At 51.5% G+C, this 57,671-nt stretch carries 54 protein-coding genes (2 of these 54 running past the window's edge); 32 read left to right on the top strand and 22 right to left on the bottom strand.

The genetic code is table 11. The features are described from left to right. On the top strand, nt 1-920 hold the 3' portion of the coding sequence (locus NB640_RS02590) for an ABC transporter permease (protein WP_332880223.1). The gene continues 1,579 nt to the left of window position 1, outside the view; 920 of the gene's 2,499 nt are visible here — the last part of the coding sequence; its start codon lies beyond the left edge, outside the window; it ends in the stop codon at nt 918-920. Nucleotides 921-938: 18 nt separating this feature from the next. On the opposite strand, the gene NB640_RS02585 is transcribed toward NB640_RS02590, so the two are convergent. Beyond that, the gene (locus NB640_RS02585; protein ID WP_269309584.1) at nt 939-1,931 is read right to left on the bottom strand and encodes a hypothetical protein; all 993 of its coding nucleotides are present in this window, start codon (nt 1,929-1,931) and stop codon (nt 939-941) included. A 139-nt stretch (nt 1,932-2,070) separates the two neighbouring features. Between NB640_RS02585 and NB640_RS02580 the strand changes: the two genes are divergently transcribed. The 5 genes from NB640_RS02580 to NB640_RS02560 all read left to right on the top strand — a co-directional run bounded on the left by NB640_RS02580 (nt 2,071) and on the right by NB640_RS02560 (nt 4,215). Continuing rightward, a complete protein-coding gene (locus NB640_RS02580; protein ID WP_269309583.1) occupies nt 2,071-2,250 on the top strand; it encodes a hypothetical protein in 180 nt (59 codons plus the stop codon). Nucleotides 2,251-2,269: 19 nt separating this feature from the next. Beyond that, nucleotides 2,270-2,605, top strand: a complete 336-nt coding sequence (locus tag NB640_RS02575; RefSeq protein ID WP_269309582.1) for a hypothetical protein — start codon at nt 2,270-2,272, stop codon at nt 2,603-2,605. A gap of 19 nt (nt 2,606-2,624) precedes the next feature. Continuing rightward, a complete protein-coding gene (locus tag NB640_RS02570) occupies nt 2,625-2,921 on the top strand; it encodes a hypothetical protein (protein ID WP_269309581.1) in 297 nt (98 codons plus the stop codon). Between the two features lie 94 nt (nt 2,922-3,015). Beyond that, nucleotides 3,016-3,822, top strand: a complete 807-nt coding sequence (thiD, locus tag NB640_RS02565; protein ID WP_269309580.1) for a bifunctional hydroxymethylpyrimidine kinase/phosphomethylpyrimidine kinase — start codon at nt 3,016-3,018, stop codon at nt 3,820-3,822. A gap of 21 nt (nt 3,823-3,843) precedes the next feature. Beyond that, nucleotides 3,844-4,215, top strand: a complete 372-nt coding sequence (locus NB640_RS02560; protein ID WP_269309579.1) for a hypothetical protein — start codon at nt 3,844-3,846, stop codon at nt 4,213-4,215. A 50-nt stretch (nt 4,216-4,265) separates the two neighbouring features. Here NB640_RS02560 and NB640_RS02555 read toward each other — a convergent pair whose 3' ends face one another. The 10 genes from NB640_RS02555 to NB640_RS02510 all read right to left on the bottom strand — a co-directional run bounded on the left by NB640_RS02555 (nt 4,266) and on the right by NB640_RS02510 (nt 20,189). After that, the gene (locus NB640_RS02555) at nt 4,266-4,859 is read right to left on the bottom strand and encodes a YiiX/YebB-like N1pC/P60 family cysteine hydrolase (protein WP_269309578.1); all 594 of its coding nucleotides are present in this window, start codon (nt 4,857-4,859) and stop codon (nt 4,266-4,268) included. Nucleotides 4,860-4,930: 71 nt separating this feature from the next. Continuing rightward, a complete protein-coding gene (locus tag NB640_RS02550) occupies nt 4,931-5,428 on the bottom strand; it encodes a copper resistance protein NlpE (RefSeq protein ID WP_269309577.1) in 498 nt (165 codons plus the stop codon). A 184-nt stretch (nt 5,429-5,612) separates the two neighbouring features. Further along, nucleotides 5,613-7,172, bottom strand: a complete 1,560-nt coding sequence (lysS, locus tag NB640_RS02545) for a lysine--tRNA ligase (protein ID WP_269309576.1) — start codon at nt 7,170-7,172, stop codon at nt 5,613-5,615. A gap of 38 nt (nt 7,173-7,210) precedes the next feature. Continuing rightward, a protein-coding gene (gene prfB, locus NB640_RS02540) for a peptide chain release factor 2 (RefSeq protein WP_269309575.1) occupies nt 7,211-8,315 on the bottom strand; the annotation gives its coding sequence in 2 pieces (ribosomal slippage) (nt 7,211-8,233 and nt 8,235-8,315; 1,104 coding nt in all). A 96-nt stretch (nt 8,316-8,411) separates the two neighbouring features. Continuing rightward, a complete protein-coding gene (gene xth / locus NB640_RS02535; protein ID WP_269309574.1) occupies nt 8,412-9,179 on the bottom strand; it encodes an exodeoxyribonuclease III in 768 nt (255 codons plus the stop codon). 12 nt (nt 9,180-9,191) lie between these two features. Then, nucleotides 9,192-9,470, bottom strand: coding sequence for a hypothetical protein (locus NB640_RS02530; RefSeq protein WP_269309573.1), 279 nt, complete (start codon nt 9,468-9,470; stop codon nt 9,192-9,194). 24 nt (nt 9,471-9,494) lie between these two features. After that, nucleotides 9,495-9,965 carry a LexA family protein gene (locus NB640_RS02525; RefSeq protein WP_269309572.1) on the bottom strand — a complete coding sequence of 157 codons (471 nt, stop codon included), beginning with the start codon at nt 9,963-9,965 and terminating at the stop codon, nt 9,495-9,497. A gap of 150 nt (nt 9,966-10,115) precedes the next feature. Further along, a complete protein-coding gene (locus NB640_RS02520; RefSeq protein WP_269309571.1) occupies nt 10,116-11,054 on the bottom strand; it encodes a YeiH family protein in 939 nt (312 codons plus the stop codon). 116 nt (nt 11,055-11,170) lie between these two features. Then, entirely contained in the window at nt 11,171-19,849 is an 8,679-nt protein-coding gene (locus tag NB640_RS02515) for a glycoside hydrolase family 94 protein (RefSeq protein ID WP_269309570.1), read from the bottom strand. Nucleotides 19,850-19,925: 76 nt separating this feature from the next. Beyond that, nucleotides 19,926-20,189, bottom strand: a complete 264-nt coding sequence (locus tag NB640_RS02510; protein WP_269309569.1) for a hypothetical protein — start codon at nt 20,187-20,189, stop codon at nt 19,926-19,928. 204 nt (nt 20,190-20,393) lie between these two features. Here NB640_RS02510 and scpB point away from each other — a divergent pair, with 204 nt between their 5' ends. Further along, the gene (gene scpB / locus NB640_RS02505) at nt 20,394-20,957 is read left to right on the top strand and encodes an SMC-Scp complex subunit ScpB (protein ID WP_269309568.1); all 564 of its coding nucleotides are present in this window, start codon (nt 20,394-20,396) and stop codon (nt 20,955-20,957) included. A gap of 62 nt (nt 20,958-21,019) precedes the next feature. Further along, entirely contained in the window at nt 21,020-22,468 is a 1,449-nt protein-coding gene (locus NB640_RS02500) for a pseudouridine synthase (RefSeq protein WP_269309567.1), read from the top strand. 15 nt (nt 22,469-22,483) lie between these two features. Here NB640_RS02500 and nth read toward each other — a convergent pair whose 3' ends face one another. The 4 genes from nth to fdxA form a co-directional block, all read right to left on the bottom strand. After that, nucleotides 22,484-23,119, bottom strand: a complete 636-nt coding sequence (nth, locus tag NB640_RS02495; protein ID WP_269309566.1) for an endonuclease III — start codon at nt 23,117-23,119, stop codon at nt 22,484-22,486. Nucleotides 23,120-23,260: 141 nt separating this feature from the next. Further along, nucleotides 23,261-23,881, bottom strand: a complete 621-nt coding sequence (locus tag NB640_RS02490; RefSeq protein ID WP_269309565.1) for an RnfABCDGE type electron transport complex subunit B — start codon at nt 23,879-23,881, stop codon at nt 23,261-23,263. Between the two features lie 146 nt (nt 23,882-24,027). Continuing rightward, on the bottom strand, nt 24,028-25,089 hold the full coding sequence (locus NB640_RS02485; protein WP_269309564.1) for an NAD(P)/FAD-dependent oxidoreductase: 1,062 nt from the start codon (nt 25,087-25,089) through the stop codon (nt 24,028-24,030). Between the two features lie 45 nt (nt 25,090-25,134). Beyond that, nucleotides 25,135-25,458 (bottom strand): ferredoxin FdxA, encoded by a 324-nt coding sequence (gene fdxA, locus NB640_RS02480; RefSeq protein ID WP_269309563.1) that lies wholly within the window; start codon nt 25,456-25,458, stop codon nt 25,135-25,137. A gap of 369 nt (nt 25,459-25,827) precedes the next feature. Between fdxA and tig the strand changes: the two genes are divergently transcribed. The 4 genes from tig (at nt 25,828) to lon (ending at nt 31,876) form a co-directional block, all read left to right on the top strand. Further along, on the top strand, nt 25,828-27,171 hold the full coding sequence (tig, locus tag NB640_RS02475) for a trigger factor (protein WP_269309562.1): 1,344 nt from the start codon (nt 25,828-25,830) through the stop codon (nt 27,169-27,171). A 38-nt stretch (nt 27,172-27,209) separates the two neighbouring features. Next, nucleotides 27,210-27,836: an ATP-dependent Clp endopeptidase proteolytic subunit ClpP gene (gene clpP, locus NB640_RS02470; RefSeq protein ID WP_269309561.1), complete on the top strand. Its 627-nt coding sequence runs from the start codon at nt 27,210-27,212 to the stop codon at nt 27,834-27,836. A gap of 170 nt (nt 27,837-28,006) precedes the next feature. Next, nucleotides 28,007-29,278, top strand: coding sequence for an ATP-dependent Clp protease ATP-binding subunit ClpX (clpX, locus tag NB640_RS02465; RefSeq protein ID WP_269309560.1), 1,272 nt, complete (start codon nt 28,007-28,009; stop codon nt 29,276-29,278). Between the two features lie 177 nt (nt 29,279-29,455). Further along, nucleotides 29,456-31,876, top strand: coding sequence for an endopeptidase La (gene lon / locus NB640_RS02460; RefSeq protein WP_408637937.1), 2,421 nt, complete (start codon nt 29,456-29,458; stop codon nt 31,874-31,876). Nucleotides 31,877-31,917: 41 nt separating this feature from the next. Here lon and NB640_RS02455 read toward each other — a convergent pair whose 3' ends face one another. Continuing rightward, a complete protein-coding gene (locus tag NB640_RS02455; protein ID WP_269309559.1) occupies nt 31,918-33,438 on the bottom strand; it encodes an NAD(P)H-hydrate dehydratase in 1,521 nt (506 codons plus the stop codon). 261 nt (nt 33,439-33,699) lie between these two features. On the opposite strand from NB640_RS02455, the gene rpsB reads away from it, so the two are divergent. The 17 genes from rpsB to NB640_RS02370 all read left to right on the top strand — a co-directional run bounded on the left by rpsB (nt 33,700) and on the right by NB640_RS02370 (nt 49,770). Beyond that, nucleotides 33,700-34,452 carry a 30S ribosomal protein S2 gene (gene rpsB, locus NB640_RS02450; protein WP_269309557.1) on the top strand — a complete coding sequence of 251 codons (753 nt, stop codon included), beginning with the start codon at nt 33,700-33,702 and terminating at the stop codon, nt 34,450-34,452. A gap of 87 nt (nt 34,453-34,539) precedes the next feature. Next, nucleotides 34,540-35,451 carry a translation elongation factor Ts gene (tsf, locus tag NB640_RS02445; RefSeq protein WP_269309556.1) on the top strand — a complete coding sequence of 304 codons (912 nt, stop codon included), beginning with the start codon at nt 34,540-34,542 and terminating at the stop codon, nt 35,449-35,451. Nucleotides 35,452-35,561: 110 nt separating this feature from the next. Beyond that, nucleotides 35,562-36,278 carry a UMP kinase gene (gene pyrH / locus NB640_RS02440; RefSeq protein ID WP_269309554.1) on the top strand — a complete coding sequence of 239 codons (717 nt, stop codon included), beginning with the start codon at nt 35,562-35,564 and terminating at the stop codon, nt 36,276-36,278. Nucleotides 36,279-36,341: 63 nt separating this feature from the next. Next, nucleotides 36,342-36,902 (top strand): ribosome recycling factor, encoded by a 561-nt coding sequence (frr, locus tag NB640_RS02435; RefSeq protein WP_269309553.1) that lies wholly within the window; start codon nt 36,342-36,344, stop codon nt 36,900-36,902. A gap of 20 nt (nt 36,903-36,922) precedes the next feature. After that, entirely contained in the window at nt 36,923-37,663 is a 741-nt protein-coding gene (gene uppS / locus NB640_RS02430) for a polyprenyl diphosphate synthase (protein WP_269309552.1), read from the top strand. Between the two features lie 3 nt (nt 37,664-37,666). After that, nucleotides 37,667-38,485, top strand: a complete 819-nt coding sequence (locus tag NB640_RS02425; protein ID WP_269309551.1) for a phosphatidate cytidylyltransferase — start codon at nt 37,667-37,669, stop codon at nt 38,483-38,485. Between the two features lie 5 nt (nt 38,486-38,490). Continuing rightward, on the top strand, nt 38,491-39,678 hold the full coding sequence (gene ispC, locus NB640_RS02420) for a 1-deoxy-D-xylulose-5-phosphate reductoisomerase (protein ID WP_269309550.1): 1,188 nt from the start codon (nt 38,491-38,493) through the stop codon (nt 39,676-39,678). Beyond that, nucleotides 39,675-41,042 (top strand): RIP metalloprotease RseP, encoded by a 1,368-nt coding sequence (gene rseP / locus NB640_RS02415; RefSeq protein WP_269309549.1) that lies wholly within the window; start codon nt 39,675-39,677, stop codon nt 41,040-41,042. Before ispC ends, rseP begins: the two co-directional genes overlap by 4 nt. A 63-nt stretch (nt 41,043-41,105) precedes the next feature. Continuing rightward, a complete protein-coding gene (gene bamA / locus NB640_RS02410; protein ID WP_269309548.1) occupies nt 41,106-43,448 on the top strand; it encodes an outer membrane protein assembly factor BamA in 2,343 nt (780 codons plus the stop codon). 102 nt (nt 43,449-43,550) lie between these two features. Further along, nucleotides 43,551-44,024: an OmpH family outer membrane protein gene (locus tag NB640_RS02405; protein ID WP_269310379.1), complete on the top strand. Its 474-nt coding sequence runs from the start codon at nt 43,551-43,553 to the stop codon at nt 44,022-44,024. A 23-nt stretch (nt 44,025-44,047) separates the two neighbouring features. Continuing rightward, nucleotides 44,048-45,097 carry a UDP-3-O-(3-hydroxymyristoyl)glucosamine N-acyltransferase gene (lpxD, locus tag NB640_RS02400; protein WP_269309547.1) on the top strand — a complete coding sequence of 350 codons (1,050 nt, stop codon included), beginning with the start codon at nt 44,048-44,050 and terminating at the stop codon, nt 45,095-45,097. A gap of 4 nt (nt 45,098-45,101) precedes the next feature. Continuing rightward, the gene (gene fabZ, locus NB640_RS02395; RefSeq protein WP_269309546.1) at nt 45,102-45,572 is read left to right on the top strand and encodes a 3-hydroxyacyl-ACP dehydratase FabZ; all 471 of its coding nucleotides are present in this window, start codon (nt 45,102-45,104) and stop codon (nt 45,570-45,572) included. Then, nucleotides 45,569-46,357, top strand: a complete 789-nt coding sequence (lpxA, locus tag NB640_RS02390) for an acyl-ACP--UDP-N-acetylglucosamine O-acyltransferase (RefSeq protein ID WP_269309545.1) — start codon at nt 45,569-45,571, stop codon at nt 46,355-46,357. The genes fabZ and lpxA overlap by 4 nt, the downstream gene beginning before the upstream one ends. Before the next feature lie 69 nt (nt 46,358-46,426). After that, on the top strand, nt 46,427-47,566 hold the full coding sequence (lpxB, locus tag NB640_RS02385) for a lipid-A-disaccharide synthase (protein ID WP_269309544.1): 1,140 nt from the start codon (nt 46,427-46,429) through the stop codon (nt 47,564-47,566). A gap of 11 nt (nt 47,567-47,577) precedes the next feature. Beyond that, on the top strand, nt 47,578-48,201 hold the full coding sequence (rnhB, locus tag NB640_RS02380) for a ribonuclease HII (RefSeq protein WP_269309543.1): 624 nt from the start codon (nt 47,578-47,580) through the stop codon (nt 48,199-48,201). Further along, nucleotides 48,201-48,986, top strand: a complete 786-nt coding sequence (locus NB640_RS02375; RefSeq protein ID WP_269309542.1) for a TrmH family RNA methyltransferase — start codon at nt 48,201-48,203, stop codon at nt 48,984-48,986. Before rnhB ends, NB640_RS02375 begins: the two co-directional genes overlap by 1 nt. Beyond that, nucleotides 48,928-49,770: a PIG-L deacetylase family protein gene (locus NB640_RS02370; protein ID WP_269309541.1), complete on the top strand. Its 843-nt coding sequence runs from the start codon at nt 48,928-48,930 to the stop codon at nt 49,768-49,770. The genes NB640_RS02375 and NB640_RS02370 overlap by 59 nt, the downstream gene beginning before the upstream one ends. A 10-nt stretch (nt 49,771-49,780) precedes the next feature. Here the strand turns inward: NB640_RS02370 and ppsR are convergent, their stop codons facing one another. Continuing rightward, complete coding sequence (gene ppsR, locus NB640_RS02365; RefSeq protein ID WP_269309540.1) at nt 49,781-50,617, bottom strand: posphoenolpyruvate synthetase regulatory kinase/phosphorylase PpsR; 837 nt, start codon at nt 50,615-50,617, stop codon at nt 49,781-49,783. Between the two features lie 221 nt (nt 50,618-50,838). Here ppsR and ppsA point away from each other — a divergent pair, with 221 nt between their 5' ends. The 3 genes from ppsA (at nt 50,839) to NB640_RS02350 (ending at nt 54,807) form a co-directional block, all read left to right on the top strand. Further along, nucleotides 50,839-53,259, top strand: a complete 2,421-nt coding sequence (gene ppsA, locus NB640_RS02360) for a phosphoenolpyruvate synthase (RefSeq protein WP_269309539.1) — start codon at nt 50,839-50,841, stop codon at nt 53,257-53,259. Nucleotides 53,260-53,398: 139 nt separating this feature from the next. Continuing rightward, nucleotides 53,399-53,842, top strand: a complete 444-nt coding sequence (locus tag NB640_RS02355) for an NfeD family protein (RefSeq protein WP_269309538.1) — start codon at nt 53,399-53,401, stop codon at nt 53,840-53,842. Between the two features lie 41 nt (nt 53,843-53,883). Then, the gene (locus NB640_RS02350) at nt 53,884-54,807 is read left to right on the top strand and encodes an SPFH domain-containing protein (protein ID WP_269309537.1); all 924 of its coding nucleotides are present in this window, start codon (nt 53,884-53,886) and stop codon (nt 54,805-54,807) included. Nucleotides 54,808-54,979: 172 nt separating this feature from the next. Here the strand turns inward: NB640_RS02350 and NB640_RS02345 are convergent, their stop codons facing one another. The 5 genes from NB640_RS02345 to NB640_RS02325 all read right to left on the bottom strand — a co-directional run. After that, the gene (locus tag NB640_RS02345) at nt 54,980-55,300 is read right to left on the bottom strand and encodes an MTH1187 family thiamine-binding protein (protein WP_269309535.1); all 321 of its coding nucleotides are present in this window, start codon (nt 55,298-55,300) and stop codon (nt 54,980-54,982) included. Between the two features lie 43 nt (nt 55,301-55,343). Then, nucleotides 55,344-56,186, bottom strand: a complete 843-nt coding sequence (locus NB640_RS02340; protein WP_269309534.1) for an MBL fold metallo-hydrolase — start codon at nt 56,184-56,186, stop codon at nt 55,344-55,346. A 217-nt stretch (nt 56,187-56,403) separates the two neighbouring features. Further along, the gene (locus NB640_RS02335; protein WP_269309533.1) at nt 56,404-56,745 is read right to left on the bottom strand and encodes an MliC family protein; all 342 of its coding nucleotides are present in this window, start codon (nt 56,743-56,745) and stop codon (nt 56,404-56,406) included. Beyond that, nucleotides 56,745-57,599, bottom strand: coding sequence for a glutamate racemase (murI, locus tag NB640_RS02330; RefSeq protein WP_269309532.1), 855 nt, complete (start codon nt 57,597-57,599; stop codon nt 56,745-56,747). Before murI ends, NB640_RS02335 begins: the two co-directional genes overlap by 1 nt. A 27-nt stretch (nt 57,600-57,626) precedes the next feature. Next, a protein-coding gene (locus NB640_RS02325; RefSeq protein ID WP_269309531.1) for a fumarate hydratase crosses the window boundary here: on the bottom strand, nt 57,627-57,671 show its 3' end. The gene runs 1,494 nt beyond the window's last position; only the last 45 of its 1,539 coding nucleotides appear in the window; the start codon falls outside the window, past its right edge — the gene reads right to left on this strand; its stop codon occupies nt 57,627-57,629.

Here is a 57,671-nt window from a genome sequence, read left to right as displayed (position 1 = left end):
CATTGATGGAGACTGCGGGTATTGAGAATCCCGGACTTTATCCCATGGTACGGGGCAGGCTTTTAGCCATCAATGATCGCCCGGTAAGGGATATTGCCTTTTCAGACATGCGTTCACAGCGTATGGTACTGCGCGAGTTCAATCTCTCTTACCTGGATGTGCTGCCGGACAGGAACCAGATAGTAAAAGGCCGGTGGTTCGATCATGCCCACAATGAAATATCGATAGAAGAAGGCATGGCAAAACGGCTCGACCTCTCCATTGGTGACACGATGACATTTGATATCACCGGTACGGAGGTGGATGCGGTTGTTACCAGTTTCCGGAAAGTGGACTGGGGATCAATCCGGGTGAATTTCTTTGCCGTGATGAATCCGGAAAGCCTGAAAGACATGCCGCAAACCTGGATAACGGCCTTTTACCTGCCGCCGGAAAAAATCCGTTTTGCCGGAGAATTGACCAGGGCGTTTCCCAACCTGACGGTTATTGATGTCGGCAGTATTATCCTGCGCATCCAGACGATGCTGGATCAGGTCATTATTGCGGTGGAATTTCTTTTTCTGTTTACACTGCTTTCCGGCATGTTGGTGCTTTATGCCGCACTGGTCGGATCACAGGATGAACGGATGCGGGAAGCCGGCCTGCTTCGGGCGCTCGGTGCAACCCGTTCCCAACTGAAGCAGGCACAACGTGTTGAATTTTTGCTGATTGGCAGCCTTGGCGGATTGATGGCCGCAACCGGTGCCGATGTTATCGGTTGGGTTCTGGCGAGTCAGGTGTTTGACTTTGCATGGACATTCAATCCGCTGGTCTGGCTTACCGGACTGGTAGCCGGCTCGCTTTGTGCGATGGCTGGCGGCTGGCTTGGCCTGCGGCAGATACTCAATCATCCGCCATTGCAGACCCTGCGCGAAGAATAGAACTTTATTGGCGGCCTGTCAGCGTAATGGCGGAAGCTTTGAAGTGATTGTTGCCGGGAAAAGTCGTAATACCTGTGTTCGTGTCAAATGCCAGAAAGCCGAAAGGAGCAGGAGGGCTGATCCGATGAAAAGGGCTGTGATGGCAAAACCCAGGTTGATGACACCGAATTTTTCCAGCAGGGTGCTGAAAGCATAGAGCACATAGACCAGGGATGAAACCATGAGTGCCCGTCGGTCAATCAAGAGCGAGACAAGTGCAATAAAGAGATAAAGCACGATGACAATGGTGATCGGCAAAAGGGCATTTTTTCCGCTGAATATGCCAAGCGCTGTAAAGACAGGGTGCACAAGCAGAGGTGCTGCCAGCAAATGCAGCCAGAAAGCCACATCCGATTTTCGGGTTTGCCGCAGGGTGTCTGCTGTATCCCAGCGCATGGCAAAGATAAAAACCGCCACACCGGCAGCAAAGCAGATGATGCGCATCCAGGCCAGGGATTCCGGTGCAATGCTGATGATACAGGCGATCAGGCTGCCGGCAATGGCAGCTGCTCCGGCGGCAATGGTGATGGGCACGCGGAAGCGGCGCCAGTGTATCCATGCGGCGGCTGCAGCCAGGGCGCCGGCGATAATATGCTGCATGGGCATGTCTTTCAGCGCACTCGCGGCGCCATAGTAGACAGCGCCAACAAAAGCAAGCAAGAGGACGATGGCAGGCAATGCCATCCGGCGCTTCCTGACAAAAAATTCAGCCAGGCCCCATGCGGTGGCGGCTGTCGCGATCCCGGCGAGGGTCTGGGAAAAAGATTTGCCGATCCAGGCAATGGATGCCAGGAGCAGCGAACAGGCAATCACAACAAAGATGTCATTAAATCCGGTGATAAGACGAAAATGCTCTTCATCGACAGCAGGAAGGCTTTTCTGCCCGGCGACATGGGTACGAAAAGCATCGGCGGTTTCAGGTGTGAAAATGCCTGCCTTCACGGCAGACTGGATATCTTCTTCTGTGTACATGCTTGTTCTTGTCTGGCGAAAGAGAGTGATCGAAACGGGGTATGTTACTGCGGTAAGGCAGGAGAGACAACACGCTTTTCACTCTGTTACAGATTGCCCGTTTCCTGTTAAAAGAATAAGGGATAAGGCATGGCATATAATGCAAAAAATCCGTGGACGTTATCATCCTTTCGTCAAGGATGGCCGGGTGAGCTATGAGCGTGGCGGGGAAGCGTATGAAATCAATCCACTCAATGGTGATCCGCTCGTCAGGGAAAACAGCCGGAAGGTCATGGGTAAATATATTCTCTTCAGGGAACGAGGATTTTGGGGGGGTTAAAAGCACGGAAGGACAGGTATTGATTGCGCCACAGTATGTCAGCCTGGGCAGCCTGGGCGGGGATCTGTTCGTTGCGAGGAAAATAGAAGGGCTGGATACAAGCGGGCATGCACCCGGGTATGAGCCTTCCATGTATGACGAAAATGCCGGTGTGGTGAATGCTGCCAATCAGGTGGTAATCCCTTTTGAATATGGCGTGATTTCATCGTTGCGTTATCCGGATAGAGAGACTGCTCCTTTCATGATAGGCAGAAAGGTGCCGGTAAAGGACGGGCAGTACAATGACAGGCGGTATGGCATGGCAGAGCGGATAGGTCGCGTGATTATTCCGCCGCAGTACCTGAATTTACGATGATGTCGCGGTTCATGATCATGTGCTGACGACATATCGGCGCTCAGAAGGATATGGTTCTCGGGATGAGAAAGACTTCCTGAACCATAAGGGAAAGAAGCTGGCCACCTATCATCGGCTGGAGGCACTTGCCAGCGGACAGTTTATTGCAGGAAAAGACAAAGTGAATGGTGTGCTTGATTCCAAAGGGAAAGTTATTGTTCTCCTGAAATACCGTTATCTGGAGAAAGCCGGAGATGGCCTGTTATGGGCAGAAGATGGGAGTGGCAGGCGTTTTCTTGTCAGTGAAACCGGCGAGGAATACCGGATCAGGAATTGATTTTCGTGCGGTGCATGCGGGCGGCAGCATGATTGTCAATGGCATGCTTCGCGGTTTAAGATGTCGGATTTGATACTCATTCAGCACAATAATCATGATTGCAAACGTTTTCAGCATAGCCGGCACTGATCCGACCGGGGGGGCGGGTATCCAGGCAGACCTCAAGACATTTTCTGCGATGGGCACTTACGCCATGGCAGCCATTACTGCGGTAGTAGCACAGAATACCTCAGGTGTGCGGGCGTTTCAGCCGCTGGACCCCGGATTTGTGGCAGACCAGATTGATGCGGTTTTTGATGATGTCAGGGTTGATGTCGTCAAGATCGGCATGGTGGCGACAGCCGATATCGCAAAAGCTATTGCAGATCGTCTGACAAAACACAAGCCCGCCTGTATTGTGCTGGACCCGGTGATGGTCGCAAAAAGCGGAGACCTGCTGTTGCAGCCGGATGCAGTGGAAGCCATGCGCGACATCCTCACGCCAATGGCTACCGTGATTACACCCAATCTGCCCGAAGCCGGTGTGCTGCTCGGGAGGGAAATGCCGAAATCCAGGGAGGAAATGTATGCCATTTTGCCGGATCTGCTTGCCCTGGGTTCCCAATGGGTGCTGCTCAAGGGAGGCCATCTTCCCGGGGAAAATATTCTGGATATCCTCTACGGGGAAAAAGAAAGCATTGATATCGATGGCCCGCGGATTGACACCAACAATCTTCATGGAACGGGATGTACGCTTTCTGCGGCGCTTTCTGCGCTTCTGACGCGTTATGACATGCCTGAGAGTGCAAAACGGGCCAGAGCCTACCTGACCGAAGCACTGATCCATTCTTCAGAATTGAGTGTCGGTAAAGGAAAAGGACCGGTTCATCATTTTTATGACTTGTGGAACACATCCGGATAATCGGGGCGGGCTGAAGAAAAGATGAAAATCTGCCGTTATCTTGCTGTTGTCTTTTTATCAATGATGGCAGCAGGTGCCCTGGCCGAAGATATGGTTGATATGTATCCTGGTACGCTGGTCATCTCGCAGGGGTTGCCGGTGCTGATCCGTTGCGATCTCGTCAAGAACGCCTATATCCTGGCTGACGCTGATATGCAGGCTGCTCCTTATATCGAACAGATAAGACAGCTTGGCGCAAGCCTGGAGTCTCCTGTCTGCGCTATCGTGGTCGGTTCCTATAAAAACATCGAAGGAAAGAACCATCTGGTGGTTCAGTCGATAGAGGAAATCCAGAAAGGCCGCTCATGTCACCTGATGCCTCCTCGGGAGCCATTGAATATCAGGTTCGAATAAGACTGCCGTATCCGAATATTATTCTGCCCGGTATTACCGGGCAGTCTGTTTTACGGGCCGGAGTCGTACAGGATACGCCCCCAGTAATACATCTGTCCCGGCTTGATGACTGGCGGGATCGGGTTGTCCGGCGCTTCTTCCATGAAAGGCTCATAAGCCCTTAATGCCAACTGCGTACAGTAATAGCGTCCCGGGGTGTTGATACCGATCAGGCCGGTATAGTTGTAGCCTTTTCCAACCCAGTTGCGTGCGCTTTCAATGGCTTTCACCGCATTGTCAGGTGTCCACCAGACAGGGCGGATGATCAGGGCACGCTGGGATTTGGCAAGAAAGGTATCCAGCTGTGTCGTGTGCACACCTTCTCCGGTTGCTTCGATGACAACATCTTTTTCCGCATCATAAATTGCCGCATGGGAGAGCGGTGCGTTGGTCATGGTGGCGACAAAATTGTCAGTGTTGAGGATACCGCGTGTGACCAGCCAGTCGCCGTTTTTGAGAATGAGGCGGATTTCGCTGATGCGTTCGGCATCCTTGATGGTGGTGTCCGGATTGGCAACAGGCTGCACGGCGCAGCCTGTTAGCAGGCAGAATACGGATGCCAATAAAAAGGAAGTGACTTTCCCGGAAATGTGACCCATTTGCATCCTGCTATCCTGCTGCCTTTTCTGTCACACAGGATGCCTGGTTGACAGGCATCCTGTGGAACGCATTAAAATCAGTTCGTCAATTTTAATGCATAGTTCAGGTCGGATTCAATTTTTTTCATGTCACGGTCAAGAGAGTACAGCGTATTGGGGTCATTGCTGTAAACCGCGTAATAATACTGGTCATCCTTGGCTTTTTCAGGATTGAAGATATAGACGACCGCATTGCTGTCATTACCCATACCGCGCTGGATGGTGTAGTTGCCTTTTTCCACAAAAACATTATTCGGCTCCTTGCCCATATAGGTCATCGTCTGCTCGAACATCTTCGTGGAGGCATCCCCTTCTTTCCCGCTGATCTTTACCCGGGTTTTGATGCCAGAGCAGTCCGCGCATGGCAGTATGCCTTCATAGACCTTTTCCACAACAACATCGGTTGGCGGGGTGGGTGCCGTTTGCGCTGCAGGCTGGGTTTCCTGCGCGGCAGGTTTCGGCGCAGGGGCTTCTTTTTTCTGGCAGCCGGCAAGGATGATGCCGAAAGCCGCCAGGCCGATTAAGAGCTTTTTCATGTTATTTCCTTTCCAATAGAGATTGCGGTAAATCAGCAGATGATACGGCCTGAGTGACAGAAAACGTATCGATGCTGCTGATTATCGAATCTGGAAGAGAGTCGGGCTTTGATATAAACCTATTTCAGGACATTTAGGTTCTGCCCTCATTAATTTGCAGCAGGCAAATTAATGAGGGCAGAACTTAATCTTCCCGTCTCATGTGCGGAAAGAGAATAACATCACGAATATTCGGCGAATCGGTGATCAGCATGATCAGGCGATCGATACCGATGCCGCAGCCGCCGGCAGGCGGCATGCCGTATTCAAGGGCACGTACAAAATCGGCGTCGTAGTACATGGCTTCTTCATCACCCGCATTTTTTGCCTCGACCTGTGCCATGAAACGGGCCGCCTGGTCTTCCGCGTCATTCAATTCTGAAAAGCCATTGGCAATTTCACGTCCTGCAATAAAGAGTTCAAAACGCTCGGTGATACCTTCCCGGGTATCAGATGCTCTTGCAAGTGGAGAGACTTCGACAGGATAGTCGATGATATAGCAGGGATTCCACAGCTGGGCTTCTGCTGTTTCCTCAAAAAGCGCCAGTTGCAGGGCACCAGTGCCTGCACCGGTAAATGGCTTGACGCCGAATGTCAGGAGTTCTTTCTGAAGGAAGGTGACATCATGGAGCTGCTCGGTCGTGTATTGTGGTGCATACTTGTTGATGGCTTCAATAATGGTGAGGCGCTCAAAAGGTTTTGAAAAATCAATTTCCCGGTCCTGGTAATTCAGGATGGGGGTACCGTGCGCGTCAATCACTGCCTGGCGGATGATGGCTTCGGTAAAGTCCATCAGCCATTGGTAATCCACATAGGCGGCATAGTATTCCATCATGGTGAATTCCGGATTATGACGCGGGGAGACGCCTTCATTGCGGAAGTTGCGGTTGATTTCAAATACCCGCTCGAATCCGCCAACAAGCAGGCGTTTCAGGTAGAGTTCCGGGGCAATCCGCATGAACATCTGCATATCGAGCGCATTGTGGTGGGTAATGAAAGGCTTGGCAGCCGCACCACCGGGGATGGCCTGGAGCATCGGGGTTTCGACTTCCATAAAACCATGCTGCTCCATGAAATGGCGGATGGAGGATATGGCTGCCGTTCTGGCCTTGAATGTCTGCCGCGTCTCCTCATTCATGATGAGATCGACATAACGCTGGCGGTACTTGATTTCCTGGTCAACCAGACCGTGGAACTTGTCGGGAAGCGGGCGGAGCGACTTGGTCAGGAGGCGCAGATTGCTCACCCGGACCGAAAGCTCGCCGGTCTTGGTTTTGAAAAGGGTGCCTTCCGCGCCCAGAATGTCGCCGATATCGTAATGCTTGAAAGCCTCGTGCGCCTCATGGCCGGTTGTGCCATCGGTAATGAAAAGCTGGATGCGGCCATCTGACAGTGAACCGGATGCATCCATCAGTGTTGCAAAAGACGCTTTCCCCATCACGCGTTTTAACATCATGCGCCCGGCCACACTGACGTGAATGGCTTCGGATTCCAGCGCCTCCTTGTCCTTGCCGTCATACTTTTCATGCAGATCCGCAGCCTTGTTTTTGGGGCTGAAGTCATTGGGAAATGCCACTCCCTGCTGCCTGATGGCAGCCAGTTTGTTGCGGCGTTCTGCGATGATCGAGTTTTCATCAGCTGCAGGAGCGGCGGATTGCGCCTCTTCTCCTTCTGCTGCTGCGGACGGTTTGTTTTGCGATGTCATGATGCGGTACAGAGTGAAAATAAAATAAAAGTGTTGTCTTATATGCCCTGCTTGAGGGATTCGGCAATGAATTCATCCAGCTCGCCGTCAAGGACGGCCTTGGTGTTTCCGGTTTCAAAGTTGGTGCGTAAATCCTTGATACGGGACTGGTCCAGTACATAAGACCGTATCTGGTGTCCCCAGCCGACGTCGGTTTTGGAATCCTCCAGCTTTTGCTGCTCGCTCATGCGTTTGCGCAGTTCCTGCTCATACAGGCGGGATTTCAGCATCTCCCAGGCTTCTGCACGGTTTCTGTGCTGGCTTCGGTCATTCTGGCATTGCACGACAATACCTGTCGGGATATGGGTCAGACGCACAGCTGAATCGGTCTTGTTGATGTGCTGGCCGCCTGCGCCTGAGGCACGGTAGGTATCGACACGGACATCCGCGGGGTTGATATCGATTTCGATGGAATCATCCACTTCCGGGTAGACAAAAAGGCTGCAGAATGAAGTGTGGCGACCATGGTTTGAATCAAAAGGGGATTTGCGGACAAGCCGGTGCACACCGGTTTCCGTTCGCAGGTAGCCATAGGCATATTCCCCTTCCACCTTGATGGTGGCGGTTTTGATACCGGCAACATCTCCATCGGAAATGTCGAGAATTTCCGTCTTGAAACCCTTGCGCTCGCAGTAACGGAGATACTGGCGAAGAATCATGGATGCCCAGTCCTGCGCCTCTGTTCCGCCGGCACCGGCCTGGATATCGATGAAACAGTTGTTGGTATCCATCGGATTGGAAAACATGCGCAAAAACTCCATGTTTTCAATCTCTTTTTCAAGCGCATGGATATCGGATTCGACAGCGCCAAGCGTATCAACATCGTTTTCCTCACGCGCCATGGTGAAAAGTTCACCGGCATCCTGCAATTCGGATTGGAGGCGGGTCAGGGTATGGACAACCAGTTCGAGTGATTTTTTTTCTTTCCCGAGGTCCTGGGCATGTTTCTGGTCATTCCAGATGTTCGGGTCTTCGAGTTCGGCATTTACCTGTTCGAGTTTGTCTGACTTCTCAGCGAAGTCAAAGATACCTCCGTAAGGCGGCTTCGCGCCCGACGAGGTCATTGAGCAGATGGGAGATGGTGTTGAGGCGTTCCGCTTCCATAATGATTTTCAGTCTTTTAGAGTAATTTTGGTCAATCAAATATTATACCTGAGCTCTGGAAGGGAAAGGGAAAAGAACCGCCGGGTTTTTGCGATTTTACGGTTTGAGTTCAGCAATGACCGGCGCGTGGTCAGATGGCTGGGCCCAGCTTCTGGGTTCCCGGTCGATGGTGCATCCTGTGCATTGTTTCGAAAGGGCTTCCGAGAGGAGAATATGGTCAATGCGCAACCCCATGTCACGTCTGAAAGCCGCCTGCCGGTAATCCCACCAGCTGTATCCGCTTTCCGGCTGTTCAAAGAGGCGGTAGGCGTCTTTGAGACCCAGGGCCGTCAGGCGGGAAAAAGCGTCTCTTTCAGGGGGTGAGACCAGTGCATGGCCTTCCCATGCTGCCGGGTCATGAACATCACGGTTTTCAGGTGCAATGTTGTAGTCTCCCAGTATGGCCAGCCGGGGGTGCTGGTGTTTTTCCTGTTCAACCCAGTCGTGAAAGGCAGACAGCCATGCCAGCTTGTAGGCATACTTTTCCGTGGCAGGCGCCTGACCGTTTGGCACATACGCGCAGATGACGCGGATATCTGAAAGGGTCGCAGCAATAATCCGCTGCTGGTCATCCACATACAAGGGGTTGTTTCGGACGACATCAGAAAGCGGGTGCCTGGACAGGATAGCGACACCATTATAGGTTTTCTGTCCGGCAGTGACGGCTTCATAACCTGCTGCAGCCAGTTCCATAAAGGGAAATCTGTCATCGGTGATCTTGGTTTCCTGCAGGCAGAGTACATCAACCGGATGGGCTTTCAGCCAGTCAAGCACCTGGGGCAGGCGAACCCTGAGCGAATTGACATTCCAGGTGGCAAGTTTCATGAAAAAGACGAATCAGTGGCTTTGGCTGGACGGCGGGGTACCTGAAAGCACATCGCTGTGATGCTTGTTAAGACGGATCTCGGCTTTTTCCAGTTGTTTCAGGGTTTCCTGCGAATCCATCATGGCCATCTTGAGGCTCTCAAGGAAGTGTTCATGGTAATTTTCACGAAACTCGGCGCCGTCAGCCAGAACACCAAGACAATGGATAATGGCCGCATGGGTTTTTCCTGCTGTTGCCATGACCTGAAGCAGGCTGAAATATTCGAGGAGGTGATCGATTTTCTTGCTCATGTGCACTTTCACTGTCCGGTTGTGTCAGGGCAGGGTCTTGCCAATGACAACACCACAGATTTCGGTTTCTCTTCTGGCTTCAAAAGGCGCTTCCGGCCAGTCAGGGTTGATGGCCTTGAATAGGGCTTTGCCGTCGGGTTCGACGATCAGTTGCCTGAAAACCAGGTTGCCATTGTCCCGTTTGACGACGATGATGCTTTCGTGGGAAATCCCGGCATCCGGATCCACATAAATATAATCCCCGCTGGCAAAGGAGCGCGGCGCGGCAGGATTGTACATGCTTTCGTCGGTAACGGTCAGGGCAAAGGCGCGTGGTCCGTGCACGATGAGACAGGGAATCCATATTCTGGCATCAGCAGGCTTGAAATTATCGAGCAGTTCGGTCCACTTTTCCGCCTGGTTCCATGTCAGCAGCGGCAGCATCCGGCTCATCATGGGCGTTGAATTGGCGTGGTACCAGCTTTCCTCGTCTTCTTCTAATGCCGTATCTCTCATATGGGTCCTGTGTCTGACTATTTTGTTCTGCCGACAATATATACCATCACATGCGGTTATGGAACCGCTGATTAATGTGCCTTGTGAACGAATTGCTGCGCGCCGTGTGTCTTGCACCTTATCTCACAAAACGCATTAATCAGCGGTTCCTTATGTCAGCACAACAACGGCAAAACTGGACAGGCTGATGATAATCCAGAGGATTATGCCAAAGATAAAGGCTTTCGGGCCGACTTTTTTCAGGGTTTCAAGAGAGATATCGGTGCCGATGAGAAAGAGTGTCATGGTGAAACCTTTTTTGGCAAGCCCGATGATATTGTCACCGATCATTCCCGGCAAGGGAAAGAAGGTATTGATCAGCATGGCGATGATGAAAAAGAGAATAAACCACGGCTTGTACATCTTTTGGGTTTTTTCCCGGAAAAGCAGTGCGGTGACAATGCAAAGCGGGATAATCCAGAGGGCGCGTGTCAGCTTGATGGTGGTGGCAATTTTGAGGGCGTCTTCTCCATAGGCAGCGCCTGCGCCAACGACGGATGATGTGTCGTGGATGGCAATGGCAGCCCAGGTGCCAAATTCGCTTTGCGAGAGATTGAAAAAATGGCCGATCGACGGAAAGATCAGCAGTGCCACAGCATTCAGGATGAAAACGGTGCCGATGGAAACGGATATTTCACTGTCTTTTGCCCTGACAATAGGGGCAACGGCGGCAATGGCGCTCCCTCCGCAAATAGCCGTACCGGCGGCAACCAGATAAGCGATGATACGGTCCAGCTTCAGCCATTTTCCGATCAACATGCCTGAAAAGAGGACGCCAAAAACCGAGACGATGGTAAAAAGAATGCCATCGCGTCCCGTCTTGAGCGATTCAAACAGATTCATGCCGAAGCCAAGACCGACAATGGAAATCTGGAGGAGATGCCTGGAAACGGTTTTGCTCAGCTGAGGATAGGGATGGGTAAAAAACAAGGCAAAAAACACGCCCAGTAAAAGCGCCATGGCGGTGGTAATAAAGGGAGCCAGGCAGAGGACAAGCAGTACAATGAAGACAACCCGGTTGATAACAGGCGATGCGGAAATCTTGCTCATGTCAGCTACTTTTGTGATGGAACAAGTGACTTATTGTGACAGTTTTGCTTCGGAAAGTCATGCTGCCGGGCGGGAGCTGTTTCAAATAAAAACAGGTCCCGCCGGAAAAACCATCTTTAAGCAGAAAGTAGGCTGCTTCCCGGTTGCTGACTCCCGTTATTTTTTCCGGTTGTAACACGAACCTGATGTTCTTTCTGGTCGTTCACAAGCGGGATGGCTGCGGTTTGCTGTTGGACATCATCAAGATAAACCGCTGTTTCAGAATAAGTATCAGACTGCTCAATGACAATCCGGTAGGTACTCTCGATATGCCGGTACGTGATACTGATCCTGTTCCATTGCGGCGGCAGGCAGGGATCGAAACACAGCCGGCCATTTTCCAGGGTTATGCCGATGAGTGACTCCAGTATGAGGCGATACATCCAGCCGGATGAACCGGTATACCATGTCCAGCCGCCTCTGCCGGTGTGAGGTGAGACCGCGTAGACATCAGCTGCGATGACATAGGGCTCCACCTTGTAAATATCGGCTTCTTCCTGGTTCGTGCTGTGGTTTACCGGGTTTATCAGGGTGAAAAGCTCATACGCCAGCCGGTTGTCATGCAGCCTGGCAAATGCCATGGTTGCCCAGATGGCTGCATGGGTATACTGCCCGCCGTTTTCCCTTACGCCCGGCACATATCCCTTGATATAGCCCGGATTCAGGTCAGACTTGTCAAATGGCGGATCAAGCAGCTGGATCAGCTTTTTGTCGCGCCGAACGAGCCGGGTATTTAAGGAATCCATTGCCTGTTTTGCCCGCTTTTCATCGCCGGCCCCAGACAGAACCGACCAGCTTTGCGAGATGGAGTCGATTTTGCATTCGGCGTTTTGGGCAGAGCCTAAAGGGGTGCCATCGTCAAAATATGCCCGCCGGTACCACTCACCATCCCAGCCATTATCATTCAGGCGTTTTTTGAGGCTTTCGGCTTCCTGCACACATTTTTCGGCAAAATTGCTGTCACCGTGGCTGCCGGCAAGCGCCGCAAAGTCGAGCAGAATACTGTAGAGGAAAAAACCAAGCCAGATGCTTTCGCCTTTGCCGTGTTCTCCGATTTTATCCATGCCATCATTCCAGTCACAGGAACCGATCAGCGGCAGCCCATGTTTCCCGAAGCGCAGGCCATGATTGATGGCACGGACACAATGTTCATAAATCGTGCCGGTTTGCGAGGAGCGGGTCGGCATGTCGTAATAGGAATCCTGCCCCTGGGGTACGGGAGGTCCTTCAAGGAAAGCGGTGACTTCGTCAAGAATCGCCCTGTCGCCGGTTGACCTGATATATCGGCATACCGAAAGCGGAAGCCACAGGTAATCGTCCGAACAGTGTGTCCTTACGCCTCTGTCAGAAGGCGGATGCCACCAGTGCTGCACATCCCCTTCGATAAACTGGTGTTGTGAATGCAGAAGAATCTGGTCCCGAAGCAGTTGCGGCTCGGTGTGGATGGTTGCCATGGCATCCTGCAACTGATCCCGGAAGCCGAAAGCCCCGCCGGACTGATAAAACCCGCTTCTGGCCCAGAGGCGACAGGCAATTGTCTGGTACATGAGCCAGCCATTGGCAAGCATATCCAGCGCCTTGTCAGGTGTTTCCACTTGTACCGCACCGAGCACACGTTCCCAGTGCTTGGTTACCTGCATCAGGATGGCATCAGCCGCATTGTTGCCGCTGAAACGCTGAACCAGTTCGCTGGCATCGGCACTGCGCCTTCCTGCTGTTCCCAGCATGAACTGGATATTCCGTTCTTGCCCGTTTTCCAGCGTGAACGGAACGTGAATGGCGCCGCAGGGGTCGTAACCTGCTCCGACGCGATTGGACAGGTGTGCCCTTGTCATGGCAACAGGATTGGCCAGGGTTCTGTTGCGGCCGATGAATTCAGCGCGGTTGCCGGTAATGGTCCGGCTTGGGCTGGTTGTTGCGAAAAAAGCAATCCGGTCGGCAAATTCCGTGTTGTAGGCATTTCTGGCAAAAATGGCGCCTGTTTTCGGATCAGCTTCGGTGATGACATGCATCTGGTTTTTTTCACGCAACCCGCCCATCACCCATTCCACATAGCCTGTTGCCGAAAGGTGCCGGGTGAATCCGGATTCATTTTTCACTTTCAGGACGGCATACTTGATATTGGCATTCAGTGCCACGTAAACCCAGAGTTCAGAGTGAATGCCATCTTCCGCATGCTCGAATACACTGTATCCGAAACCATGACGGCATCGGTATTCTCCGTTTCCCGAGGCCGGAAGTGGGGTCGGAGACCAGTAATGCCCGGTTTCCTCATCACGCAGATAGAATACTTCTCCGCCGGTATCGCTGACCGGATCATTGCTCCAGGGGGTCAGCCGGAATTCATGCGCGTTATCCTGCCAGGTGTAGGATTGTCCGTTTTCCGATATGACACAGCCGAAATGCGGATTGGCAAGGATGTTGACCCACGGAGCCGGTGTCTGCTTTTCCCTCGAGACAATCATGACATACTCTTTGCCGTCAGGCGTAAATCCACCTATCCCGTTAGAGAGCAGGAGATTGTCATTGCGCATCCGGTTGAAGCTTTTTGGCGTAAAGTTCCTGGTTGGCGCCAGCGGGATAAATTTTCGTCGCTCGGGCCGCTCAGCTGTCTGTATCTGCATCGCCAGCGGGCCATCGGTATCGGAGATAATGAGCCGTGCAACAGATGAGATGAGTATCCGGTCCTCTGCAGATATATGCTCGGCCTGTCTCAGGAAAATACCGCCAGGGCGGTTCATCTCGTTGGCCGGATGGATGGCCGCGATCATGCCCATGATCTGTTCCTGAAGCATTTGACGGTATCCGGCGTTGTCTTCATTCCAGATAATCAGGTCCACCTGCAGCCCCTTCCGATACCAGTAGGCATGAGCCTGAAGCATTTGCCGCACGATATCCAGATTTTCCTGATCACGTATCTGGAGCAGCACGATAGGCAGATCGCCGGAAATGGCATAGCCCCAGAGCCCCTGCTGTCCCCGGTTGTTCTTTATGAGAATGCCGCTTTCTGCCCTGAGCGAGCGATTTGCATACAGGATGGCGCCGGCCAGCCTGGCGTAGAGCTGGGCATCGGATTCATCCGCATTCAACTGGTGCAAAAGCACCTGGCTATGCGTCCAGGCCAGTTCCAGTGCCCGGTCCGACAAATTCATATCGTCATATTTTTCGATCATCCGCATGCAGTTTTCACGGTCATCCGCTATCCCGCAGACATAATCGATTGTTACTGATTCACCAGGAGGCAGCGTCAGCTGGTGACGGATCACGGCAACCGGATCTAAAACAGATCCTTCGCTTTCGGAGAGTGGTTCATAGGAGGTGAGTGCTGCCGGATTCGCGGTGGTATTGCCGCGGCCGATAAATTTCAGCCGGCTGGTTTCGTACGAGATGTCGGTTTGCTCCATTTCATGGGCCACCAGCATATGAAAAGCATACGGTGGCTTTTCCCCGGCAGCGCGAGGCCTTCTTGTGCTGATGACTGCCTTGTGTTCCCGCACGATTTCTGTCTGCACAAAAAGCTTGCTGAAAGCCGGGTGTGCCATGTCCGCATTTCTTGGGGCAATCACAATTTCAGCATAGCAGGTGAATTCAATGCGCCTGTCTTTGGCTGAGTGATTGGTTATCTTGTGACGGCGGATTTCCATGTCTTCTTCCGGACAGACCACCACTTCACTGTAAGCTTCGATATCGTTTTCACGAGAACGGTATTCGGCACGGCCCTCTGAAAAAATCACTTCATAGGCAGTATGCTGTTTTTTAACGGGCTGATAAGTTGTCGACCAGAATTCGCCGGCTTCCCTGTCACGAAGATAAAACCAGGTTCCCCAGTTGTCCTGGACGGCGTCCTCATACCAGCGTGAGACGGCGATATCCTTGAAGCGGCTGTATCCGCCCCCGGCATTGGTCAGCATGACATGGTAGTGGCCATTGGAAAGCAACTGGACTTCCGGCAGTGGCGTATTGGCTGTGCTGTAGATCCTGCTCGGCATTTCTCCCGCAATCGATGCCAGATGAGTCGTGGCATGGCCTGGTGCCAGTTCGAAGTAAGGCACATTTTTAGGCACGCGCTCGTGCAGGAGCGGGATGGTTGCCTGAAACCCGGGTTCTGCCTCAAATCGTTTCTGCATGGGTTTGTCCATCAGCAAGTACAGGAGTGAAAGAAATCCCATACCCTGATGATGTGCCATAAAAGAGCGGATAACGGCCGGTTCTTGTCCTCTGGTCAGTCGGCTTGGAGTAAAGTCAATCGCTTCAAAAAGGCCGAATTTCCCGCTGTAGCCATCCTTTTCAAGGCGGATCAGGTTTTCGCATGCCGCCTGGGGATCAACCATGAGCGCCAGCATGGTGGCATAGGGCGCGATAACCAGATCATCTCCCAGTCCGCGCTTGAGCCCAAGTCCCGGTACCCCGAAAGCACGGTACTGATAATTGAGCCTGGCATCGAATGCGAAATAACCGGATTCGGAAATGCCCCATGGGACACGGCGATCCGTGCCGTATTCGATCTGCTTTTTGACCGCCATGCGATGTGTCTGATCCAGCAGGGTATCCTCATAAACCGGCATGACCAGTTGCGGCATCAGGTATTCAAACATGGAGCCACTCCATGACAGCAAAATGGCGTCCTTGCCGACGACGGTCAGTTTTCTGCCAAGCGCAAACCAGTTGTCCTGCGGAATCTGACCCTGTGCGATGGTCACGAAGCTCGAAAGCCTGGCTTCAGACGCCAGAAGATCATAATAGCTGTTATCGCGTTTCTTATCCGTCACATTGAATCCGATGGTGAGCAGCTTCGTTGTGGGATTGAGCAGGAAACGGAAGTCCATTTGTGCAAATTCATCTGCCTGCTGTGCAAGCACTCGTAACTGGCTGATCCTTGCTGCGGCATTTTTTCCTGCTGCTGAAACACGCTCCGACAGGATGTTAAGGAAGGCTTTTTCCTCATGTTGTGTCTGTTTTTGCGCGCTGATAATTTCCGGAATGAGTGTTTCCGGGTAATGTGCCAGTTCATCGAGCGTGGAAATATGGTTCAGCTTTTCAAAGCGGTCAGGGTTGTTTTGCCAGTAGGGGATTGTTACCCAGGGCATGAGCGTGACGATTTCATCCTGTATCTGGCGGCATTGACTCAACAGGGCATTTCCCCAGAAAGCGGCGGGTGAGTCGATATTATGCGTTGTTTCAGGAATAATCTGTTCAACGGCATGGGTCAATTGTTCAAGATGATGGCAGATTTCATGCAGGGTCTGATGGACGCCCTCAGCAGGTTTTTCCAGCAGCATGCGGATTTTCTCCATACGGGCGCTGTTTTTTTCTGCCGTCTCTGAAAAGAGGGAAAAGGTGTCAAAAATACCGTTTGCCAGGCAGGGGGTGATAACCCGCTGGTGTATCAACCCCAACAGGCCGGATTTCAGGGGCAGCAAATGACCCGCCAGATTGCCGCTGTCAACCGTGGAGATGTACAGCGGATTCTGTATCGTTTTGAGTGTCTGTGTGTCATACCAGTTATAAAAATGACCGCAATACCGGTCCAGTTTCTGCATGGAGGCAAAGGTGTTCTGTGTGCGGCCAATCAACTGGCCGACAGGGATATAACCGAAATCACAGGCAGCCAGATAAGCTAAAAGCGCCATACCGATATTGGTTGGAGAGGTGCGATGTGCAATGACGATTTCTGCTGCATCACCCGGAACTTCCTCAGGAATTGATATCTCTCCTGCCATGCCGTATTGCGGCATCTCCTGCACATTATCCGGCGGTAGCCAGTTGTCTTCAGGCCCGACATAGGCATCAAAGAAAGCCCATATTCTTCGGGCCAGTTTTCGCAGGTACAGCGTCTGCTCTGATGAGAGCGCTTTTTCTTCATGGCGAACCGGCTGGCTGATCCGCCAGGAGATAAGCGGTGAACACAGCCAGAGCAGCAGAAACGGTGCAGCAATAATCAGCGAAACGGGTTTGACCAGGAAAACCGCTATCGCTGTGGCCAGGGAAAAAAACGGTGCAAACCACATCATCTGAAGATAGGCCATGGGGTTTTCACTGTCACTTTTTACCTGTCCTGATGGTATCCATTCCAGCAGGTGCCGATGGGAAACGGTCGTACGCCAGAGCGTTCTGAGGATAGCATCCGTGTGATAACTGGCTTCATGCGGCAGCGCCATGAAGTTCAGAAAGACATTGGAGCAGTGACGGTTTGTCGCTGTCATACAGGCGGAGAGGTGCTGTTTTATATCAATGCCGCGGCGCTTGACAATGAGCTCCATCATGAAAAGCAGCAGCGGGTGCAGAAAAAAGACCGCCAGAAGGCCAAGGGTCCAGGCCCATGCGGGTTTGAGCACTGACCATGCTGCCGCAAAAAGAAAGATCATTGCGGGGGGGACCAAACTGCGGCGCAGATTGTCAAACAGCTTCCAGTGAGAAAGTGCGGAAAGGGGATTGGCGCGCCTTTTCCCTTTTGCTGACGACAGGGCATCCGGAACAAAAGGCAAAAGCCAGTTGATGAGTTGCCAGTCACCCCTGATCCAGCGATGGCGGCGTTTGACATCCGAAATATAATCGGCGGGATATTTCTCATATAACGGGACATCACTCACGAGGCCGGAGCGGGCATAGCATCCTTCCAGCAGGTCATGACTTAACACCCGATTTTGCGGCAGCCTGCCATTTAATGCATAGGAAACCGCATCCACGTCGTAGATGCCCTTGCCGATGAAAGAGCCTTCGCCAAAGAGGTCCTGGTAGACATCGGATACGGTTCGTGTGTAGGGATCAATGCCCGCATCGCCACTGTTGAGTCTTTCATAAATCGACGCGTGGCTGCCAGGCAGGCTGCTGGCAACACGTGGCTGGAGGATGCCATATCCACGGGTAACGACCTGGTCTTTCTCGTCGTATACCGCCCGGTTCAGCGGGTGGGCAAGCGTGGCGATAAACTGGCGGGCTGTATCACGAAAAAGGTGGGTGTCACTGTCGAGTGTGATGACAAAGCGGATACGTTCAACATGGCGGAAGTCCCCGATCCTGACAGAAAATCCGGAACTTCTTCTTCGTAAAAAGGCATTGAGTTCTTCGAGTTTGCCCCTTTTGCGTTCGTAGCCCATCCAGACATTTTCACGGTCATTGAAACGCCTGGGGCGATGCAGGAGCCAGAAAGGCGCCGAATCATCATTTTTGTATTGCCGGTTCAGTTCTTCAATCTTTTCCTTCACATACTGTACCAGTTCATCATCGGTTGCAGCGGACCCGGTATCCGCATCCAGAAAATCGCTCAGCAGGCAGAAGTGCAGTTTTTCATCGCGGTTGCCCAGATAGTGAATTTCCAGCGTTTCACATAATTTGTCGATGTTTTCTTTGTTGATCAGCATACAGGGGATGGCAATCAGTGTTTCACAGCCATCCGGGATTCCTTTGGAAAAATCCATGCGGGGAAGAGGAACGGAGGGAGCTGCCAGCATGGCAATCCAGTTGACCAGTGACACGGCAAGCTGGCTTGAGGCGATGAGTGTGGTAATACCCAGGAGTATCCGAAACCACATCGGAAAGGCAGGAGCTGCCGTCAGTGACAGCATCCCTGCCGTAAATAGAACGGAGAGAACGATAATACTGCCGATGTAGGCAAATACCCGCGAGCCGGTAAACCACCCCATGATCGACTCGCCAAGGGTTTTTCGCATGCCGGTAATTTCTTCGAGCAGGGGAAGTCCTTCTGCTGCAAGATAGTAGCCCACATGAGAAAACCGCGGCTCGGCTTCGTCTCGAGAAGCATTCCTGTGAGCCATTTCAATCGCTTTTTCCGCCACTTCGTTTTCGGTAAAGGGGCTGTGTTTCGCGATTTTTTCGATGAGATGCCGGTAATAGTCCCGCGAGTGAAAATCCATCTCGCTATAGATGCCGGCAGGATCTGTTTTCAATGTTTGTTCAACCGGGCTGACGGATTCAAAAAAAGCATGCCAGTCCATGCTGCCAAGAAGGCGGATACTGGCAATGCTGTTGCTGATGCTGACCTGGTCTGCTGCCTGGCGTTGCGTTTCCAGCACAACAAGCTGTTCAATGGTCATGCCTGTCTCGGACAGCCTTTCCGATATCCAGGCAAGGGGCAGTGTCAGGATGGCTTTCTGGCTTTGCAGACGCCGGGTCATCTCCGCAACAAATGCGCTGACCATGGGAGGGTGAGAGCGTGCCAGATCCGCTACCTGCAGGATCAGGTCTGCGGGATTGTTTTCAGCGGTATCAAGGAATTTCTGCACCCATTCCTCAGCCAGTTCGTGGTGTTTGCGGGAAATGGCTACCCTGACGGCAACGCGTCTCAGATTTTCTATCAATGCCAGGCGCAGCATGATCGGGATGGCCCACAGTTCACCCATGGTCAGCAAAGCGACGCTCTGATAGGCGGAGATAAAAGCGGTTATTTTTCCGGCATCTATGCGGCCGTCACCATGGGAAACAATTTCAAGTGCCAGATCATATACGCGGGGCCTGCCTTCAGAAGGACCCGACGCCAGTTTGGGCAGTTCCTTGCTGTATTGCGAGGGAAGATGGCGTTTGGCTGTCTGGATCTCTTCATCAATCAGATAGTAATTATCCAGTAGCCACTCTGCTGCCGGTGTGATCCGGTTTTCCGATTTAACGGCTGAGGAAAGCAGATTGAAAACCCGATGCAGTACCGTTTCATTTTCCGCCAGCCGTGGCAACAGGCGATCCGGCGTTTTTTTCCTGTCAAGGATATGTTTACCGGCCAGAAATTTGCCGTACTGACCCATTTGAGACGTGCTCAGCAGTTCGGAACGAAGCGGCTCTTCTTCATATTGAAATATTTCCGCCTGGTCATGACCACCTTCATTTTTTTTGAGAAAAAATAGAGGGGAACCGGACAGCTCCCATAGTTTGCTGATGATTTTCAATTGTCAACCTCGTATGGAATGGCAAAGGGGTTTTTACGTGTCCCATACCTTCGCAATAAACGGCTTTCTGCTGTTTATTGAAGATCAAGGCAGCAGGCAAAAAGGGCTGTTTTTTGAAGAATGTTTTTCCTGGAGCAAAAAAATGAAAAACATTTTTTGTCTGAAAGTGGATTTTTTTACGATGGTTTTGCACAATCATGTGCAATTCTGCCGAAATCGTTGTAGAATCAGCACGCCGGATGGCCTGATCAAACAGCTGTCTTCCTGAGTACCGGCAGGTTCGGCACCATTTTCTCCGGCACACATTATCCTTAATGACAGATTGGAATCGCTCGCAAGTTCTTATATTTGCAGCGGGCAGGTCCGGGAGCCGGACTGATTTTCCAGAAATTTTTTAAGACATATGACAGAGGAAAAGAAAATCCTCGAGACGGCGTTATTGTGCGCGCAGGAATCTTTATCCATGCAGGATATGAAAAACCTGCTCGAAAATACCGAGAATGAAATCAATGAGCCCTGGCTGGCCAGAATCCGGCAGCTCTTAGAAGAGCTGCAAAGCGACTGGTCTGAAAAAGGGCTTGAACTGGTTCAGGTTGCCAACGGATGGCGTTTCCAGAGCCGGCCGGAGATGAAGCCGTGGCTGGAACGACTGACCAGGGAAAGGCAGCCGCGCTACAGCCGCGCCACGCTTGAAATACTGGCAATTATTGCCTATAACCAGCCGGTGACGCGAGGGGATATCGAACAGATTCGCGGGGTCATGGTAAATCCCAATGCCATTCGCATGCTGGAGGAACGCGGCTGGATCGAAGTGATCGGTCATCGTGAAACACCAGGCAGGCCAGCACTTTTTGCTACGACAACCCAGTTTTTAAGCGATCTGGGACTGACTTCACTGGAGCAGTTGCCGCCACTTCTCCAATCCATGCAGGATGATGCAGCGGATGAACTGAATATTGAAATTTAAGAACACACATCCTGCCAAGAACAGGATATCGAGACCACAAAGAAAACGGATACCGATCTGAAATGATGAGTACGAACGAAACCAATAAAGCAGAATCTCCTGTTACAGAGGATGAAACAGCGTCCCAGACTGAGAAAAAACCCAGAGCGAAACGGACACCCCGGAAAAAAGCAGCCTCTCAGGAAGCGATAGATGTTGTGCCGCAGCCAAAGGGTAATGACGCGCAGGACAATTCAGCAGTGTCTGGTGGAGACAGCCTCTCTGCAGAAGCGGTACCCGCCGCTGATATGCCCCGGGAAAACCGCGGAAAGAACAGAAACAAGAATCGTAAATCCGGTAAATCATCCCGGAAAGCAGAAGGTGGAAAAGCGGCTTCAGATGATCCGGAACGTGTCTTCATGTATGTCACATCAGCTGCTTATGATGAGGAAGGCGCATCGGATGCCGTGTCATCCGACGGAAAGAAAGACAGGAAAAAAAGCACTCGCAGGGAATTGACGTCGGAAGACGATGCGCCCAAGCTGCACAAGGTCCTCGCGGAAGCTGGGCTGGGTTCCCGGCGCGATATGGAAGACCTGATTATTTCAGGCAGGGTTTCTGTTAATGGTGAACCGGCACATATCGGGCAACGCATTCTCGAAACCGATCAGGTGCGAATCAATGGCAAGCTGCTTCAGCGTAGGACCAGCAAGCGGCCGCCCCGTGTCCTGCTTTATCACAAGCCCGCCGGTGAAATTGTGAGCCGTGATGATCCGGAAAAGCGGCCATCGGTTTTTGACAGGCTGCCAGCGGTAAAAAACGGGAAATGGCTGGCTGTTGGCCGTCTGGACTTCAATACTGAGGGGTTATTGCTGTTTACCACTTCCGGTGATCTTGCCAATCGCCTGATGCATCCACGGTATAACATTGAGCGGGAATATGCGGTCAGGACGCTGGGCGAGCTGGAAGAAGGCATGCGCCAGAAGCTCTTGTCCGGTGTCGAGATGGAAGATGGTGTGGGCCAGTTTTCCCGTGTTGCCGATGGCGGTGGCGATGGCGTGAATAAATGGTATCGCGTGGTCATTGGTGAGGGACGCAATCGTGAGGTTCGCCGCATGTTTGAGGCGGTTGGCCTGACGGTTTCCCGTCTGATCCGCACGCGTTATGGTGCACTGAGCCTGCCCCAGACCTTGAAGCGCGGCCGGTGGGACGAAATGGAAGAAAACGCGGTGCGTGACCTGCTGCGTTTATCCGGCCTGGAAAAGAAAGACGACAAAAAGTCTGATAAGCCCGGGCAGGCCAATCAGCGCAGGAAGAGTGGCGGTGGTTACGCGACCTTGCCGGAATTCGGCAAACCGGGTGAATGGCAACCAGGCAAAAACAGCAAGGGACAGGGTAAGCAGCAGCGCAGCCGCCAGCCTGATCCTCTGCAGACGACTTTTGGTTATGCCGGTGCAGACAATCGTTATTCCGGTGCGGGACAAAGAAGCGGCAATCGGGCCCAGCCGGGACAGCGCCGCCGCAGAGGCTGATAACGCGGCAGGCGATTATGCAGCGGTTTTTTCAGGATACTCGCAGAGATCACTGATCAGGCAGTTTCCGCATTTTGGTGTTCTTGCCATACAGGTATATCGACCATGAAGCAGCAGCCAATGATGGGCGTCAAGTAAAAACGCTTCGGGAATGATCTGTACAAGCTTTTCTTCCACTTCGGTGACGTTTTTTCCGGGGGCGATACCGGTACGGTTTGATACCCGGAAAATATGCGTGTCAACAGCCATGACAGGCTGACCAAAAGCAGCATTCAACACCACATTGGCCGTTTTGCGTCCGACGCCCGGCAGGGTCTGCAATGCTTCCCGTGTGCGTGGGACTTCGCCTTCATATTGTTCCAGCAGTATCTCTGACATTTTCACCAGATTTCTTGATTTGGTGGGATACAGGTTGATGGTTTTGAGATAAGGCTTGAGCCCTTCTACGCCAAGCGCGATGATGCCTTGTGGCGTATTCGCAACGGGAAAGAGTTTCTGCGTTGCCTTGTTCACCGAGACGTCTGTTGCCTGGGCTGAAAGCATGACGGCAACCAGCAGTTCATAAGAAGATGCGTAAACCAGTTCTGATTCCGGTTCCGGCATATTGGCCTGAAAACGCTGCATGATCTTGCGGACTTTCCTGCGGTTCATGGTCTGGATACGCTAAATAAAAGCCATCACGCCGGTTTTTGTGCCAGTGGTGTGGCTCAATGAGTTGATTGTGATTTTTCAGCATAACACAGACACCATAGCGCTGCAGGAACGCTGTGCAAGACAGTTGAAAACCGTGAATCAGGTTTGACCTGATGCTTTTTTCCGTGCCTTTTCCACGGCGGCAAGCACCGCATTTTTCTTTTTTCTTCCGGCAGAGCCGGTTTTGGCCAGTGCTTCCAGGCGGATGCGTTCGATTTCTGCTTCGTGTTTCAGTCTTTGTTGGCGGCGCTCATGATTGACGCGGGCGCGTTTCGCCTGTGCAGTGGACCATGCATCCCATCCGGTTTTTTCTCCACTGGTGTTTGTCATGATGATGCAGTCAACAGGGCATACTGGTGTGCAGAGATCGCAACCGGTGCATTTCAGGGAAAGCACCGTATGGGTAAAGCCGTTGGTACCGATAATGGCATCGACCGGGCACGCATTAATACACAGGCGGCATCCGATGCAGAGTGATTCATCAATAACCGCGATATCCCGCGGTCGTTCTTCGCCATATCGGGTATCAAGCGGTATATAGGGTTTTCCTGTGAGGCGGGAAAGGCGGCGAATGCCTTTTGCACCACCTGTCGGACAGCAGTTGATCGGTGCTCCGTCTGCGATGGCTTCGGCATAGTCACGGCAGCAGCCGTGGCCGCATTTTTTGCATTGCGTCTGGGGGAGCAATGCGTAAATCTCATCAGAGGTTGCTTTGTTCACGGAATGAATATCGGAGTCTGTTAGTACGAATGTAAGAATAGGCGGTTTATGTTTTTTTTAACTAGTTTACTAAATAATCCGGTAAACAAAAAACCGTTCCGGCAATTACCGGAACGGTTTTGAAAATCTCTCGAATCAATCAGGCATCAATCGAAGACAGGCGTATCGACGCCCAGTATCTTGTGCAGTTTTGGCGAGGTTGTCGTGTACTGGAGATGGATTTTCTTTTCCGGAAAAACATAGGGCGCTGCAGCAAAGGATGCGAGTGCCGTTTCATGAAATCCGGAAAGGATCAGCTTTTTTTTGCCCGGATAGGTATTGATGTCACCAACAGCAAAAATACCCGGAATATTGGTTTCAAATTTTTCGGTGTCCACGACAATCTGCCGACGATCGATTTGAAGCCCCCAATGCTCGATGGGGCCCAGTTTGGGAGAAAGCCCGTAAAAGACCAGTAGGCAATCAAGGGGAACACGGCGTGTGACGCCATCCAGGCCGGTTACACGGATTTCGGCGAGTTTGCCGTCCAGCGTTTCAAAGCCGGTGATTTGTCCAGTCAGCGATTGCATCATGAAGTCTTCGCACAGCGCCTGCATTTTTGAAACCGAAGCGGGGGCGGCGCGGAATTCCTCACGGCGATGAAGCAGGACAACCGATTCGGCGACATCAACCAGGCTCAGTGCCCAGTCGAGTGCGGAATCACCGCCGCCGCATACCACGATATTTTTGCCCCGGAATGCTTCAGGGTCCTTTACCCGGTAAAAGAGCTGGCTTCCCTCAAATTGTTCGATGCCGTTGAGCTTGAGCGTACGGGGCTGGAAAGCGCCAACGCCTGCAGCAATAAAAACGGTTTTGCTGATGAATCGGGTGCCGGCAGAGGTTTCGACATCAAAACGGCCGTCTTCCCGTTTGTTGACCTGGGTGACTTCCTGCCCCAGGTGAAAGGTCGGGCCAAAAGGCTCAATCTGCTTCATCAGGTTGTCGGTCAGTTCCACGCCGGTGCATACAGGAACAGCCGGAATGTCATAAATCGGTTTGTCCGGATAAAGTTCAATGCACTGTCCGCCAACGAATGGCAGGATATCAATGACGTGTGCCTTGATTTCCAGAAGGCCCAGTTCAAATACCTGGAAGAGGCCCACAGGACCGGCACCGACGATAACGGCGTCGGCTTCAATAGGGATACTGTTTTCTGATGAAGAGTTCATAGTCGGTATTTTTCAGCGCTTTGTCGAGGCGACTGAGTATAAGGATTATTTTTCCAGATATTTCAGCTTGTCTTTGACATCTTTCCATTTGTCAGCATCAGGCAGGGCGGCTTTTGCTCTTGTAATGCTCGGCCAGGTCTTGCTGAGTTCGGCGTTGAGGGCAATATACTCCTGCATGTCCCCTGGAACGTCTTCTGATGCAAAAATGGCAGCAGCCGGGCATTCAGGGACACAGACGGCACAGTCGATACACTCATCCGGATTGATGACCAGAAAATTCGGCCCTTCATGAAAACAGTCGACAGGGCAGACATCCACGCAATCGGTGTATTTGCAAAGCACGCAGGCATCAGTAACGACATGAGGCATAAGAATCCTGTTTATTCCAAAAAAACAGTCAGGGATACAAACGGTTTAATGTTATCGGTTAAAACCTTTTATTTTAGGATAAATAAAAATATCGGACAAACAGCCAGGAATGTCTCAGGCCGGATGATTCGAGTATTTTTATCGGTATACTCAATTTTACTGCAATTAAATCAGGACCTTTGCCGTATTGGCATAAAACAGCTAAAATGACGGACGAATTTTTTACGGACGAATTGTGGAATACCCGAAATGCTGGCAGATTCGGCTTTTGGTGTTCATTCCCTGGTTATTCTTTTCATAATAAGACGGTGGCTTTGAAGTCCGGGTATGTGCCGGTTTCAGAGCCTGATATTTTTTTGGATTAATTACATGGCAAATGCAGTTGAAACTCTGGAAAAGCTCGAAAGACGCGTGACCATTACGATTCCGATTGATGAAGTTGAAAAGGAAGTTGATCAACGCCTCAAGAGACAGGCCAAAAACGCGAAAGCGCCTGGATTCAGGCCGGGCAAGGTGCCAATGAATATGGTAAAGGCTCAGTATGGCCAGCAGATCGAAAGTGATGTGGTAAGGGAAAAGATATTCAGGGCTTTTGACCAGGTTGCACGGGAAAAGGATCTGAGCATTGCCGGTTACCCGAGGTTTGAACAAAAGGCCGATGATGTGCCTGAGGGTACCATGGCTTTCAATGCCACCTTTGAAGTTTATCCGGACGTAAAACTGGGTGATATGGGGCAGATTGAACTGGAAAAAGTCACATCGGAAGTCACGGGTGAGGAAGTTGACAGAACCATTGATATTCTGAGAAAACGCCAGGCACATTTCCATGTCAAGGGAGAGCAGACTGATCATGGTGACGGTGGTGCTGATACCTCAGCGCAGGACGGAGATCGTGTTATCGTTGATTTTGTGGGCAAAATTGACGGGGTCGAGTTTGAAGGCGGTAAAGCGGATGACTTTCCCTTCACGCTGGGTGAAGGCCAGATGCTGCCGGAATTTGAAGCGGCTGCACGCGGGCTGAAAAAAGGTGACAGCAAGACCTTTGACCTGCACTTTCCGGAGGATTACCACGGTGATAATGTGGCTGGCAAAACAGCCGAGTTCACTATCACGGTGAAAAATGTGGAATGGGCTCACCTGCCGGATATCAACGAGGATTTTGCCAAGGCACTGGGTATTGCGGATGGCAGTGTCGAGAAAATGCGTGCAGAAATCGAGAAAAACCTCAAGATGGAAACAAAAAGCCGTCTTGCCGCGCTTAACAAGAAGCGCGTGATGGACGCCCTTCTGAAAGCTGCTGAATTTGATTTGCCCAATGCCCTGCTGCAACAGGAAATAAATCAAATGATGCAGGCAGCCCTGAAGGATCTGCAGGACAAGGGAATGCCTGTCAAGATGGATGAGCCGCTGCCGCCGGAGCTGTTTTCGGAACAGGCCGAAAGACGGGTTCGCCTGGGCCTGATTTTCACTGATTTCATCAAGGACGACAAGTTCAAGGTTTCGGATGATGAAGTACGGGCAAGAGCCGAGGAAATCGGTTCAACGTATGAAAATCCGAAAATGATCGTGGATTATTACATGAATGAGTCCAGCCGCCGCCAGGAACTGGAAGCGCTGGTTATGGAAGACAAGGTGGTTGACTATGTTTTTGATCATGCAAAAACAGTTGAAAAAGCCATGCCGTTTTCCGAACTGATGGCTCAGCAGCTTTAATCCCGAATGGCTGATATTTTTTACTGGGAAAAAACGAGATGAATTCACACTTTCGACAATCAGCACTGGACACGGAAATGCTTGGCATGATTCCGATGGTGATTGAGCAGAGCGGACGCGGTGAGCGTGCCTTTGATATTTACTCACGCCTGCTCAAGGAAAGAATCATTTTCCTGGTTGGGCCGGTCAATGACCATAATGCCAACCTGGTTGTTGCGCAGTTGCTTTTTCTGGAAAGCGAAAACCCGGACAAGGAGATTTCGCTTTATATCAATTCACCGGGCGGCTCGGTTTCTGCCGGTATGGCGATTTATGACACGATGCAGTTCATCAAGCCGGACGTGTCCACCTTGTGTACGGGCCTGGCCGCATCCATGGGTGCTTTTCTCCTGGCTGCCGGTGCGAAGGGCAAGCGTTTTTCCCTCCCAAATTCACGCATCATGATTCACCAGCCATCCGGCGGTGCACAGGGGCAGGCGTCGGATATTGAAATTCATGCCCGTGAAATCCTGTATCTGCGTGAAAGACTCAATGCCATTCTGGCTGAGAATACGGGTAAGCGTATCGAGCAGGTTGGCCTGGATACCGAACGGGACAACTTCATGTCTGCAGATGAGGCAGCCGCGTATGGTCTGATTGACCAGGTGTTGACGCACCGGACTTGATTAATCCTTGTTTTTACGGGGTTTTCCTGTTTTAAGCCCGCTGGCCGGATAGGGGGTAACGCTTCCGGCTTGCGGGAAATCCTGCGTCTTTTTTCATCTTGTGCTATCTTGTTCACAAGCCCTGAACAAATTCATTTTTCTTCCGAATCACTTTATCTGTTAACTCTCCCATGTCAGAAAACAACTCATCTTCAGGCGAAAAGCTGCTTTATTGCTCATTTTGCGGAAAAAGCCAGAATGAAGTGAAAAAGCTGATTGCCGGTCCTTCCGTTTTTATCTGTGATGAATGTATTGATTTATGTAATGACATCATCAGGGATGAAATCCTGAATCCCGAATTTTCCAGGGAAAACAGGGAAGAGCTGCCAACGCCCATGGAAATCTGTGAATTGCTTGACCAGTATGTTATTGGTCAAACCCTGGCAAAGAAAATTCTGTCTGTTGCGGTATATAACCACTATAAACGCCTGCGCTATTTTGCCGGCAAAGACGATGATGTCGAGCTTTCCAAGAGCAATATCCTGCTGATTGGCCCGACCGGGTCAGGCAAAACCCTGCTTGCGCAAACGCTGGCGCGTATGCTGAATGTACCTTTTGTGATTGCAGATGCGACAACCCTGACAGAGGCCGGGTATGTGGGGGAGGATGTGGAAAACATCATCCAGAAACTGCTGCAGAATTGTGATTATGATGTGGAAAGGGCCCAGCGTGGTATCGTCTATATTGATGAAATCGACAAGATTTCGCGCAAATCCGACAATCCGTCCATTACCCGCGATGTATCAGGAGAAGGGGTACAGCAGGCGCTTTTGAAGATGATTGAGGGCACCATGGCTTCTGTACCGCCTCAAGGCGGGCGCAAGCATCCCAATCAGGATTTCATCCAGGTGGATACCACCAACATCATGTTTATCTGTGGCGGCGCCTTTGACGGGCTGACAAAGATCATATCTGATCGATCGGAAAAAGGCGGTATCGGATTTTCCGCCAACGTCAAGAGTCAGAGTGAAAAGAGTGATAACGAAGTCCTGGTGAATGTCGAGCCTGAAGACCTCATCAAGTTTGGTCTGATTCCTGAACTGGTGGGGCGTCTGCCGGTTGTTGCCACGCTAAATGAGCTGACGGAGGCGGCGCTGATCCAGATTCTTCAGGAACCCAAAAATGCACTGGTCAAGCAGTACACCAAGCTGCTTGAAATGGAAGGCGCCGAACTGGAAATTCGCCCGGCAGCACTTTCTTCCATTGCCAAAAAGGCACTGGAGCGCAAAACAGGTGCAAGAGGTTTGCGTTCCATCATGGAACATCTGCTGCTTGATGTCATGTACGAATTGCCGACCGAGCAAAATGTCAGTAAAGTGGTTATTGATGAGAACACGATCAATAACGACGCGAAACCATTATTGATTTATCAGGACAAACAAAAGGTGGCAGGCCAGAGCTGATCTGCCCAGGGTGGATTTTCAAGCGATATGCCGGTATGAATGCCCGGTTTTGTGTGATTAACTGCACGGTTTTTGCGGTTGTCGCAAACAGTTTGTAACAACTTATTTCTTTATGTCCCTTGTTTTTTGCCGTTTAGCGCTTACATAAAGGGTTGAGTTTACTGAAAAAGGTTTGTCATGATGACTACTACACCAGAACAGTCGAGATTGCCGCTGCTTCCCTTGCGGGATGTCGTTGTTTTCCCTCATATGGTCATACCGCTTTTTGTCGGGCGTCCCAAGTCGATTCATGCGCTTGAGACAGCCATGGAAAATGACAAGGCCATCATGCTGGCTGCGCAGAAAACAGCAGCCAAGGATGACCCGTCTGCGGATGATATTTATGAGATCGGCTGTGTTGCGACGATTCTCCAGATGCTGAAGCTTCCTGACGGTACCGTGAAGGTGCTGGTGGAAGGCACTTACCGTGCCAAAATTGAGCATGTGCAGGAAGAAGAAGCAGCCTATCTGACTGCACAGGTTGCTTCCGTGGAAACGGAAGGGGAGCATGAGCCGGAAGTCGAGGCCATGCGTCGGGCGACTGTTCAGCAGTTTGAACAGTACATCAAGCTGAACAAGAAAATCCCGCATGAAGTCCTGGTATCCCTGTCTTCTATTGAAGAACCCGGCCGTTTTGCCGATACCATTGCCGCACACCTGCCGCTGAAACTTGAGCAAAAACAGGTGGTGCTTGAAATGGTGAATATCAGCCGCCGGATGGAATACCTGCTGGAACGCCTTGAAGGTGAGCTGGATATTTTACAGGTGGAAAAAAGAATCCGTGGTCGTGTCAAACGGCAGATGGAAAAGTCACAGCGCGAATATTATCTGAACGAGCAGGTCAAGGCGATCCAGAAAGAGCTGGGTGAAGGCGAGGATGGCGCGGATATTGAAGAGCTCGAAAGAAAGATCAAGGCCGCCAAAATGCCGAAGGAAGCGCTGGAAAAGACACGTGGCGAGCTGAGAAAACTGCGTTCCATGTCGCCCATGTCAGCAGAAGCATCTGTTGTCCGGAATTACATCGAAACGCTGGTATCGTTGCCCTGGAAGAAAAAATCCAAGGTCAATAACGATCTGGCCCATGCGGAAAAAATTCTGGAAGATGATCACTATGGACTGGACCGGGTCAAGGAGCGGATCCTTGAATATCTTGCGGTCCAGCAGCGTGTCGACAAGGTCAAGGCACCAATCCTGTGTTTTGTGGGCCCTCCGGGCGTGGGTAAAACCTCGCTGGGCCAGTCTATTGCCCGCGCAACCAACCGCAAATTTGTCCGGATGGCGCTGGGCGGTGTTCGTGATGAGGCCGAGATTCGCGGGCACAGGCGCACGTATATTGGTGCCCTGCCAGGAAAAATTCTGCAGAGCCTGACCAAATCCGGTGTGAGAAACCCGCTTTTCCTGCTGGATGAGGTGGACAAGATCGGAGCGGATTTCCGTGGCGATCCGGCAGCTGCTCTTTTGGAAGTGCTGGACCCGGAACAGAACCATACTTTTTCAGACCATTACGTTGAAGTTGACTTTGACTTGTCGGATGTGATGTTTATCGCCACCTCCAACTCGTACAATATCCCGCCCGCCCTCTTGGACAGGATGGAAGTGATTCGTTTGTCCGGCTATACCGAGGATGAGAAAGTCAGCATTGCACAGCGTTACCTGATGCCAAAGCAGATGAAAGGTAATGGTCTGAAGGATGAGGAATTGTCAATCAGTGAAGGCGCCCTGCGGAATATCGTACGTTATTACACCCGTGAAGCCGGGGTTCGTGGCCTGGAACGTGAAATTTCGCGTATCTGCCGCAAGGTTGTCAAAATGCTGCTTCTGAAGAAAAAGAACCGCAAGGTGACGGTCACGCCAAGAAATATCGATAAATTCCTTGGTGTTCGCCAGTTTGATTTTGGCGTCGCTGAAAAGGAAAATCAGGTTGGTCAGGTATCCGGGCTGGCGTGGACGGAGTTTGGCGGTGAAATGCTGACGATTGAGGCGGTTACCGTGCCTGGCAAGGGCAATATCATCCGCACCGGTACACTGGGTGACGTGATGAAAGAGTCCATTGAAGCTGCTCGGACGGTTGTGCGCAGTCGTGCAAACAAACTGGGCATCAAAAATGAAGCCTTTGAAAAAACGGATATTCATGTCCACGTTCCGGAAGGGGCTACGCCCAAAGATGGCCCCTCAGCCGGTATTTCGATGGCAACCGCGCTGGTGTCCGTTTACAGTGGTATTCCCGTGAGGGCAGATGTTGCCATGACCGGTGAAATTACCTTAAGAGGGGAAGTCCTGCCTATTGGCGGCGTAAAGGAAAAACTCCTTGCCGCATTACGCGGTGGCATCAAAACGGTCATTATTCCAGAGGAAAATGTGAAGGATCTGGCCGAAATTCCGGATAACGTGAAAAACAAGCTGGAAATCATGCCGGTACGCTGGATCGACAAGGTGCTTGAGATTGCGCTGGAAAGCCAGCCTGATGAGGTAATGGAAGAGCAGCCGGAAGTGCCTTCTTCGCCGGTTGCTTCTGAATCGACGGACAATCCCAAGGATAATAATCTTATCCGGCACTGATTCGCCTGATGACAAAAAAACGCTCCGCAAGGAGCGTTTTTTTATGGATTGTATTCGTTGATAAGACGATTGAGAATTTTTCTGACTTCAGGGATCAGTTCTCCAGCCGTCAGTCCGACAGGCCCTTCTCCTCGTCTGACGAGTTCGTCTGCCGCCGCGCCATGCAGCCACACGGCTGCCAGCGCGCTTTCCCAGGCTGGCCAGCCCTGGGCGAGAAGAGCGCCGCAAATACCGGACAGGACATCGCCTGTTCCCGCAGTTGCCAGTGCAGGGCCCCCTGTCGGGTTGATAGCGGTTTTCCCGTCTCGATCGGCAATAACCGTTCCGGAGCCTTTCAGCGCGACGACAGCATTAAAGCGCTTGGCGAGGGCATTGGCAACTGACAGGCGATCCGACTGAATGGCTTCTGTTGTGGTGTTGAGAAGGCGCGCCGCTTCCAGGGGGTGGGGGGTCAGGATGGTCGGCCCGCGCCGGTCTTCCAGTATTTGCTGTAATTCGGTTTCTGCTGAAATACTGTTCAAGGCATCCGCGTCCAGAACCAGTGGCTGATGAAGTGCCATAATGTCTTTGACGAAATTTCGTGCGGCATTCGATGTGCCCAGTCCCGGGCCAATCACGGATATAACGGATGAAAAATCAAAGTGATGCGCGGCACGATACATCAGTTCGGGCTGCATGGCATCATGCTGGGGCGGATCTTTGAGGTAGACGGCGTAAGTGAGGCCAGCGCCACAATGCAGTGCTGCCCGAGCTGCCAGTACCGGCGCACCGGACATGCCTGCGGCACCGCCCAGTATGGCGAGTCTGCCATACGTGCCCTTGTGGGTATCATGCCGACGCTTTCGCAGCATCACGGAAAACAGGGCAGGCTGGTTCAGCCAGCGGGAAGGCGAGGGGAAATGACTGTCGTCAACGCCCAGCCGGACATGATGGACTTCACCTGCATAGTCTTTTCCCTGGTGGGTGTACAGCCCCGGCTTGTTGCCAAGGAAGGTAATGGTGTGCGTTGCCCTCACAGCAATCCCGTTTTTGCCATAAATGCTGCCGGTATCTGCATTCAGGCCGCTGGGCACATCAAGTGCGATGACAGGACAGTCTGCTGCATTGATCATTTCGGCAAGCTGAAAGCGGCTGCCATCCAGTGGTTCTTTCAGGCCAATACCAAACATGCCGTCAACAATCAGATCCCATTGCCGGGTGGGAAGTGATTTGATCGTGTCCTGAAGGGATAGTGCATCCTCCCACTTGATGGCAGTGCTGATCGCGCGTTTTCTGGCAAGACGGGATTCCTCGGCCTGGGGCTTGCGGCTGGAAAGCTGTAAAACCGATACGTTTACCCGGTTTTCAGCAAGGACTATCGCCATTTCCAGCGCATCACCGCCATTATTTCCAGGGCCCGCCAGCACCAGCACACTGGCCTTTTCATGATGGGGGGACAAAATGCGCAAGGCCAGTTCGGCGGCTTCCCTGCCGGCACGCTGCATCAGCGTGCCAAGCGGCAGTTCGGCGAGCGCCAGCGCTTCAATACCTCTTAATTCTTCAACTGTATACAGATTGCTCATGCGTCTTTAAAAGCCTGTAATCCTCAAGTTATATGAAAACATGATATGCCGGTTATGGATAGCGTTTTTTATTTTTTATGAATTTTTTTCGGATTTTGTCTGATAAGGCTTTGGCGCAAAAACGGATTTCCAGTACAATACGGCAGTTCCGAAACTGATTTTCGGAACTATTTTTTATTTGTTATTAAATCGCGACCCCGGCCGACAAGGGTGCTCAATAGAGTTTCCGGCCGTGTTCAAGACCTAACCCTGGAGATTATTATGTCCGTTACTATGCGTGAGATGCTGGAGGCTGGTGTTCACTTCGGCCACCAGACACGATTCTGGAATCCAAAGATGGCACCGTATATCTTTGGCCATCGCAACAAAATCCATATTGTCAACCTCGAAAAAACCATGGCGATGTACCAGGAGGCGATGAATTATATTCGTCAGCTTGCTGCCAATCGCGGCACGGTTCTGATGGTCGGCACCAAAAGACAGGCCCGCGACATTATCGCCGCAGAAGCACAGCGTGCCGGTATGCCTTATGTCGACCAGCGCTGGCTGGGCGGCATGCTGACCAACTACAAGACAATCCGCAGCTCGGTCAAGCGCCTGAAAGACATGGAAACGTCCATTGAAGACGGTTCTATTGAGAAAATGAGCAAAAAAGAAGGCCTCATGTACATGCGTGAAGTGGCCAAGCTTGAAAAAGCCATTGGCGGCATCAAGGATATGAACGGCCTGCCGGATGCACTTTTTGTTGTTGACGTGGGTTACCACAAGGGTACGGTTACCGAGGCCATCAAATTGGGGATTCCGGTTATTGGCGTGGTGGATACCAATCACTCGCCGGATGGCCTGGCCTATGTCATTCCGGGAAATGACGACTCTTCCAAGGCGATCCAGCTGTATGCACGCGGTGTGGCAGATGCGATCCTGGAAGGAAAAGCCAGTTCGCTGCAGGATGTGCTTGAAACCGCCAAGGGCGAAAGCAGTGATGTGGCTGCTGACGAAGGCGACAGCGAATAAATGTGAAAGCACAGCTGCCTGAAAGGCAGCTGTTTTTGAGAGTCAAAATAACGGGGATGTTTTAACATCCTGTATCGGGAGGTGGATATGGCGGAGATTACCGCTGCAATGGTTGGCCAGCTGCGTGCAAAAACAGATGCACCGATGATGGAATGCAAAAAAGCGCTGGTTGAGGCTGACGGCAATATTGAAAAAGCGGAAGAAATCCTGCGTGTCAGGCTGGGTACAAAAGCATCCAAGGCATCCGAGCGCGTGACGGCAGAAGGTGTGATTACCGCTTATGTCAACGGCAACAAGGGCGCACTGGTTGAAGTCAACTGCGAAACCGACTTTGTCACAACCAATGAGGATTTTGTCAAGCTGGCAGATACCTGCGCGAAGCTGGTGGCGGAAAACAACCCGGCGGATGTCGAGGCGTTGTCTGCACTTTCTGATGGTGGCAAAACCGTTGAGGAAATCCGCACCGAACTGGTCGGCCGTATTGGTGAAAACATGTCGGTTCGCCGGTTTGTGCGTTATGAAACCACAGCTAAACTGGCTTATTATCTGCACAACAAACGCATTGGCGTCATGGTTGAGTTTGATGGTGCGGATGATCAGGTCGGTCGCGATGTCGCCATGCATATTGCTGCAATGAAGCCGGTAGCGCTTTCTTCAGACGGTGTTCCTGCCGAACTGATTGAGAGGGAGCGTTCTGTTGCACTGCAAAAGGCCAATGAAGATGCGGTCAAGGCGGAAGCAGAAGGCAAAAAACCGCAGAGCGCAGATATTTTAGCCAAGCGGATTGAGGGTTCTGTCCAGAAATACTTAAGAGAGGTATCGCTTCTGAACCAGCCTTTTGTCAAAAATGACAAGCAATCGGTTGAACAGATGTTAAAAGAAACCAATACAACGGTAAAATCGTTTACGATGTTTGTTGTTGGCGAAGGCCTGGAAAAACGAGAGGACAATTTCGCTGCTGAAGTGGCTGCCCAGGTGGCGGCAGCACAGCAAGCCTGATTGGACTGAAAACTGAAACGGGCCGTAAGGCCCGTTTTTGCAGCGCCAGTCATTGTTGTGAGATTGAGGTTTCATTGTTTTTATTCTGCACTTGAAAAGGGATCGGGATCATGGCCACACCTGTATACAAGCGAGTTCTTCTGAAACTCTCGGGCGAAGCACTGATGGGAACAGACCAGTATGGCATCAACCGTGCCGCGATTGAACGCATGGTGGCCGATGTGGTTGAGGCCAAGGCGCTGGGTGTGGAAATGGCTATTGTGATTGGCGGCGGCAATATTTTCCGGGGCATTGCGCCGGGTGCAAAAGGCATGGACCGCGCAACGGCGGATTATATGGGGATGCTGGCAACGGTCATGAATTCACTGGCACTGGCTGATGCCATCAAGCAGGCCGGGCTGACCCCCAGGGTGATGTCAGCGATTGGCATTGACCAGGTTGTCGAGTCTTATGTGCGGCCAAAGGCGTTGCAGTACCTGGAGGAGGGCAAGGTCGTGGTTTTTGCGGCAGGTACAGGCAACCCCTTTTTCACAACAGATACCGCTGCTGCCTTGCGCGGCGCGGAAATGGGTGCGGAGATTGTGCTCAAAGCCACCAAGGTGGATGGGGTTTATACCGCTGATCCCATGCGGGATGCCAATGCCCAGCGCTATCCCACCATCACCTTTGATGAGGCGATTGAAAAGCATCTGGAAGTCATGGATGCGGCGGCTTTTGCCTTGTGCCGTGATCAGAAGTTGCCAATCAAGATTTTCTCCATTTTGAAGCAGGGTGCCTTGAAGCGTATCCTGGAAGGGGAGGATGAGGGAACACTGGTTCATATGTGACACGGGGTCAGGTCATCAAACGCAACATACCATATAAGTAATTCGTTTTTGTAAGAGGAATGTATGACTATTGCTGATGTGAAAAATAGCACAGACCAGAAAATGGGCAAAACCATTGAAAAGCTGAAGTCGGATCTTGCCAAGGTCCGGACCGGGCGCGCGCATACAGGTATTCTTGATCATATCCAGGTTGATTATTACGGTACGATGACGCCCATCAATCAACTGGCGAATATCACATTGCTTGACGCCAGGACAATTTCTGTGCAGCCCTGGGAAAAGAAGCTGAGCAGTGCCATTGAAAAAGCCATTCGCGATTCGGACCTGGGTTTGAACCCTTCTTCGCAGGGAGAGCTTATCCGTGTGCCGACACCTGTGCTCACGGAAGAGCGCAGAAAGGAAATGGTCAAGCTTGTCAAAGGTGAGGGTGAGGATGCCAAGGTGGCCGTTCGGAGTGTCAGGCGTGAGGCCAATGAGACATTCAAAAAAATGGTCAAGGACAAAGCCTGTTCGGAAGATGATGAGCGCCGTGCTCAGGATGATGTGCAGAAGCTGACAGACCGGTATGTACAGGAAATCGACAAGCTGATCGTCGAGAAAGAAAAGGAAGTCATGACGGTCTGATTGATGGCCGCAAGGATGAGATGTCTGAAAAATCTGTATTTCCCATTCCGGATCTATCGTCTGTTCCCCGGCATATTGCCATTATTATGGATGGCAATGGTCGCTGGGCGAAAAAACGGTTTCTTCCCCGTGTGGCAGGGCATGTCAAAGGGGTGGAATCTGTCAGGAAGATGGTGGAGGCCTGTGTCAGGCGCCAGATCGCGTTTCTGACCGTATTTGCATTTAGCTCTGAAAACTGGCGAAGGCCTGTAGAAGAGGTTTCTTTTCTGATGGAGCTTTTTGTTACCTCGCTGGAAAGAGAAGCCCTTAATCTTCATGCCAATAATATTCGCCTGAAGGTGGTGGGTGATTTGAGTGGTTTGAATGAAAAACTTCAGGCTACGATTCTTCGGGCTGAACAGAAAACGGAAAACAACACCAGCCTGACCCTGACCGTCTGTGCCAATTATGGCGGGCAGTGGGACATCATGCAGGCCATGAAAAAACTGATGGATGCGCATTCTGGTCAAAGTACCTTTACCCCGGAACAGTTAAGACCATATTTGTCCATGGCTTATGCGCCTGATCCGGATCTCTTTATCCGTACGGGTGGCGAGCAAAGGATATCCAATTTTTTATTATGGCAGCTGGCATATACCGAGTTGTATTTTACAGAAGCATTCTGGCCTGATTTTGGTGAGGATGCGCTGGATGCCGCTATTCGTTCTTTCCAGACACGGGAAAGGCGGTTTGGCCGTACCAGCGAACAATTGACAGCATAACTCATGTTAAAAACGCGACTATTGACGGCTTTATGTCTGGCAATCGTATTGCTGGTTGTGCTGCTGTCCGGGTCCTACACAGCATTTGCCGTTCTGATGATTGTCTTTTTTGCTGGCGCGTCATGGGAAATGTTTTGTCTCTTTGACAACCGGTATCCGATTCCCTATGCAATAGCCAGCACGCTTTTTTTTGCGGTTTTTATCTGCCTTGCCAGCGAGACCATTTATATCGGACTGGCTTTTTTCTCTGTCGTGGCCTGGTTTTTTTGCCTGGCGCCTTCCATGGCTTTTCCGCTTCCGATAAAGCACAGTTTGGGTGACCGGTTTTTTGAGTTGCTTTATTCAATCAGCATATTCAGCAGTTTTCTGGCGTTTCTCTACCTGTACAAACGCTCTCTCGTCCTGCTTTTGTCGGCGCTTATCCTGGTCAATATTGCAGATATTGGCGCCTACTTTGCCGGGCGGACATTTGGCCGGCACAAACTGGCACCTTCCATTTCGCCAGGCAAGACCTGGGAAGGCGTAGCCGGCGGGTTTCTCGCTGTTATACTGGCAGCTGTTGCCGTGGTTTTTATTCCAGGCATGGAAAATTGCATCACGGTCAGGGTATACCGGGCTTATGGCTGGTTTGCCATGGTTTTTGCCGTGGCGATCCTTGTCGGGATGAGTGTGCTGGGGGATTTGCTGGAATCCAGGCTGAAGCGCCGCCGCGAATTCAAGGACAGCAGCAATCTGCTACCCGGGCATGGCGGTGTTCTGGATCGGACTGACTCACTGATTCCGGTTCTGACCCTGACAGTTCTGATACATATGTGGACATAATGGTTATGCGAACGGGCCGGCAACGGATTACGATACTGGGTTCAACCGGCTCGATCGGTGTGTCGACGCTGGATGTTATCTCACGACATCCTGAACGCTACGCTGTTTATGCGCTTACGGCGAACAGTCGGATTGATGGCATTTTGCTGCAATGTGAGCGTTTTCATCCGGAAGTGGCTGTCGTTGGCTCGCCTGAATCAGCGCAGGTATTACATGCCGCCTTGCGTAAAAAGGGGCTGAAAACCACCGTTGCGTATGGTGAAGATGCGCTTTGCGAAGTGGCTGCGGCACCGGAAACCGATGCGGTGATGGCTGCCATCGTGGGGGCGGCAGGGCTGGCACCAGCGCTGGCGGCAGCCCGTGCCGGAAAAAAGGTGATGCTGGCAAACAAGGAGGCACTGGTGATGTCCGGCCAGTTGTTTATTGATGCCGTCATGGAAAACCATGCGACGCTGCTTCCGATTGACAGTGAGCACAACGCCATCTTTCAGTGCCTTCCTGCCACGTATCAGCGATCACCCGGCCAGCATGGGGTGGATAAAGTTGTGCTGACCGCATCCGGCGGTCCTTTTCTGACGCGTTCCCTGGATTCACTTGACAAGGTAACGCCGGAACAGGCGGTGGCCCACCCCAAATGGGTGATGGGACGAAAAATTTCCGTTGATTCTGCCACCATGATGAATAAAGGGCTGGAAGTGATCGAAGCCCACTGGCTTTTTGGCATACCGGCTCATCAGATCGAGGTGGTGATTCATCCGCAAAGCATTATTCATTCCATGGTTTCCTATGTGGATGGTTCCATGATTGCCCAGATGGGCAATCCCGATATGCGGGTACCCATTGCCTATGCGCTGGCCTACCCTGACAGGATTGTGTCAGGGGTCAGTCCACTGGATCTCACGCAAATGGGGCAGCTTCAGTTTGAAAAACCGGATTATCATCGCTTCCCCTGCCTGAAACTGGCATATGAAGCACTTCATGCCGGTGGCGCAACGCCAGCCATACTGAATGCGGCAAATGAAGTTGCGGTTCAGGCTTTTCTTGACCAGCGTATCGGATTCAGGAAAATTGATGATGTCGTTGCCCGTGTTCTTGACAGGGTGACGACAGAAAAATCCCTGTCAGGCCTTGATAGTGTCCTGATGCATGACCATGCTGCCAGAAAAATGGCAAACAGCCTGATATTTTCATGATTATCCTGCAGACAGTATCCGCTTTTGTTATCGCGCTTTCCCTGTTGATAATGGTTCATGAGCTAGGGCACTACTGGGTGGCAAGGCTTTGCAATGTCAAGGTGCTGCGCTTTTCCCTGGGGATGGGAAAAATTGTCTTCAGCCGCAGATTCGGGCGTGATCAGACAGAATGGGCGTTATCCATCCTGCCAATGGGGGGCTATGTCAAGCTCCTGGATGCGCGTACAGAAGACTTGAGTACACTGACTCCGGAGGAGCGGAAACGGGAATTTACCGGCAAAAATGTCTGGTGCCGTATTGCCATCGTGGCCGCAGGGCCGCTTGCCAATTTCCTGCTTGCCATTATCCTGCTTGCCGGGTTGTATATGTACGGTGTTCCTGAACCATTGGCAAAGCTTCGGGCAGTGCCTGAAAATACTGTTGCCTGGGAGGCCGGCTTACGGGGAGGAGAGCGGGTTGTCGGCATAAACGGGGTGCCGGCTGCCAGTTGGCTGGATGTTCGCTGGCGGCTGCTTGAAGCCATGATGGGAGACCATCCGGTTGTGCTTGAGGTTCAGTCGGCGGATATCCTTTCTGATGATAAAAACAGCTCAAGGACAGTGGCTCTGCCAATGACACCCCATCGTGTGGGTGAGTTGAATGCCGGTTTTCTGGACAGGTTCGGGCTGTCACTGGCAAGGCCGCCTGCTGTTGTTGGAAAAGTGTCGCCAGGCGGGGCGGCTGAAAAAGCAGGGCTCAGAGCGTCTGATCATATTGTGCGCATCAATGGTGAATTGCTGGTTGATGGTCTGGATTTTATTCACAGGGTGCGTGAAGCACCAGGTAATCCGCTGGTGCTGAGTGTGATTCGCGACAACAGGAAGATAGAATTGACAGTCGTGCCGGAAGGCCATGAGGAAAAGGGTGCGGTAATTGGCCGGGTACAGGCTGAAATACCGATTGTGCCGGAAATGGTTATTGTTCAGCATGGCTTTTTTTCTTCTTTTGGCAAGGGGGCTGTCAAGGCATGGGAAACGACATCGCTGACACTGAAAATGGTTGGTCGGATGTTTACCGGTAAAGTGTCGATCAAAAATATCACCGGTCCCATCGCCATTGCTGATTATGCCGGACAGACAGCAAGAGCCGGCCTGATTCGTTATCTCTATTTTCTTGCCTTTATCAGTATCAGTATTGGTGTCATGAATTTACTGCCAATACCTGTTCTGGATGGCGGACTTTTGCTGTATTATGCTGTGGAAGCGATAAGCGGGCGTACCATTTCCGAACGCGCTGGAGGAATTGCGCAGCGTGTCGGGATCGCTTTGCTGGTGCTTTTGCTCGTTGTTGCGGTTTTTAATGATCTTTCCCGTCTGATAGGCTGACGGAATTTTCACATCACAGGGTTGGTATGCGGATTCAGAAAGGCGTTTTGTTCATTTAATTTCATGAAATTGTTTTTTCATCCCTTTTCCCGACTGTCATTTCGACCAGCGCTTTTCGCGGTCGCATCCTTTCTTTTCTGTGCCGGCAGGGCTTTTGCCGTGGAGCCTTTTGTCGTCAAGGATATCCGCGTTGAAGGCATCCAGCGGACAGAGGCGGGTACGGTATTTAACTATCTTCCCGTTCGTGTGGGGGATACGTTTACGGAGGAGAAGGCAACGACAGCCATCCGAACCCTTTATGCTTCCGGTTTTTTCAAGGATGTCCGTATTGATGCGGAAGGGGATGTCCTGGTTGTCATTGTGGAAGAAAGACCGGCAGTTGCCAGTGTGGCTTTTACCGGTATGAAGGAATTCGACAAGGATGCCATTACAAAAGGGCTCAAGGATATCGGACTGGGTGAGGCCCGCATCTATGACCGATCGATGGTGGAACGTGCCGAGCAGGAACTGAAGCGCCAGTATCTGGCGGCGGGTTATTATTCCGTGCAGATTTCAACAACCGTTACACCGGTGGAAAGAAATCGTGTGGCCATCAACTTCATTATTGACGAAGGCCATGTGGCCAAAATCCGGCAGATCAAGATTATTGGCACCAAGGCCTACAAGGAAAGCGAGCTGCTGAAATACATTGATCTGACCACACCCGGCTGGCTGACCTGGTATACCAAGAAGGACCAGTACTCCAAGGAAAAGCTGGCGGCAGATATTGAGAAGCTGAAGTCGTTTTACCAGAATGAAGGGTATATTGAGATGGTCATGGATTCCACCCAGGTCTCCATTACGTCTGACAAGAAAGATATTTACATCACGCTCAATATCAAGGAGGGGGAAAAATATACCGTATCGGACATCCAGCTTGAGGGTGAATTGTTCGGACGGGAAGAGGAAGTCTATCCCCTGATTGAACTGAAAAAAGGAAAAACCTATTCAGGTGAGCAGCTCACAAACAGCACCAAGGCCATTTCTGATTACCTGAGTAATTTTGGTTATGCTTTTGCCAATGTGAACCCGCAGCCCGAGATTGACAGGGAAAAGAAAGAAGTCGCCTTTACCTTCTTCATTGATCCGGGCAAGCGTGTCTATGTGCGCCAAATCAATATTGGCGGCAATACCAAGACACGTGATGAGGTTGTCCGGCGGGAATTCAGGCAGATGGAAGCGTCCTGGTATGAAGGTGAAAAGGTCAAGATTTCCCGTGACCGCGTGGACAGGCTGGGTTACTTCAGCGAGGTCACCATTGAAACACCTGAAGTGCCCGGTACGACAGACCAGGTTGATGTCAATCTCAAGGTAGTGGAAAAACCGACGGGTAACCTGATGGTGGGTGCCGGCTTTTCCCAAAGTGACAAGCTGATGCTGACAACGTCCATTGAGCAGGAAAATTTTGCCGGTACCGGTAATACGGTTGGCCTGGAAGTGAACACCAGCAAGCGGTACAAAACCATTGCGGTTTCCCAGTTAACACCTTATTTCACAGAAGATGGTGTCAGCCGCCGTTATGAAGTGTTTTACCGGACAATGCGCCCGCCAATCATCAATGAAAGTGACTGGAAAGTGGAAACGATTGGTGCCAACGTCCGTTTCGGTATACCCTTTACCGAAGTGGACAGGGTGTATCTGGGCGCAGGTTTCGAACATAATAAAATCGAGGTTGACTATGACAGCCCGGTCCAGTACACGGAGTTTGTAAAGGATATGGCGGGATCAGATGCAAATTCCGCTACCGCCTATGGTATTCCCCTGACTGCCGGATGGACCCGTGACAGCCGTGACAGTTCACTCGTGCCGACAAAAGGCCGGATGCAAAAAGCCAATCTGGAAGTGTCTCTTTTGGGGGACATGAAGTACTACCGGGCATCATACCAGCATCAGTACTACTGGCCGCTTTGGTCTGGCGGTACGTTTGCCCTGAACGGGCAGCTTGATTACGGTGAAGGTCTGGGTGGTGAAAAATACCCGGTATTCAAAAACTTTTACGCAGGCGGTATTGGCACCGTCAGGGGTTATGAGACTTCCTCACTGGGCAGGTACCAGAGAAATCCGTACTATGGCGATCGCGAATATGTCGGTGGTTCGAAGCGTGTGCTTGCCAATGCCGAACTGGGGTTCCCCTTCCCGGGCATGGGATATGACCGGACACTGCGCTGGTTTGCCTTCTTCGATGCAGGTAACGTTTTTGAAGAAGATGACAGCATCAAACTGGATGAGATAAGATATTCTGCCGGTGTTGGTATCACCTGGGTTTCCCCTATGGGTCCTTTGAAGCTCAGCCTGGGTTTCCCGCTGAATTCCAAGGATGGCGACAAGACAGAAAACTTCCAGTTTACCCTTGGTACTGGTTTCTGATGTGCGGGTAGCGTAATATAGAACCTGTTGTTTGTTTTTCGATTGGAGATAACCGTGAAAATTTTCACAAAAACCTTTCTGGATGTAAAAAAACTGGGTGTTATGGCCTTGTGCCTTTTTGCTTTTGCGGCTTCCCATGCGCAGGAAGTGAAAATCGGTTTTGTCAACAGCGAGCGCATCATGCGTGAATCTGCACCGGCGAAATCGGCATCGGCCAAACTTGAAGCTGAATTTTCCAAGCGCGAAAAAGAGTTGCGTGACATGCAGAACCGTCTCAAAGCGATGAGCGACAAGTTGGAAAAAGATATGCCTGTTCTGGCTGAATCTGACCGTATCAAGCGTCAGCGTGAGCTCGCTGATTATGGCCAGGATTTCCAGAGCAAGAACCGTCGCTATCGTGAAGACCTGATGCAGCGCCGTAATGAAGAGTTTGCTGCTGTTTTGGATCGTATCAACAAGGTCATCAACAATATCGCACAGTCAGAAAAGTATGACCTGATCGTGCAGGATGCGGTTTATTTCAGCCCCAAAGTGGATCTTACGGAAAAAGTGCTTAGGGCACTGGGCAGTAAATAATTCTTCTTGTCAAAAATAGCGGAATGGATATTCAGCTTGGCAAGTTGATTGACCGTTTTGGCGGACAGTTAAAAGGCGATCCGGATACAAGGGTATCCGGATTTGCGCCACTGGATCTGGCGCAGGCTTCCCACATTACTTTTCTGACCAATCCCCGTTTGCGTAAACAGGCAAACGTCTCTCATGCTGCGGCATTGATTCTGACGCCATCTGATGATGAGCGGATAACGGATTATGCCGGGGCACGCATTCTGACTGACAATCCCTACGCGTATTTTGCGTATGCTGCCCAGTTTTTTCAGAGCCTGCAGGCAGAACCGCATGTGCCGGGCATACATGAAAGCGCTTGTATCGCGCCTTCAGCAAGAATAGCGGCAAGCGCAAAAATCGGGCCTTTTGTCACGATTGAAGCTGATGTGGAAATCGGGGGAAACTGTGTCATTGATGCAGGCAGCTTTATTGGAAAAGGGGCAAAAGTGGGCGCCAATACCTGTTTTGCGCCACGGGTCGTTTTTCATGCCTTGTGCGTCATTGGTGAACGCTGTGAGGTTCGCTCCGGTGCGGTCATTGGTTCAGAAGGTTTTGGCTTTGCCAATGACAAGGGGGTATGGGTCAAGATTCCACAGACTGGCAGGGTCGTGATTGGCAATGATGTCCAGATTGGTGCCAATACAACCATAGACAGGGGAGCGTTGGCAGATACGGTGATTGAGGATGGCGTCAAGCTGGATAACCAGATACAGATCGGCCACAATTGCCATGTCGGTGCGCATTCTGCGATGGCAGGTTGCGTGGGTGTGGCAGGAAGTGCTGTTTTCGGCAAACGGGTGACCATCGGTGGGGCGGCCATGATCGGGGGGCATCTGAAAATTGCCGATGGTACCCATGTTTCTGCGTCAAGTGTCGTGCAAAGTTCGATTAATGAGCCCGGTGCCTATACCGGTTTTTATCCGCTCGAAAAACATACGGACTGGGAAAGAACCGCTGTTGTATTGCGTAATCTGACGTCAATGCGCCAGCGGGTGAGAGAATTGGAAAAAACAGTAAATTCGCTGGGTGAAAAAGAAGAGTGACACTATGGATTTGAAAGATAAAAAAGTACTCAACGTTAACGACATACGCAAGATATTGCCGCATCGCTATCCCATGCTGCTGGTCGACAAGGTGCTCGACTGGGAGGCGGGGAAGAAAATTACGGCGATCAAGAACGTCACGGCGAATGAAGAGTTTTTTAATGGACACTTTCCGCATTACCCGGTGATGCCAGGTGTGCTGATTATTGAAGCACTGGCCCAGACAGCCGCTATTTTTGCCTTTATGTCTGCCGGCGCCATCTTGGGAGATGACGCGACGGTTTATTTTGCAACGATTGATAATGCCCGTTTCAAGCGTCCTGTGGAGCCAGGTGACCAACTGGTGATGGAGGCAGAACTGATCCGTAATATGCGCGGCATGTGGAAATTCAAGACAGTCGGGTCTGTGGATGGGCAGGTGGCTGTTGAAGCGGAAGTCATGTGCGCCATTCGCGGATCAACGGAGAAACAATGAGCAATATCCACAGTACAGCGATCATTGATTCCAGGTCGGAAATTGACAGTACCGCCAAAATCGGCGCGTATTCCGTTATTGGCCCTCATGTCAGAATCGGTGCAGGAACCCGTGTCGGTCCCCATGTGGTTATTGAGGGACGCACCACCATTGGCAAGGATAACGAGATATTCCAGTTTGCCTCGGTGGGTGGTGTTCCCCAGGATAAAAAATACGGAGGCGAACCGACAGCGCTGGAAATCGGCGACCGTAATACGATTCGCGAATACTGTACCCTGAATCTGGGTACTGTTCAGGATGCGGGGGTTACCCGGATCGGCAATGACAACTGGATCATGGCGTATGTACACATTGCCCATGATTGCCAGATTGGTAACAATACCATTTTTGCCAATGGCATTCAGTTGGCCGGACATGTCCATATCGGTGACTGGGTGATTCTCGGTGGTCTGACCAATATTCACCAGTTTTGCAAGGTGGGTGCTCATGCCATGACGGGGGCGGCTACCCGTCTTTCCCAGGATATTCCTCCCTTTGTGCTGGTGGCCGGTTCCCCGCCTGCAGCGCATGGTATCAATGCCGAAGGGTTGAGACGCCGGGGTTTTACACCGGAGCAGATATCCGCCATCCGGCAGTCATACAAAACACTCTACAAATCCGGGCTTTCACTGGATGAGGCAAAAGCCGCACTGGCAGAAGAAGAGGCAAAAGCTGTAGATGCCGCCGAATATATCCATATGATGCGTTCATTTCTGGATATGTCTGATCGCGGTATTATTCGCTGATCACTTCAGGTTAGCCGATATGTCAGCCCGGCAATCTGTCAAAGGAGCCATTTCAGGGAGGTTGGCAGCATGAAACCGGTTGCTATGGTTGCAGGCGAAGTGTCCGGTGATATCCTTGGTGGGCATTTGCTGTCTGCACTTCGTCCCCAACTGCCTGACACACTGATTCACGGTATAGGTGGCCAGAACATGGCCACCTATGGATTTGTCAGCAACTGGCCGATGGAAAAGCTGTCGGTAAACGGTTTTTTCGAGGTATTTGCTCACTTTCGTGAAATCAAGGGGATCAGGGATGCCCTTCGGGATAGTCTGATTGCGGAAAAGCCGGGTGTTTTTGTGGGGATTGACGCACCGGAATTCAATCTTGGCCTGGAGGTGCAGCTTAAAAAAGCCGGTATTCCCACCGTCCATTTTGTCGGCCCCTCAGTCTGGGCATGGCGAAAAGGCAGGATCAAAACCATTAAAAAAGCGGTCTCGCGCATTCTGGTGCTTTTCCCTTTTGAAGTCGATATATACGAAAAGGCTGGCATTCCGGTTACCCATGTGGGTCACCCCATGGTCAAGGGGATTCCGATGCAGCCGGATGTAGCCGGTGCCCGTGCTGATCTGGGTCTGGATCCGGATAAACCGGTGGTTGCCATCATGCCGGGCAGCCGGATGTCTGAGCTCAAATACAATGGTGATGCGTTTATCGGTGCTGCCCGACTACTGGCCCAGCGTGATCCGGCCATCCAGCTCGTGGTGCCGATGGCAGGTGAGCGTCAGCAGCAGGCTTTTGCACAAAAACTGGCTGGAGCGAAAATGGAGAATGTACCGTTACGCGTTATCCAGGGGCAGTCTCATCGTGTCATTGAAGCAGCTGATGCAGTACTGGTTGCATCCGGTACTGCCACACTGGAAGTGGCGCTGTACAAAAAACCGATGGTAATAGGATACCGGCTGATGGGAGCCACCTGGGAAATCGCCAAACGGGTTGTGACCCCACCAGTTGGCCTTCCCAATATCCTTGCAGGGGAAATGATCGTACCCGAGTTTTACCAGAATGATGCAACGCCCGAGGCGCTTGCGGATGCCGTCTGGAAGCAGTTGCACGATGCGTCCCTTCGAAAAGAGCTGGCTGAGCGTTTTACCCTCATGCATGAATCGCTTTTGAAAGATACTGCTGCCTTGAGCGCTCAGGCCGTTCTGGATGTCATGAACGGCAAATAGAAGGCGAATAGATGACAACAACCCAGATCGCTTTTTCCTTTTCAGCTACAGATGAGCTTGTTTGCGGCGTGGATGAGGCTGGTCGGGGGCCTCTTGCCGGTCCGGTTTTTGCTGCTGCGGTCATTCTGGATCCCATGCAACCCATTGACGGGCTGCGGGATTCCAAAAAACTGTCTGATATGAAACGCCGTCATTTGGCCGGGCTGATTCGCGAAAAGGCCAAAGCCTGGGCTGTTGCCCAATGTTCCATTGCGGAAATTGATGAACTGAACATTCTTCATGCAACGATGCTGGCCATGAAACGGGCGGTTGAAAATCTTTCTGTGACGCCTTCAGTGGCACTGGTTGACGGGAATCGTTGTCCGGTTCTTTCTGTGCGTTCAGAAGCCATTGTCGGGGGCGATGACAAGGTGGACGCGATTTCAGCCGCATCCATACTGGCCAAGACAGCACGCGATGAAGCCCTGATGCAATTGCATGATCAGTATCCGCAGTATGCCTTTGACCGACACAAGGGATATCCGACCGCCCTGCATCTGGAACGGCTGCGTGAGCATGGCGTTTCTCCTGTTCACCGGACATCTTACGGGCCGGTCCGGGCGCTGTTGGATCAAAAAGAGGAAAAGAGCTGCTGATGAAGCTGATTACCTCACGAAATAATGTGTTATACCGGGAAATACGGCAGCTGGCAGGCAGTGCCCAGGCACGCAGGAAAAGTGCCAGGACCATACTGGATGGTGTCCATTTGTGTCAGGCTTACCTGGAATACATCGGCAATCCGATTTTTTGTGTGGTGAATGAATCCTCCAAAAATCAGCCGGAAATTGCCGAAATTTTTGAGGCCAGTCAGGTACGAGGGGTTTCATGCATTATCCTGCGGGATTTTCTTTATGAAACGGTCAGCCAGGTGGAAGAAGGGGTCGGGGTTCTTTTTGTGATTGAACCGCCGGTATATCCGGTTCCCGAAAAAATGACACAAACAGCGGTTCTGCTGGATCGCATCCAGGACCCGGGCAATCTCGGCTCCATTTTACGCAGTGCGTCGGCGGCAGGCATTGGTGATGTCTTTTGCAGCAGAGGGACAGCTGCAGCCTGGTCTCCCCGGGTTTTGCGTGCCGGCATGGGCGCACATTTTCTGGTGCGGATTCATGAAAATATCGATCTGGAGAAACTGGTTGATGTGTCGGGTGTTCCCGTAGTTGCCATGGTTCCCACAGCAAAAGACCGTATTTATGATTTTGATCTCAGGCAGCCGCTGGCCTGGCTTTTCGGGCATGAAGGGCAGGGTGTTTCAGATACCCTGCAATCAAAAGCGCGTGTCATGCTGAAAATCCCCCATGCGGGAAAACAGGATTCCCTGAATGTGGCAGCCTGTGCGGCAGTCTGTTTTTTTGAGCAGTTACGCCAGAAAGCCGGATGACATCGGCTATGCCAGAACCCGTTTTTACCAGGATGATCATGCGATGAAACTGGATTTTTTACGCTCTACCCGGACAATGCGGGATCTGCGCCAGCTTGACTGGCCGACCAGTCTGAAAGTGCTTGTTTTGGCGCCGCACCCTGATGATTTTGATGCCATTGGCGTTACGCTGAAATACCTGCATGAATCCGGCCATGACATTTATGCCGCCGTTTCAGTAACCGGAAGCGGTATTGATGAAGCATATGGCGCAGGCCTGTCCGTTGATGACAGACGAAATCTCCGGATAAAAGAGCAAAGGGACAGCATGCGTTTTTTCGGGTTGCATGAAGATCATTTTCGCTTCCTGTATCTGAATAACGCAGATGACGAGCAGCTTACTGATGATGCAGAAAATGGGGAAACATTGACAGCAGTGGTTCGTGAAATCAGGCCGGACCTGATATTTTCACCTCATGGAAATGATACCAACCGGGCACACCGGGCGATGTGTGCACTGGTATCAGGGATTGCTAAAGCAGCAGACTGGCCAATCGCCCTGATGCTCAACCGGGATGCCAAAACGCTGGATATGCGCACCGACTTTTACCTTGCCTTTGATGAAGCCGATGCGCAGTGGAAAGGCCAATTGCTTCGCTTTCATGATTCCCAGCAGCAGCGCAATCTCAAGACGCGAGGGCATGGTTTTGATGAGCGGGTATTAAATCTCAATCGGGCTATCGCCAGGGAATTGCAGACAGCCCAACCCTACGCTGCGGCTTACGAAGCGCAGGTGTTTGACTGAGCTGATTGCATCAGTCAGCCGGTGCCGCTTCTTCCAGTTCGTGAATGATGGTTGAGGAAATCTCCTCAATGGATTTGTTGGTGGACGATAAAAAGGTGATGCCATTCTTTTTCATCATGTTTTCGGCGGCACTGACTTCATAGCGGCAATTCTCAAGTGAGGCATATTTGCTGCCGGGCCTGCGTGAGTCCCGGATCTGGGAAAGCCGCACAGGGTTGATGCTGAGGCCAAAAAGTTTGCCTTTATACTGGTTCAGGACAGGAGGCAAATGCCCTCGCTCAAAATCTTCCGGAATTAACGGATAATTTGCCACTTTCAGGCCATACTGGATGGCCAGATACAGGCTTGTCGGTGTCTTGCCGACCCGGGACACGCCGAGAAGGATAATGTCGGCTGCTTCCAGGTTGGTATGTGACTGGCCGTCATCATGTGCAATGGTGAAATGAATGGCTTCCATCCTGTCTTCATATTCATCTGTTCCGGTCATTTGATGGCTCAGACCGATTTCCTGTTTTGACTGTGTGCCCAGCTCACCGATGACTTGCGAAATAAATGGTTGCATTACATCGATATGCAGTGCGTCAGCCTTGTGAAGAATTGACAGCAGTTCCGGTTTGACCAGCGTTGAAAAAACGATAGGCCGATCCTCGTTATGGCCTTTGTTGCGCTGGATACGGTCGGTGACTTCCTGTGTTTTTTCGGGCGTATCAATAAAAGGCAGCCTGATTTTATGGAACTCCAGATCAAACTGGCTGAGTACCGAACGTGCCAGGGCTTCGGCAGTAAGGCCGGTTCCGTCAGAAACAATGTAAACCGAACGCATGGGTTGAGTGCTGTTTTTTGTCATGGCAGTAAAGGCTGTCAGGTTGATCGGATACGGCTGATGAAGTGTTTCGTGTGATCCATTGTAAAACATAGATGGCGATTTGTGAGACCTATTTGTTGTCTCAGGGAAAATTGAGTAAAATAATAGGTTTGCCTTCCATTTTCTTCTTCCTTTTTAAGGTAAAATAGCTCTTTTTCTTCCGCTTGAAAAACAGCAAATTTTTTTCGTTTTAGGAGATTCTCATGACGGATGTAGTAAAGTCCACCCACGCCAGTGATGCTTATGTTATTCCTTTCACTGAATTGCGAATGACAGATGTGCCTTCCGTAGGCGGCAAAAATGCTTCTCTTGGAGAAATGATTAGCCAACTGCAGAGCAAGGGTGTACGTGTTCCGGGCGGCTTTGCCACAACATCGCTGGCATTTCGGGATTTCCTCTCGTACAGTGCCAATGGCGGGGAAACGCTGGCAAAACGTATCGAAGACCATCTGGCCAAAACCGATGTTCATGATGTGCGCCTGCTGGCAGAAGCCGGTTCGACGATTCGCAAATGGATTATTGAAACACCGTTGCAGCCGCGTCTGGAAAAAGAAATCCTGGAAGCTTATGAAAAACTGCTGGCAACATCACCCGCTGATATGTCTGTTGCGGTCCGTTCTTCTGCCACAGCGGAAGACCTGCAGGATGCTTCATTTGCCGGACAGCAGGAAACCTTTTTGAATATTTCCGGCAAGGAAAACCTGCTGGAAGCAGTCAAAGAGGTTTTTGCTTCTCTGTATAACGACAGGGCTATTTCTTATCGCGAACAGCGGGGCTTCAAGCATGAAGAAGTTGCCCTTTCTGTTGGTGTGCAGCAGATGGTGCGTTCCGATATCGGTTCATCCGGCGTCATGTTTACCATTGATACCGAATCCGGTTTTCAGGATGTCGTATTCATCACTTCCTGCTATGGTCTGGGTGAGACGGTTGTACAGGGTGCTGTTAATCCGGACGAGTTTTATGTGCACAAGCCGATGCTGGAACAGGGCAAGATGGCTATTGTCCGCCGCAATATCGGTTCCAAGCTGATCCAGATGGTCTTTTCGAAGGATCCTTCCAGTAAGCACCCGGTTGATACCATCCCGGTATCGGTTGAGATGCAAAGGCGCTATTCCCTCACGGATGCGGAAGTGATGGAGCTGGCCCGTTTTGCCGTCATCATTGAAAAGCATTATGAACGCCCCATGGATATTGAATGGGGTAAAGATGGCTTCGACGGCAAGCTTTATATCCTCCAGGCGCGCCCGGAAACGGTCAAGTCACAGCAGAAGCACACTGATGAAGTCCGGGTGTTTCGTCTGAAAGAAGAAGGTACTATCCTGGTAACAGGCCGGGCAATCGGACAGAAAATCGGTATCGGCCCGGTCAAGATCATCAAGGATCCTTCCGAGATGCACCGGGTAGAAGCAGGCGATATCCTGGTAGCGGATATGACTGACCCCAACTGGGAGCCGGTGATGAAAAAAGCAGCGGCTATTGTGACCAATCGCGGCGGCAGAACCTGCCATGCCGCTATTGTTGCCCGCGAGATCGGTGTACCGGCGGTTGTGGGTTGTGCCAATGCGACTGAAATCCTGAAAGATGGGATGAAAGTCACGGTTTCCTGCGCTGAGGGTGATGAAGGCCGTATTTATGAAGGCATCCTGGCAGTTGAGGAAAGCAGTGTTGTTTATGACAATCTGCCGCCACTGCCGATCAAGATGACCATGAATATCGGTAATCCGAGCCTGGCATTTGAAAACCAGGCCATTCCCAATGATGGTGTCGGTCTGGCGAGGCTGGAATTCATTATCAATGAGATCGGTATTCACCCGCAGGCAGCACTGGCCTATCCGAATGTTGATGACGATCTGAAGCGGGGAATCGAATCCATTATTTACGGACACGAATCACCCAGAACCTACTATGTCGACAAGCTGGCAGAAGGTGTTGCCACGATTGCGGCAGCTTTCTGGCCAAAACCGGTGATCGTCAGGATGTCTGACTTCAAGACAAACGAATATCGCTCCCTCATGGGTGGCTCGCGCTATGAACCGGAAGAAGAAAATCCGATGCTGGGTTTTCGTGGTGCAGCACGCTACCTCTCCAAGGATTTTTCTGAAGCTTTCCAGATGGAGTGTGAGGCATTGAAACGTGTCAGAAATGATATGGGGCTGACCAATGTTGAAATCATGGTGCCTTTCATTCGTACGCTGACACAGGCGCATAAAGTGGTTGATCTTCTGGCTCAGAACGGCCTGGCGCGTGGACAGAATGACTTGCGCCTCATCATGATGTGCGAAGTACCGTCCAATGCGATACTGGCAGATGAATTCCTTGAACTCTTCGATGGTTTCTCAATCGGTTCCAATGACATGACCCAGTTGACGCTGGGGCTGGACAGGGATTCCGGTATTGAGTTGCTGGCCGAGGACTTTGATGAGCGTGATCCAGCGGTGCAAGCCATGATTGCAAGGGCGATCCAGGCTTGCAACAAGCAGGGGAAATATGTCGGTATTTGCGGACAGGGTCCTTCAGACCGGCCTGACTTTGCTCACTGGCTGATCAAGCAGGGTATTGGTTCGCTGTCGCTTAATCCTGACTCGGTTCTCTCCACTTGGGAGACGCTTGTCAAGGGTGAATAATCGCCGGCTCTGGCCAACTCACAGACAAAACCTTTCCCGAAGCCTGTCTTCGGGAAAGGTTTTGTTACTTTTTGGGGGCGTAAAGCCATGGATAAAATGATATCCTTGCATTTTGCGTTCACTGACATGATTCACGGAAATGGCTGACTGGGCTTATTGGTTTGCTGCAGCTGGTGCGCTGGTTGCTGTCGAAATATTCACCGGTACCTTTTATCTGTTGATGCTGGCCCTGGGTTTTGCTGCTGGCGGCCTTATTGCATTAACAGGGCTGGGTCTCGCCTTTCAGCTTATTGCCGGGGGTATTGTCGGAGCCTGTGCCACTTTATTGCTGAATAAAAGCCGCTTTGGCGCGAAAAACAGGCATCATCCGGCGCATGACTCGAATGTCAATCTGGATATCGGAAAAACCCTTACCGTCAATGAATGGCAGTCAGTACCAGGCGCCCCTGATCAGGCACGGGTTTCCTATCGGGGGGCCATGTGGGATGTTGAACTGAAAACCGGGGAGCAGGCAAAAGCGGGTACGTTTGTCATTCGGGAAATTCGTGCCAATCGCCTGATTGTTGAAAATGCTGCTGAGTAAAACGCATTGAATTTATAACCTGAGAGAAAGATCATCACTCCATGGAATTTTCTTACGTTGCAATTGTCATCTTTATTATCGCCATTGTTTTTGTCGTTAAATCAATTAATGTCGTTCCTCAGCAGAATGCCTGGGTGGTTGAGCGTTTCGGCAAATTTCATGCCACCCTGTCGCCAGGGCTGAATATTGTTGTGCCGTTCATTGACCGGGTTGCCTACAAGCACAGCCTGAAGGAAATTCCAATGGACGTGCCGCCCCAGATCTGTATTACCAGGGATAATACGCAACTGCAGGTGGATGGCGTCCTGTATTTTCAGGTAACGGATCCCAAGCTGGCGTCTTATGGTTCATCCAATTATATTGCTGCCATCACGCAGTTGTCCCAGACTACCCTGCGTTCTGTGATCGGCCGTATGGAGCTGGACAAGACGTTCGAGGAGCGGGATCAGATCAATACCAACGTCGTTGGCGTCGTTGATGAGTCTGCCCAGAATTGGGGTGTGAAGGTGCTGCGTTATGAAATCAAGGACCTGACGCCGCCCTCAGAGATTTTGCGTGCCATGCAGGCGCAGATTACCGCTGAGCGGGAAAAACGGGCAGTGATTGCCACATCCGAAGGTAAAAAGCAGGAGCAGATCAATCTGGCTTCCGGTATGCGTGAAGCGGAAATCGCCAAGTCGGAAGGTGAGATGCAGGCAGCGATTAACCGGGCGCAGGGTGAGGCCGCTGCCATTGTTGCCATTGCTGACGCCAATGCGGAAGCCTTGCGCAAGGTGGGACAGGCGATTATTGAACAGGGCGGCAGTGATGCGGTAAACCTGAAAGTGGCAGAACAGTATGTTGCCGCCTTTTCCGAGCTGGCGCAGACCAACAATTCACTCATTATTCCTGCCAATATGGGGGATATGGGCAGCCTGATTGCAACCGCCATGCAGGTGGTCAAGACACAGAAATCACCCGGCTGATAAGGCGATTCAGGACGTTAGGGTCAGGCCTCATAAATTACCTGCTGCAAAGCCGCTCTTCCTGGCCCTTTGAGCCAAAACGGCTTTTTGCTCACGGAAAGTTAATGAGGTCTGCCCCTAAAAAAGCATGGCCGTTTAGCGGCCATGCTTTTTGTTTTTCTACCCGGCCAGATCAACTGATAGTCGTTACCAGTTTCCTGCCGACTTTTTCTTCAACAGCGGTCACTTTGCTTTCCATGCGGGTTTCATTGTTGCCTGGCTTGGAGTCCACGCGCATCACGATGGAGATGCGGTTACAGTCTTTTGCCAGTTCGTTGTGACACTGGGTGGCAAGTGCCAGTACCTGCTCAAGTTCGCCTTCAATCACGGTGCTCATGGGGGAAAGGCGGTATTTCAGTCCGCTTTTATCGATGATATCCATGACACGCGCAACATAAGGGCTCAAGCTGCCGACAACGTTGTTCGGGAAAATAGCCATTTCCAGCAGTACCATAAGATCGTCCTTCCTGTATTGTGTTGTGAATGTAAAAACCGGTTTATCCCTGTATCACCATGCCTGCCTGGCCCGGCTTGACAATTTTGTCACCGATAACGTCGAGCATGCAGACAGTCTGTTCTTCACCCGTGCAATGGCAGGGAACCAGAAACTCAGGCTGCCACTCCTTCATGGCATCAAAAGTGTAATTGAGGCGATTGTCATCTGCATTGACCAAATGCATGCCGCCGATAATGCCGCGAATTTTATTTTTTCCGGAAACGCGGCGAATATAGTCCACCGTATTAACGAGGCCTGCATGGCAGCAGCCAAGCAGGATGATGATGCCATCATCGGTTTCAAACCACATGGACTGGTCGTCTTCAATCAGGTCATGGTCCTTGCTGGCGTTATCCAGGTAAAAAGGGCCGCCGGTATCTTCAACAGAAGAGTTGCGCGGTACCGGGCCGGTAACACCGACTCCCGGCATCACATAAAGCGGGGTCTGTATCTCATGAATCCGTTCCGGCGGGAGGGCAAGCAGTGCCTGCCGCGAGCGCTCGGGGATGCCAATGGAGCGCGGGTCGGTGCCGGGCTTGTTGCTCCAGCGGTCAATATTGAGATTGTTCGCCATATAAATCCGGGCCTTGTTATTGACATCCAGGACTTCGGGCAGGGTGCCGGTATGATCGTAATGACCATGGCTCAGAACAAGCGTGTCGGCATCCCCAAGATTGATTCCCAGCCGTTCAGCATTGATTTGCAGGGCGCCCAGCTGGCCGGTATCAAAAAGAATGCGCCGGTCGCCGGCTTCAATCCACGCGGAAAACCCGTGCTCCTTTTCCAGTTCTTCCGGGGCGTTATTGTCGACAAGCAGTGTGATTTTCAATGGAGACAGCGACATGTTTTTTCTCCGGTTTTGATTGATATAGAACTAAAATAGTAACAGATAATGGCAAAATCCGTATCAAGGTTGAGGTGCGGCTTCATTAAGTCTTACCCCCATTTCCCTTCCGGCTGGCAGTCTGGTTTGCCATGAGCATGCTGCAGGCAAGGAATAGCGCATTCAGGTGTGCAGACATAAACAGGGCTATTCACAGACATACTCCTGTCCGCGATGATTATTTTTTACGCGGCGCTTCTTTACAGCTTTCGAGCATGGCTCCTGTATCGTCTTTTCCAACCAGCTTATACAGTGTGTTTTCCGAGCCTTTGTTCCACCAGACAAGGCCATCCCCGGCATATCTGGCACCGCTGGCCGAAACGGCTATTTTCAGGCGATGTGCCTTTCCCTTGTAGTGAAGGGAAATCCCGTTTTCACGATAGTTGATATAAACCGGTTCGCCGCTGTCACAGATATACCTGACACCGCTGGTGCCGGCGCCGGAATCCGGCGGTTTTCCGGAATCAGTCACGGTACAGGCAGCCAGAGGAAGCATAAGCAAAAACAGCAGGCGTTTCATCAGGTTTTCCTTTCAGGACTGTCAGGGAGAAATTCCCTTTTCATTGGGGTGATATCCGGGCGAATATGCAAAAGCTGCTCAAACTGGTCGGCAAGCAGTCCGGCATCACCGGTTGTCAGCGCATGGACACCCGATTCCGGGGTGGCGGTTGTTTGTTTCAGATTGTACTGGTCCAGCAGGCGGATCAACTGGCGTGTGACGGGAATCGCCGTATCGATGATGTTAACCGTTTCGGTGGCGGATTCCGAGAGCGTGTTTTCAATCGCGCCCTGCAGAAAGGGGTAATGTGTGCATCCCAAAACGATGGTATCCGCATTCTGTTCTAAAAGCGGAAGGGTGTAGCGCCGGACAAGCGCTGCTGCATGCGCTGAATGGCGCTCGTTTTTTTCGACCAGATCGGCCAGGCCAGGGCAGGCCTGCATGATAAAGCGGACACCGGTTTCTCTGCTGAGCAATTCATGGAGTTTTCTGAATTTACTGCTTTGCAGGGTGCGTTCTGTCGCCATAACGCCAACGGTTTTGCTCCGGGTAATGGCTGCGGCCGGTTTGAGTCCGGGTTCTATGCCGACAATGGGAATATTCGGGTGTTTTTCCCGGAGGAGGTGGACCGCTGCTGCCGTTGCCGTATTGCAGGCAACCACAAGCGCCTTGCAGTCATACGAGAACAGGCAATGGGCAATTTCCATCGAACGCCGGATGACGAGTTCCTCGGGTTTTTCACCGTAAGGGGCAAACCCCGAATCAGCAAAATAACGGAGATTTTCATCCGGCAGCTGTTCCCGGATATGGCGCAATACCGACAGTCCGCCTATTCCGGAATCGAAGATGCCAATGGGACGTTCGGTATGGTTCACAGTGTTCCCCGCCAGGGTAAAAAGCGATTAATTACCGCTTACCGGAATGGTGCCATTTTTCAGGTTGATAAT

The organism is Oxalobacter vibrioformis, from assembly GCF_027118995.1.
In the GTDB taxonomy this organism is placed as follows: domain Bacteria; phylum Pseudomonadota; class Gammaproteobacteria; order Burkholderiales; family Burkholderiaceae_D; genus Oxalobacter; species Oxalobacter vibrioformis.
This window is presented reverse-complemented; position numbering and strand designations above follow the sequence as displayed.

Coding starts and splice junctions, on each gene's coding strand:
- NB640_RS02405 (WP_269310379.1), top strand. CDS start 43,551: ATGGCCTTGTGCCTTTTTGCTTTTGCGGCTTCCCATGCGCAGGAAGTG.
- NB640_RS02335 (WP_269309533.1), bottom strand. CDS start 56,745: ATGAAACGCCTGCTGTTTTTGCTTATGCTTCCTCTGGCTGCCTGTACC.
- thiD (WP_269309580.1), top strand. CDS start 3,016: ATGATTGCAAACGTTTTCAGCATAGCCGGCACTGATCCGACCGGGGGG.
- NB640_RS02510 (WP_269309569.1), bottom strand. CDS start 20,189: ATGATTGTGCAAAACCATCGTAAAAAAATCCACTTTCAGACAAAAAAT.
- xth (WP_269309574.1), bottom strand. CDS start 9,179: ATGAAACTTGCCACCTGGAATGTCAATTCGCTCAGGGTTCGCCTGCCC.
- nth (WP_269309566.1), bottom strand. CDS start 23,119: ATGAACCGCAGGAAAGTCCGCAAGATCATGCAGCGTTTTCAGGCCAAT.
- lpxA (WP_269309545.1), top strand. CDS start 45,569: ATGAGCAATATCCACAGTACAGCGATCATTGATTCCAGGTCGGAAATT.
- NB640_RS02525 (WP_269309572.1), bottom strand. CDS start 9,965: ATGAGAGATACGGCATTAGAAGAAGACGAGGAAAGCTGGTACCACGCC.
- NB640_RS02530 (WP_269309573.1), bottom strand. CDS start 9,470: ATGAGCAAGAAAATCGATCACCTCCTCGAATATTTCAGCCTGCTTCAG.
- rnhB (WP_269309543.1), top strand. CDS start 47,578: ATGACAACAACCCAGATCGCTTTTTCCTTTTCAGCTACAGATGAGCTT.
- fdxA (WP_269309563.1), bottom strand. CDS start 25,458: ATGCCTCATGTCGTTACTGATGCCTGCGTGCTTTGCAAATACACCGAT.
- NB640_RS02515 (WP_269309570.1), bottom strand. CDS start 19,849: ATGGGTCAGTACGGCAAATTTCTGGCCGGTAAACATATCCTTGACAGG.
- NB640_RS02520 (WP_269309571.1), bottom strand. CDS start 11,054: ATGAGCAAGATTTCCGCATCGCCTGTTATCAACCGGGTTGTCTTCATT.
- tig (WP_269309562.1), top strand. CDS start 25,828: ATGGCAAATGCAGTTGAAACTCTGGAAAAGCTCGAAAGACGCGTGACC.
- ppsA (WP_269309539.1), top strand. CDS start 50,839: ATGACGGATGTAGTAAAGTCCACCCACGCCAGTGATGCTTATGTTATT.
- NB640_RS02375 (WP_269309542.1), top strand. CDS start 48,201: ATGAAGCTGATTACCTCACGAAATAATGTGTTATACCGGGAAATACGG.
- NB640_RS02425 (WP_269309551.1), top strand. CDS start 37,667: ATGTTAAAAACGCGACTATTGACGGCTTTATGTCTGGCAATCGTATTG.
- NB640_RS02500 (WP_269309567.1), top strand. CDS start 21,020: ATGATGAGTACGAACGAAACCAATAAAGCAGAATCTCCTGTTACAGAG.
- frr (WP_269309553.1), top strand. CDS start 36,342: ATGACTATTGCTGATGTGAAAAATAGCACAGACCAGAAAATGGGCAAA.
- ppsR (WP_269309540.1), bottom strand. CDS start 50,617: ATGACAAAAAACAGCACTCAACCCATGCGTTCGGTTTACATTGTTTCT.
- ispC (WP_269309550.1), top strand. CDS start 38,491: ATGCGAACGGGCCGGCAACGGATTACGATACTGGGTTCAACCGGCTCG.
- NB640_RS02455 (WP_269309559.1), bottom strand. CDS start 33,438: ATGAGCAATCTGTATACAGTTGAAGAATTAAGAGGTATTGAAGCGCTG.
- NB640_RS02580 (WP_269309583.1), top strand. CDS start 2,071: ATGCAAAAAATCCGTGGACGTTATCATCCTTTCGTCAAGGATGGCCGG.
- pyrH (WP_269309554.1), top strand. CDS start 35,562: ATGGCCACACCTGTATACAAGCGAGTTCTTCTGAAACTCTCGGGCGAA.
- lpxD (WP_269309547.1), top strand. CDS start 44,048: ATGGATATTCAGCTTGGCAAGTTGATTGACCGTTTTGGCGGACAGTTA.
- lpxB (WP_269309544.1), top strand. CDS start 46,427: ATGAAACCGGTTGCTATGGTTGCAGGCGAAGTGTCCGGTGATATCCTT.
- clpP (WP_269309561.1), top strand. CDS start 27,210: ATGAATTCACACTTTCGACAATCAGCACTGGACACGGAAATGCTTGGC.
- NB640_RS02485 (WP_269309564.1), bottom strand. CDS start 25,089: ATGAACTCTTCATCAGAAAACAGTATCCCTATTGAAGCCGACGCCGTT.
- lysS (WP_269309576.1), bottom strand. CDS start 7,172: ATGACATCGCAAAACAAACCGTCCGCAGCAGCAGAAGGAGAAGAGGCG.
- NB640_RS02340 (WP_269309534.1), bottom strand. CDS start 56,186: ATGTCGCTGTCTCCATTGAAAATCACACTGCTTGTCGACAATAACGCC.
- rseP (WP_269309549.1), top strand. CDS start 39,675: ATGATTATCCTGCAGACAGTATCCGCTTTTGTTATCGCGCTTTCCCTG.
- bamA (WP_269309548.1), top strand. CDS start 41,106: ATGAAATTGTTTTTTCATCCCTTTTCCCGACTGTCATTTCGACCAGCG.
- uppS (WP_269309552.1), top strand. CDS start 36,923: ATGTCTGAAAAATCTGTATTTCCCATTCCGGATCTATCGTCTGTTCCC.
- rpsB (WP_269309557.1), top strand. CDS start 33,700: ATGTCCGTTACTATGCGTGAGATGCTGGAGGCTGGTGTTCACTTCGGC.
- lon (WP_408637937.1), top strand. CDS start 29,456: ATGATGACTACTACACCAGAACAGTCGAGATTGCCGCTGCTTCCCTTG.
- clpX (WP_269309560.1), top strand. CDS start 28,007: ATGTCAGAAAACAACTCATCTTCAGGCGAAAAGCTGCTTTATTGCTCA.
- fabZ (WP_269309546.1), top strand. CDS start 45,102: ATGGATTTGAAAGATAAAAAAGTACTCAACGTTAACGACATACGCAAG.
- NB640_RS02555 (WP_269309578.1), bottom strand. CDS start 4,859: ATGCAAATGGGTCACATTTCCGGGAAAGTCACTTCCTTTTTATTGGCA.
- NB640_RS02355 (WP_269309538.1), top strand. CDS start 53,399: ATGGCTGACTGGGCTTATTGGTTTGCTGCAGCTGGTGCGCTGGTTGCT.
- tsf (WP_269309556.1), top strand. CDS start 34,540: ATGGCGGAGATTACCGCTGCAATGGTTGGCCAGCTGCGTGCAAAAACA.
- NB640_RS02345 (WP_269309535.1), bottom strand. CDS start 55,300: ATGGTACTGCTGGAAATGGCTATTTTCCCGAACAACGTTGTCGGCAGC.
- NB640_RS02350 (WP_269309537.1), top strand. CDS start 53,884: ATGGAATTTTCTTACGTTGCAATTGTCATCTTTATTATCGCCATTGTT.
- NB640_RS02370 (WP_269309541.1), top strand. CDS start 48,928: ATGTGGCAGCCTGTGCGGCAGTCTGTTTTTTTGAGCAGTTACGCCAGA.
- NB640_RS02585 (WP_269309584.1), bottom strand. CDS start 1,931: ATGTACACAGAAGAAGATATCCAGTCTGCCGTGAAGGCAGGCATTTTC.
- scpB (WP_269309568.1), top strand. CDS start 20,394: ATGACAGAGGAAAAGAAAATCCTCGAGACGGCGTTATTGTGCGCGCAG.
- NB640_RS02550 (WP_269309577.1), bottom strand. CDS start 5,428: ATGAAAAAGCTCTTAATCGGCCTGGCGGCTTTCGGCATCATCCTTGCC.
- NB640_RS02560 (WP_269309579.1), top strand. CDS start 3,844: ATGAAAATCTGCCGTTATCTTGCTGTTGTCTTTTTATCAATGATGGCA.